General features: G+C 41.9%; 63 protein-coding genes (1 of these 63 running past the window's edge). 11 read left to right on the top strand and 52 right to left on the bottom strand.

Going from position 1 to position 57671, the window contains the following annotated elements; genetic code table 11:
* Window positions 1–95, top strand: partial view of a glycerol kinase GlpK gene (glpK, locus tag G576_RS0102650; RefSeq protein ID WP_027973262.1) — the 3' end only. 1402 nt of this gene lie to the left of the window's left edge; only the last 95 of its 1497 coding nucleotides appear in the window; its start codon lies beyond the left edge, outside the window; the stop codon is at window positions 93–95.
* A 44-nt stretch (window positions 96–139) separates the two neighbouring features.
* Here glpK and G576_RS0102645 read toward each other — a convergent pair whose 3' ends face one another.
* From G576_RS0102645 to nth, 4 genes are all read right to left on the bottom strand, one after another.
* Window positions 140–1159, bottom strand: coding sequence for a bifunctional glycosyltransferase family 2/GtrA family protein (locus tag G576_RS0102645; protein WP_027973261.1), 1020 nt, complete (start codon window positions 1157–1159; stop codon window positions 140–142).
* On the bottom strand, window positions 1159–1497 hold the full coding sequence (locus tag G576_RS0102640) for a hypothetical protein (RefSeq protein WP_342664547.1): 339 nt from the start codon (window positions 1495–1497) through the stop codon (window positions 1159–1161). The genes G576_RS0102645 and G576_RS0102640 overlap by 1 nt, the downstream gene beginning before the upstream one ends.
* 31 nt (window positions 1498–1528) lie before the next feature.
* Window positions 1529–2461, bottom strand: coding sequence for a phosphodiester glycosidase family protein (locus tag G576_RS0102635; RefSeq protein ID WP_027973259.1), 933 nt, complete (start codon window positions 2459–2461; stop codon window positions 1529–1531).
* A gap of 116 nt (window positions 2462–2577) precedes the next feature.
* Complete coding sequence (gene nth / locus G576_RS0102630; protein WP_027973258.1) at window positions 2578–3204, bottom strand: endonuclease III; 627 nt, start codon at window positions 3202–3204, stop codon at window positions 2578–2580.
* 80 nt (window positions 3205–3284) lie between these two features.
* On the opposite strand from nth, the gene G576_RS0102625 reads away from it, so the two are divergent.
* The gene (locus tag G576_RS0102625; RefSeq protein ID WP_027973257.1) at window positions 3285–3935 is read left to right on the top strand and encodes a DNA alkylation repair protein; all 651 of its coding nucleotides are present in this window, start codon (window positions 3285–3287) and stop codon (window positions 3933–3935) included.
* Window positions 3936–3968: 33 nt separating this feature from the next.
* Here the strand turns inward: G576_RS0102625 and G576_RS12165 are convergent, their stop codons facing one another.
* From G576_RS12165 to G576_RS0102440, 36 genes are all read right to left on the bottom strand, one after another.
* A complete protein-coding gene (locus G576_RS12165) occupies window positions 3969–4208 on the bottom strand; it encodes a hypothetical protein (RefSeq protein WP_211218866.1) in 240 nt (79 codons plus the stop codon).
* A 134-nt stretch (window positions 4209–4342) separates the two neighbouring features.
* Window positions 4343–6076: a phosphoenolpyruvate--protein phosphotransferase gene (gene ptsP, locus G576_RS0102615; RefSeq protein WP_027973256.1), complete on the bottom strand. Its 1734-nt coding sequence runs from the start codon at window positions 6074–6076 to the stop codon at window positions 4343–4345.
* 4 nt (window positions 6077–6080) lie between these two features.
* The gene (locus tag G576_RS0102610) at window positions 6081–6344 is read right to left on the bottom strand and encodes a phosphocarrier protein HPr (RefSeq protein ID WP_027973255.1); all 264 of its coding nucleotides are present in this window, start codon (window positions 6342–6344) and stop codon (window positions 6081–6083) included.
* 104 nt (window positions 6345–6448) lie between these two features.
* A complete protein-coding gene (locus G576_RS0102605) occupies window positions 6449–7063 on the bottom strand; it encodes a YpmS family protein (protein WP_027973254.1) in 615 nt (204 codons plus the stop codon).
* A complete protein-coding gene (locus G576_RS0102600) occupies window positions 7038–7877 on the bottom strand; it encodes an SGNH/GDSL hydrolase family protein (protein ID WP_027973253.1) in 840 nt (279 codons plus the stop codon). The genes G576_RS0102605 and G576_RS0102600 overlap by 26 nt, the downstream gene beginning before the upstream one ends.
* Window positions 7870–8706, bottom strand: coding sequence for a DegV family protein (locus G576_RS0102595; protein WP_027973252.1), 837 nt, complete (start codon window positions 8704–8706; stop codon window positions 7870–7872). The genes G576_RS0102600 and G576_RS0102595 overlap by 8 nt, the downstream gene beginning before the upstream one ends.
* Window positions 8707–8831: 125 nt before the next feature.
* On the bottom strand, window positions 8832–10493 hold the full coding sequence (gene recN / locus G576_RS0102590) for a DNA repair protein RecN (protein ID WP_027973251.1): 1662 nt from the start codon (window positions 10491–10493) through the stop codon (window positions 8832–8834).
* A gap of 17 nt (window positions 10494–10510) precedes the next feature.
* Window positions 10511–10957, bottom strand: a complete 447-nt coding sequence (locus G576_RS0102585) for an arginine repressor (RefSeq protein WP_027973250.1) — start codon at window positions 10955–10957, stop codon at window positions 10511–10513.
* Between the two features lie 58 nt (window positions 10958–11015).
* Complete coding sequence (locus G576_RS0102580; RefSeq protein WP_027973249.1) at window positions 11016–11837, bottom strand: TlyA family RNA methyltransferase; 822 nt, start codon at window positions 11835–11837, stop codon at window positions 11016–11018.
* Window positions 11830–12699, bottom strand: a complete 870-nt coding sequence (locus G576_RS0102575) for a polyprenyl synthetase family protein (protein WP_037618315.1) — start codon at window positions 12697–12699, stop codon at window positions 11830–11832. The genes G576_RS0102580 and G576_RS0102575 overlap by 8 nt, the downstream gene beginning before the upstream one ends.
* Window positions 12699–12917: an exodeoxyribonuclease VII small subunit gene (locus tag G576_RS0102570; protein ID WP_027973247.1), complete on the bottom strand. Its 219-nt coding sequence runs from the start codon at window positions 12915–12917 to the stop codon at window positions 12699–12701. Before G576_RS0102570 ends, G576_RS0102575 begins: the two co-directional genes overlap by 1 nt.
* 24 nt (window positions 12918–12941) lie before the next feature.
* Window positions 12942–14273 carry an exodeoxyribonuclease VII large subunit gene (gene xseA / locus G576_RS0102565; protein ID WP_027973246.1) on the bottom strand — a complete coding sequence of 444 codons (1332 nt, stop codon included), beginning with the start codon at window positions 14271–14273 and terminating at the stop codon, window positions 12942–12944.
* 158 nt (window positions 14274–14431) lie between these two features.
* On the bottom strand, window positions 14432–15235 hold the full coding sequence (locus tag G576_RS0102560; protein ID WP_027973245.1) for an MBL fold metallo-hydrolase: 804 nt from the start codon (window positions 15233–15235) through the stop codon (window positions 14432–14434).
* Window positions 15216–16586 (bottom strand): cell wall metabolism sensor histidine kinase VicK, encoded by a 1371-nt coding sequence (vicK, locus tag G576_RS0102555; RefSeq protein ID WP_027973244.1) that lies wholly within the window; start codon window positions 16584–16586, stop codon window positions 15216–15218. Before vicK ends, G576_RS0102560 begins: the two co-directional genes overlap by 20 nt.
* A complete protein-coding gene (gene yycF / locus G576_RS0102550; RefSeq protein ID WP_027973243.1) occupies window positions 16579–17289 on the bottom strand; it encodes a response regulator YycF in 711 nt (236 codons plus the stop codon). The genes vicK and yycF overlap by 8 nt, the downstream gene beginning before the upstream one ends.
* A 419-nt stretch (window positions 17290–17708) precedes the next feature.
* Complete coding sequence (locus tag G576_RS0102545; protein ID WP_027973242.1) at window positions 17709–19451, bottom strand: ABC transporter ATP-binding protein; 1743 nt, start codon at window positions 19449–19451, stop codon at window positions 17709–17711.
* 1 nt (window position 19452) lies between these two features.
* Entirely contained in the window at window positions 19453–21186 is a 1734-nt protein-coding gene (locus tag G576_RS0102540; protein ID WP_027973241.1) for an ABC transporter ATP-binding protein, read from the bottom strand.
* A 269-nt stretch (window positions 21187–21455) separates the two neighbouring features.
* Entirely contained in the window at window positions 21456–22073 is a 618-nt protein-coding gene (locus G576_RS12160) for a TIGR01906 family membrane protein (protein ID WP_037618312.1), read from the bottom strand.
* The gene (locus tag G576_RS0102530) at window positions 22063–22836 is read right to left on the bottom strand and encodes a TIGR01457 family HAD-type hydrolase (RefSeq protein ID WP_027973240.1); all 774 of its coding nucleotides are present in this window, start codon (window positions 22834–22836) and stop codon (window positions 22063–22065) included. Before G576_RS0102530 ends, G576_RS12160 begins: the two co-directional genes overlap by 11 nt.
* Window positions 22837–22875: 39 nt before the next feature.
* Complete coding sequence (locus G576_RS0102525) at window positions 22876–23496, bottom strand: NUDIX hydrolase N-terminal domain-containing protein (RefSeq protein WP_027973239.1); 621 nt, start codon at window positions 23494–23496, stop codon at window positions 22876–22878.
* Window positions 23497–23525: 29 nt separating this feature from the next.
* Window positions 23526–24266: an acyl-ACP thioesterase domain-containing protein gene (locus tag G576_RS0102520; RefSeq protein ID WP_027973238.1), complete on the bottom strand. Its 741-nt coding sequence runs from the start codon at window positions 24264–24266 to the stop codon at window positions 23526–23528.
* Window positions 24267–24272: 6 nt separating this feature from the next.
* Entirely contained in the window at window positions 24273–25406 is a 1134-nt protein-coding gene (hemW, locus tag G576_RS0102515) for a radical SAM family heme chaperone HemW (RefSeq protein ID WP_027973237.1), read from the bottom strand.
* Between the two features lie 540 nt (window positions 25407–25946).
* A complete protein-coding gene (locus G576_RS0102505) occupies window positions 25947–26603 on the bottom strand; it encodes a GNAT family N-acetyltransferase (protein ID WP_027973235.1) in 657 nt (218 codons plus the stop codon).
* Between the two features lies 1 nt (window position 26604).
* The gene (locus G576_RS12155; RefSeq protein ID WP_037618309.1) at window positions 26605–26784 is read right to left on the bottom strand and encodes a hypothetical protein; all 180 of its coding nucleotides are present in this window, start codon (window positions 26782–26784) and stop codon (window positions 26605–26607) included.
* 189 nt (window positions 26785–26973) lie between these two features.
* Window positions 26974–29172, bottom strand: a complete 2199-nt coding sequence (recJ, locus tag G576_RS0102495) for a single-stranded-DNA-specific exonuclease RecJ (protein WP_027973234.1) — start codon at window positions 29170–29172, stop codon at window positions 26974–26976.
* A 317-nt stretch (window positions 29173–29489) separates the two neighbouring features.
* Window positions 29490–29879, bottom strand: coding sequence for a PaaI family thioesterase (locus tag G576_RS0102490; protein ID WP_027973233.1), 390 nt, complete (start codon window positions 29877–29879; stop codon window positions 29490–29492).
* Between the two features lies 1 nt (window position 29880).
* Entirely contained in the window at window positions 29881–30708 is an 828-nt protein-coding gene (locus G576_RS0102485) for a glycosyltransferase family 8 protein (protein WP_027973232.1), read from the bottom strand.
* Window positions 30705–30986 (bottom strand): LapA family protein, encoded by a 282-nt coding sequence (locus tag G576_RS12150; RefSeq protein WP_037618306.1) that lies wholly within the window; start codon window positions 30984–30986, stop codon window positions 30705–30707. The genes G576_RS0102485 and G576_RS12150 overlap by 4 nt, the downstream gene beginning before the upstream one ends.
* Before the next feature lies 1 nt (window position 30987).
* Complete coding sequence (locus tag G576_RS0102475; RefSeq protein ID WP_027973231.1) at window positions 30988–31752, bottom strand: SDR family NAD(P)-dependent oxidoreductase; 765 nt, start codon at window positions 31750–31752, stop codon at window positions 30988–30990.
* Window positions 31749–32678, bottom strand: a complete 930-nt coding sequence (rnz, locus tag G576_RS0102470; protein WP_027973230.1) for a ribonuclease Z — start codon at window positions 32676–32678, stop codon at window positions 31749–31751. The genes G576_RS0102475 and rnz overlap by 4 nt, the downstream gene beginning before the upstream one ends.
* A gap of 48 nt (window positions 32679–32726) precedes the next feature.
* Window positions 32727–33368, bottom strand: a complete 642-nt coding sequence (locus G576_RS0102465) for a cystathionine beta-lyase (protein ID WP_027973229.1) — start codon at window positions 33366–33368, stop codon at window positions 32727–32729.
* A complete protein-coding gene (hflX, locus tag G576_RS0102460; protein ID WP_027973228.1) occupies window positions 33361–34599 on the bottom strand; it encodes a GTPase HflX in 1239 nt (412 codons plus the stop codon). Before hflX ends, G576_RS0102465 begins: the two co-directional genes overlap by 8 nt.
* A 108-nt stretch (window positions 34600–34707) precedes the next feature.
* Complete coding sequence (locus G576_RS0102455; protein ID WP_027973227.1) at window positions 34708–35610, bottom strand: alpha/beta hydrolase; 903 nt, start codon at window positions 35608–35610, stop codon at window positions 34708–34710.
* On the bottom strand, window positions 35607–36494 hold the full coding sequence (gene miaA, locus G576_RS0102450) for a tRNA (adenosine(37)-N6)-dimethylallyltransferase MiaA (RefSeq protein ID WP_027973226.1): 888 nt from the start codon (window positions 36492–36494) through the stop codon (window positions 35607–35609). The genes G576_RS0102455 and miaA overlap by 4 nt, the downstream gene beginning before the upstream one ends.
* Window positions 36495–36698: 204 nt before the next feature.
* Window positions 36699–37121, bottom strand: coding sequence for a DUF4839 domain-containing protein (locus G576_RS0102445; protein WP_027973225.1), 423 nt, complete (start codon window positions 37119–37121; stop codon window positions 36699–36701).
* Between the two features lie 7 nt (window positions 37122–37128).
* Complete coding sequence (locus tag G576_RS0102440; protein ID WP_027973224.1) at window positions 37129–37524, bottom strand: Jag N-terminal domain-containing protein; 396 nt, start codon at window positions 37522–37524, stop codon at window positions 37129–37131.
* Between the two features lie 57 nt (window positions 37525–37581).
* Between G576_RS0102440 and G576_RS0102435 the strand changes: the two genes are divergently transcribed.
* From G576_RS0102435 to G576_RS0102425, 3 genes are all read left to right on the top strand, one after another.
* Window positions 37582–37794, top strand: a complete 213-nt coding sequence (locus G576_RS0102435; protein WP_245563009.1) for a helix-turn-helix domain-containing protein — start codon at window positions 37582–37584, stop codon at window positions 37792–37794.
* 80 nt (window positions 37795–37874) lie between these two features.
* Window positions 37875–38060, top strand: coding sequence for a 4-oxalocrotonate tautomerase (locus G576_RS0102430; protein WP_027973222.1), 186 nt, complete (start codon window positions 37875–37877; stop codon window positions 38058–38060).
* A 29-nt stretch (window positions 38061–38089) separates the two neighbouring features.
* Window positions 38090–38998 carry an FAD:protein FMN transferase gene (locus G576_RS0102425; RefSeq protein ID WP_027973221.1) on the top strand — a complete coding sequence of 303 codons (909 nt, stop codon included), beginning with the start codon at window positions 38090–38092 and terminating at the stop codon, window positions 38996–38998.
* Window positions 38999–39575: 577 nt separating this feature from the next.
* Here the strand turns inward: G576_RS0102425 and G576_RS13865 are convergent.
* From G576_RS13865 to G576_RS0102400, 5 genes are all read right to left on the bottom strand, one after another.
* On the bottom strand, window positions 39576–39737 hold the full coding sequence (locus G576_RS13865; protein ID WP_245563008.1) for a hypothetical protein: 162 nt from the start codon (window positions 39735–39737) through the stop codon (window positions 39576–39578).
* Window positions 39738–39742: 5 nt separating this feature from the next.
* Window positions 39743–40396, bottom strand: a complete 654-nt coding sequence (locus G576_RS12145) for a DNA glycosylase AlkZ-like family protein (protein WP_245563007.1) — start codon at window positions 40394–40396, stop codon at window positions 39743–39745.
* A gap of 77 nt (window positions 40397–40473) precedes the next feature.
* Complete coding sequence (gene trmFO / locus G576_RS0102410) at window positions 40474–41808, bottom strand: methylenetetrahydrofolate--tRNA-(uracil(54)-C(5))-methyltransferase (FADH(2)-oxidizing) TrmFO (protein ID WP_027973220.1); 1335 nt, start codon at window positions 41806–41808, stop codon at window positions 40474–40476.
* A gap of 537 nt (window positions 41809–42345) precedes the next feature.
* On the bottom strand, window positions 42346–43098 hold the full coding sequence (locus G576_RS0102405; RefSeq protein ID WP_027973219.1) for an HAD family hydrolase: 753 nt from the start codon (window positions 43096–43098) through the stop codon (window positions 42346–42348).
* 48 nt (window positions 43099–43146) lie between these two features.
* A complete protein-coding gene (locus G576_RS0102400) occupies window positions 43147–43557 on the bottom strand; it encodes a peptide deformylase (protein ID WP_027973218.1) in 411 nt (136 codons plus the stop codon).
* A gap of 104 nt (window positions 43558–43661) precedes the next feature.
* On the opposite strand from G576_RS0102400, the gene pgfS reads away from it, so the two are divergent.
* Both pgfS and pgfM1 read left to right on the top strand, forming a co-directional pair.
* Entirely contained in the window at window positions 43662–44621 is a 960-nt protein-coding gene (pgfS, locus tag G576_RS0102395; protein ID WP_027973217.1) for a glycosyltransferase PgfS, read from the top strand.
* The gene (gene pgfM1 / locus G576_RS0102390; RefSeq protein ID WP_027973216.1) at window positions 44618–47500 is read left to right on the top strand and encodes a glycosyltransferase PgfM1; all 2883 of its coding nucleotides are present in this window, start codon (window positions 44618–44620) and stop codon (window positions 47498–47500) included. The genes pgfS and pgfM1 overlap by 4 nt, the downstream gene beginning before the upstream one ends.
* Window positions 47501–47546: 46 nt before the next feature.
* On the opposite strand, the gene G576_RS0102385 is transcribed toward pgfM1, so the two are convergent.
* The 3 genes from G576_RS0102385 to G576_RS0102375 form a co-directional block, all read right to left on the bottom strand.
* Window positions 47547–48281 carry an amino acid ABC transporter ATP-binding protein gene (locus tag G576_RS0102385; protein ID WP_027973215.1) on the bottom strand — a complete coding sequence of 245 codons (735 nt, stop codon included), beginning with the start codon at window positions 48279–48281 and terminating at the stop codon, window positions 47547–47549.
* A gap of 1 nt (window position 48282) precedes the next feature.
* Entirely contained in the window at window positions 48283–48963 is a 681-nt protein-coding gene (locus tag G576_RS0102380) for an amino acid ABC transporter permease (protein ID WP_027973214.1), read from the bottom strand.
* Window positions 48964–49408: 445 nt separating this feature from the next.
* Window positions 49409–49639, bottom strand: coding sequence for a YkuJ family protein (locus G576_RS0102375; protein WP_027973213.1), 231 nt, complete (start codon window positions 49637–49639; stop codon window positions 49409–49411).
* Window positions 49640–50006: 367 nt separating this feature from the next.
* Here G576_RS0102375 and G576_RS0102370 point away from each other — a divergent pair, with 367 nt between their 5' ends.
* A complete protein-coding gene (locus G576_RS0102370; protein WP_027973212.1) occupies window positions 50007–52259 on the top strand; it encodes an ATP-dependent Clp protease ATP-binding subunit in 2253 nt (750 codons plus the stop codon).
* A gap of 601 nt (window positions 52260–52860) precedes the next feature.
* Here G576_RS0102370 and G576_RS0102365 read toward each other — a convergent pair.
* From G576_RS0102365 to G576_RS0102350, 4 genes are read right to left on the bottom strand one after another with little or no spacing between them, the layout of a single operon-like run.
* Window positions 52861–53457 (bottom strand): response regulator transcription factor, encoded by a 597-nt coding sequence (locus tag G576_RS0102365; RefSeq protein ID WP_027973211.1) that lies wholly within the window; start codon window positions 53455–53457, stop codon window positions 52861–52863.
* On the bottom strand, window positions 53454–54548 hold the full coding sequence (locus tag G576_RS0102360; protein WP_027973210.1) for a sensor histidine kinase: 1095 nt from the start codon (window positions 54546–54548) through the stop codon (window positions 53454–53456). Before G576_RS0102360 ends, G576_RS0102365 begins: the two co-directional genes overlap by 4 nt.
* Window positions 54548–55291 (bottom strand): ABC transporter permease, encoded by a 744-nt coding sequence (locus tag G576_RS0102355; protein ID WP_027973209.1) that lies wholly within the window; start codon window positions 55289–55291, stop codon window positions 54548–54550. Before G576_RS0102355 ends, G576_RS0102360 begins: the two co-directional genes overlap by 1 nt.
* Window positions 55278–56168 (bottom strand): ABC transporter ATP-binding protein, encoded by an 891-nt coding sequence (locus G576_RS0102350; RefSeq protein WP_027973208.1) that lies wholly within the window; start codon window positions 56166–56168, stop codon window positions 55278–55280. Before G576_RS0102350 ends, G576_RS0102355 begins: the two co-directional genes overlap by 14 nt.
* A gap of 317 nt (window positions 56169–56485) precedes the next feature.
* Here G576_RS0102350 and G576_RS0102340 point away from each other — a divergent pair, with 317 nt between their 5' ends.
* The 3 genes from G576_RS0102340 to G576_RS0102330 all read left to right on the top strand — a co-directional run.
* On the top strand, window positions 56486–56944 hold the full coding sequence (locus G576_RS0102340) for an NUDIX hydrolase (RefSeq protein WP_027973207.1): 459 nt from the start codon (window positions 56486–56488) through the stop codon (window positions 56942–56944).
* Between the two features lie 42 nt (window positions 56945–56986).
* Window positions 56987–57289 carry a DUF1827 family protein gene (locus tag G576_RS0102335; RefSeq protein ID WP_027973206.1) on the top strand — a complete coding sequence of 101 codons (303 nt, stop codon included), beginning with the start codon at window positions 56987–56989 and terminating at the stop codon, window positions 57287–57289.
* A 114-nt stretch (window positions 57290–57403) separates the two neighbouring features.
* A partial coding sequence (locus G576_RS0102330) for a transposase (protein ID WP_027973205.1) occupies window positions 57404–57671 on the top strand: 268 nt, incomplete at its 3' end.

The raw sequence follows: 57671 nt of genomic DNA, 5'->3' as shown, positions 1-57671 counted from the left end.
TCTTTAGCGCTAGCATTTCTCCAGAAGAAAGTCAAAAACTTTACAAAGGATGGACACGCGCTGTTAAAGCTACTCGACTTTTTAGCGAGGAATGATAAAAAAGAGGGGTATCATGCTTTTCAAAGCAGATTCCCCTTTTTTAAACAAATATCATATTTTTTTGTACCCTATAACTCACAATAAACAGGAAAGTTTCGGTCAGCAATTTTGCAATGACAAGCCCTATTCCAATCCCCAGTAGACTCTGAATCAGAAAATAATTGCATATTAACAAAATAATCACAAGCAAAGTGTATCGTATTCCTACCCTAAAAGTCTTGCTTGTTCTTGATTTAAAGACAAGACTTGCATTTAAACAGCACTGCGCTGTTGCGCTCAGTACCCTTGCCACTACAACAGAGAACAAAAGGTGACCTGTCAAGTTCATAAGAATAAACAGTAGGCTTGCATCAATCACTGCTGCAATAATGGCAGTACTTGAAAATTTTAAAAATGGGGCATAAATTCGAATAGAATCTTGAATAGGACGAAAATGGGAACTCTCATTTTCTTCAATGTAAATAGTTTCAATCGGTACTTCTTCAATCAGAATCGACGAAGTCTTGGCTTCCAACAACATATTAAACTCATATTCAAAACGATCCCCAGAGAGGCTCAGCAACCACGGCAAAAGTCTTGTTGACATGGCTCGTAAACCCGTTTGCGTATCTGAAATGTTTTGTCCTGTTACCAGCCTAAAAAGTCTTGCAGTCACAATATTCCCAAAGCGACTTCGCAGTGGAACTTCTCCCACGAACGATCGACTTCCCAAAATGAGGTGAGAATGCTTGCCCCTAGCCGCTTCTGCTACCTTTATCATATCTGATACCAGATGCTGCCCATCACTATCAATGGTCACCAAATAATCTTCTTGATCTGCGCAGCCATTCTTCAAAAGATAATCAAAGGCAGTCTTAAGAGCAGCTCCCTTGCCTCGATTATGAGAATGTCTTAAAAGTGTCGCCCCCAGTTGCTCAGCATGATCATAATAAGACTTATAATCATCGCCTGAACCATCATCAATGACAATAACCTCTGAACTTGGTAAGTCACGTACGATGCCTTCAACGACTTCTACTAATCTGTGATTGGGTTCATAAGCAGGAATAATAATTTTCATCATGTGTGATCCTTTCTTCTCAATATACCGACGAGGAAGCTAAGTCCAAAAAATGCAAGCGTTGCATACCAGTAGGGTACTTCCATCACCGTTGATCTTCCTGAAATCTCGATAATCCCTTTAATCAAACAGCCACTGATAGATGTGGCAACACCTGAATTGAAAAGTAAAAGTGATAATCGATTTTTCACCCATAATTCTCGAAAACCAGACACTAGGTAAAAGATAGCAGCTATCAGAGGAATTAGAAATACCAAGCGCATATAAACTGAACTCTCTCCATAACTAAATTGTTCATAAATGTAATTAAAAATAGCTAAGAAAATCGTGAGACTCAAATAGATCAGACTTCCTTTTGCAAAAGTTCTTTTAGTAACCGATGTAAACAATATCACTCACCGCCCTTTCTGAAATATTACCGTTAGTCGTTGGATTATTGACAACCTGACCATTAAAATACATCGTTGAGGAACCACCACCATCAAGATTATAGGCGGTTGTCACTCCGTAAGACTGCATCAGCTCTGCCATTTCATACAGAGTCAAGCCTGATGACTCATTGGTACGACCATCTGACACGATAACAATGTAATGGAGGCTGCCATCATCTTCTTCGATAATCCCAATGGCTGTCCGAGGATTATCAGCCATAGCACGCCCGACTTCATCAGAAGTTGAGACGGCAATCTGACCATCCTTAACCAATGTTGGACCAAAGGCAAATGTTTGAACAACCCCTGAGTCAATTAATTCTTGAGCAGTTGTCTCATTTTCTGAAATTGTCCCAAAGGTTCCATCTGAATAGACAACCAAATCCTCATAGTCGCTACTACGCGCAGTATCACGATAAAGGACACCATTTTTGATGACGTACCCTGTGCTATTAGCACCATAGTAGTCCCCATTAATGGCAAAAATAGCTCCTAGACGTTCAGCTTGACTAGATGTTTTCTCCGTCACATTGGTTCCGTAAGTGTCATTTGCCAGAGCTGTTTTAAGATATGAAGCATCCGTCAATTTAATGTCAGCAACATAATAAGTTGTGTCACTTGTTTGACCCGTAGTGATATTGATGCTGATATTATCATCAGAGTAGCTGGTATCAGTACGAGTCACACTACCGGTGTCATTTGAAGTCGTATCCGCAGTTAGACTTACGCTAGACTGGTTGGTACCTGTTGCATCTGCAACTGAAACCATTGCTTCGGATAAAACAAATGTTTTCAATAGTACATAGCTGTTTGCAGACATTATGGCTATTGAAAATAGCAGAGCATAAAAGTGTTTCTTTAGAAAGTTCATAAACCATCCCCCTATATTTAATAATCAAATTCTACTTAGTTGACCAAAATCTTTTCTTAAAAATAACTAATAGAAACCTTAAACTAAAAAAGACTAGAACGAAATCGTTCCAGTCTTCACTTAGGAAAATGATATAATTGAGCATACTTATAACACTCAGGGTTTTTAGGATGACAAATTGCTCTGCCAAAGTAAATCATTGCCTGATGGGCCGCCAACCATTTTTCTGGCGGTAGGACAGAGCACACATAGTCCTCTACTTCGCGCGGAGTTGCTGATTTTTTAACCAAATCGTGGTGTTTACAAATGCGCTCCACATGGGTGTCAACTGCAAAAGCAGGAATACCAAAACCAACTGACATGACTACATTAGCGGTCTTTCGACCAACACCAGCCAGACTTTCAAGCTCCTTTCTGCTCTGTGGAACCACACCACCGAAATCGGTAACTAGCTGCTGAGAACATTTCTTCATGAACTTTGCCTTGTTGCGATAAAGTCCCAGCCGAGAGATGTACTTAGCCAATTCTTCCTCTTCAGCGCCTGCCATCAGTTCAGGAGTCGGAAAGGCTTCAAAAAGAGCTGGAGTCACCTGATTAACTGCTTTATCCGTCGTTTGCGCCGACAAGAGTACTGCTATTAACAACTCAAAATGATTTCGAAAATCCAAACTCGGTTGTGCATCTGGAAAGAGGGCAATAATTTCTTCGAGAACGTATCTCGCTCTTTTCTTTGATAATACCATAACTACATTATAGCAAAAAGCTCTGCCATTCCCAAAAGCTAAAGCTTGAACGACATAAAAGATTTAATTATAATAGACCTATGATTTTTGAAACATTAGTCAAGCGCTTCGAAGCGCAGCAAAATTCCAAAAATGCGGAGGTCATGTCAGCCTATCTACGATACCAATTCAGCTTTTTTGGGGTTCCTAGCCCCCAACGTCGTCTCCTCTACAAAGACGTGATTGCTGCCGCTAAAAAAAGTAAGAGCATCGACTGGGACTTACTGAATCAGGCTTGGTGCCACCCTCACCGTGAGCTGGACTACTTCGTCTGCGATTATCTCAAAGCCATGCAAAAGCATCTGACCTACGCTGACGTTCCAAAAATCTTGACCTATGCCACTAGCCACCAGTGGTGGGATACCATTGATTATTTTGACCGTATTTTGGGAAATATTGCTGACACTAGGATTTCAGAGCTCATGCTAGAACTGTCCCTATCTGAAGACTTTTGGCTGCGTCGCATTGCCATTGACCATCAGCTAGGAAGAAAAGATGATACAGATACAGAACTTTTGTCTAAAATCATCAAAAATAATTTTGGAAGCTCCGAATTTTTCATCAATAAAGCTATTGGTTGGGCCCTTCGTGACTACTCTAAAACCAATCCTGATTGGGTGCGCAGCTTTGTCCAAGAAAATAAACATCAAATGGCACCACTATCTATCCCAGAAGCTAGTAAGTATTTATAAAAAGAATGATTGCATCTCTATAACAAGAAGAGATTACAAGGCATCTTCTAATTCGTCCTCTGAGTAACCAAACATATAATCTTCATCTTTGCCATTTGAGAACCAAATATCAGCTGCTTCAAATACACTTAGCGATTCTTCATCATATTCGTTATACTCATTTTCATCAGAACAATAGTTACAAATATACGTTTCTTCGTCCCAATAGCCAAAACTATCTTTAACTCTACTTAAACGATGCCCACAGTCTGGACACATCGCATATCTACTCATAGAGAGTTCCTCCTACTTATAGTTTAGGTATTGGTTGATAAAGCAATACCTGATATGCTTAGTATATCAGCAGTCGATTTTCTTAATTTGATAGAAAAAGTAGCCAGTTATCTAGCTACTTTTATTTTTATAGTTTAGTCTACAATGATATACTCTTTTTGAAGTTCAAGAACTTCTTCTGCCGTTGCACATTCTGTCAAGGCACGATGAGCATATTCTTCCATCTTAGCTGTGTCAAGTGTCTTCATGAGGCTACGTGTACGAAGTACAGATGTTGCACTCATAGAGAACTCATCCAAGCCCATACCTACAAGAAGTGGAACAGCTTGTTGATCACCAGCCATCTCACCACACATACCAGCCCATTTACCTTCTGCATGTGCAGCCTTAATAACGTTGTTAATCAAGCGAAGGATTGATGGGTTGTAAGGCTGGTAAAGGTATGACACTTGCTCGTTCATACGGTCAGCAGCCATTGTGTATTGGATAAGGTCGTTTGTACCAATTGAGAAGAAATCAACTTCTTTGGCAAATTGGTCAGCAAGCATTGCTGCTGCAGGAATTTCAATCATGATACCTACTTGGATATCATCAGAAACTGCTACACCTTCAGCCAACAAGTTTGCTTTCTCTTCTTCAAGGATTGCTTTTGCAGCACGGAATTCTGTCAACAAGGCAACCATTGGAAACATGATACGAAGTTTACCATGTACAGATGAACGAAGAAGGGCACGCAACTGCGTACGGAACATTTGGTTCCCAGTCTCAGAAATAGAGATACGAAGGGCACGGAAACCAAGGAATGGGTTCATTTCGTGTGGAAGGTCGAAGTAAGGAAGCTCCTTATCACCACCGATATCCATTGTACGAACCACAACTGGCTTACCGTTCATACCTTCAAGAACAGCCTTGTAAGCTTCGTATTGCTCATCTTCAGTTGGGAAGTCTTGAGAATCCATGTACAAGAACTCTGTACGGTAAAGACCAACTGCTTCAGCACCATTATCATTTACACCTTCAACGTCTTTTGGTGTACCGATGTTTGCTGCCAACTCAAAGTGTTTACCATCTGCTGTAACTGTCTGAGCGTCTTTCAATAGTGCCCATTCAGCTTTTTGTTTAGCATAAGCTTCACCAGCAACTTTAAATTCTGCAATGACATCTTCTGATGGGTTGATGACAACTTCACCTGTGATACCGTTGACCGCGAGCAAATCACCGTCTTTAACAATTTCTGTGATATTGTTTGTACCAAGAACAGCTGCAATCTCAAGTGTACGAGCCATGATAGCTGAGTGGCTTGTACGTCCACCGATGTTTGTCACAAAGGCTTTTACAAATTTTTTGTCCAATTGAGCAGTATCAGATGGAGTCAAATCGTGCGCAATGACGATTGATTCTTCACTGATAGTTGCTGGGTTGGGAAGTTTTACACCAAGAAGGTGTGCAAGAACACGTTTGGCTACATCACGAATATCAGCAGCACGCTCTTGCATGTATGGGTTATCTTCCATGCCTTCAAAGATAGTGATGAACATGTCAGTCACTTCTTTCAAACCAGTTTCTGCGTTGGTTTGTTTAGCACGAATTGTTTCTTTAATTTGGCTAATCATCTCTGGGTCAGCCAATACCATGAGGTGAGCATCAAAAACTGCTGCCGCCTCTTCACCGAGCGTACCTACTGCTTTTTCACGGATAACAGAAAGCTCGTCTTGTGACGCCGCTAGAGCAGCATCTAGACGAGCTTCTTCCGCATTTGTGTCTTCAACTGTGATTGTCTCGAATGACAAGTCTGGTTGAACCAGTAGATATGCTTTAGCAACTGCAACACCATCAGATGCTGCGATTCCTTTAAGCATTTCTGTCATAATCTTAAGCCAATCCTTCTTTAGTCATTGTTTCTTCGATTGCTGCAAGTGCTTCTGCTTCATCAGCACCTTCAGCAGAGATAGTAACGTCAGCACCTTGACCAACACCAAGTGACATAACACCCATGATTGATTTAAGGTTTACTGATTTACCTTTGTAGTCCAAAGTGATGTCAGAAGCAAATTTGCTAGCTGTTTGAACGAGCAAAGTCGCTGGACGAGCGTGGATACCTGTTTCTGCAACAATGTGGAATTCTTTAGAAGCCATAATGGTTCTCCTTCGTATTTTTGAATTTATGAATTATCAATGTGATAACCCTTACAATCGTAAATTATAGCACAAATGTAAGGCCTTTTCAAGTTTTGAACGACTTATTTTCCATTTTTCTTGTAAATTTCGAAACTTATAACGTCATTTTTCAAATCAATTTTTTTAGCCTTAATATAAATATTTTGAGTATTTTCAATTTTTGTCACATCTATAGTTATTAGAGAATTATCTGTATCAACCGTGACAATCTTAGGAAGCTTATAGGCCTTTTTCAGATATTTTAATACTTCACCCTCTGGCAGAGACAAAGTCCCAGCGGAAAAAGAAGTCAATTTTAGTTGTACTGCGCCTTTTTTCGATACATAGGGTTCAAAATAGATGTACAAGGGGACTTCGTATCCCAAGAAAGTGTAAGTTCCCTCAAAGAGCATCGTTGTTGAGCTAGCATAAAATTCGAAGGTCAAATTCTTAGCTTTCATGTCAGAAAGGTAGGCAGCCAGAGTTTTATTTAATTGCTCCTTGGTCGTTGTAATGGTTCCAACGCTGATGCTTTTCTCCTTTGATTTGGTTGAAACAGCCTCTGTTACTGGTTCACGAATTTCTATCAATCGGCTAGCAAGGACAGCAAGGAAGGCAAACTGCGCTGATAAAAGCAATATAAAAGCCCATTTCCAGCCATTGATTCGTCTGTTATTTCCATGTTTTCTTTGTATCACTAATTTCCTCCATCACAGCGTCAGCCATGCGCTGATAGCCCATATTATTGGGATGAAAAAGATCCTCTGCAAAAAGTGCATCATTAATCACCGTTATCTGACCACCTGAAGTTTGCACAATCCCTTCTTCCCCATCTATTCCTTTGTAGAGCAAGTCATTGATAGGAACGAAATAGACATTTTTATACTCCTTGGTAACTTTCTGGGTTGCCTTATTCCAATTTTCCACAACAGTTTGCATTTCAGTTACTTCTGGAAAATTCAGATAAAAAGGATTGTAAATCCCCAGGATGTAGATAGGGAGGTTTTTGTTGTTATTTCTAGCCAATTCAATAATGCTTCGCAGGCGCTCTTGATAATCTTTTGATGGCTTTTGAAAGGTATTGACATCTAAGTCAGCCAAATTTTTCCGAATAACTGCCATGACATCATTACCACCAACTGTCAGGGTCATCAGATCAGCCTTAGCTAAATTTTTACTAATGTCTTCATTTTCCTGCATGCGGGTCAAAATTTGCTTACTGGTATTGCCGGTAACTCCGTAATTGTGGCTAATCACTTCATAACCATAAGTGGCATTGAGGTTATTAACAAGGAGCGGAATAAAGCCACCTTGACCTGTAGTATCGCCTACCCCCTCAGTCAAGGAATCACCGATAGCGACATAAGAAAAAGTTTCCACTTTCTTAGACAAAAAATCCTTTTTTGTCAATTTAGTGTCTGACTTGGGAATTAGTAGGCTGAAAAGGGCAAAGAAAATGGCGTAGCCAAGAAAAAATACCAATAATCCCGCTAGGAATCGTCGCTTAATCATAACGCACCATGACCGCGAAGGCCCCCTCACCAGTGTGGGTTTGGATGATAGAGCCTGTTTCCAAGATAGAAATGATAGACTCGTCAACAACCTCCAAAAGGCTTTCTTTCAAAGAATTTACCAATTCAATAGTTCCTGAGTATGAAATGCCAATTTCAGCAATACCACGGTCGCCAATTTGGGATTTCCAACTTTCTAACCACTTAGTAAATGTTTTTGTCCCACGCCCCTTAGCTATCGGAATAAGTTCGTGATTCTTTTGTTCCATGACAACCTTGATATTCAATAGAGAACTGAGCATGCCGGTAACACGGCCGATACGACCTCCCTTGACAAGATTTTCAAGAGTTGAGACACCGATGAAAAGTTCAGATTTGCTACGAACCTCCTCAATACGAGCTAAAATGGTGTCCAAATCGGCGCCAGCTTTTGCCAATTTGGCAGCTTCAACCACTTGAAATTTCATAGCTTGGTCAGTAAAGGTTGAGTCAATAACAGTCACTGGCGCTTCTGCAATAACCGCTCCCTGACGGGAAGCCTCAACTGTTCCAGAAAGAGAGTGCGTCAAATGAATGGCGACAATGTGGTCTGCTCCGCCCTTAACCAAATTCTCATATACCTCAGCAAAGAGACCTACCGGTGGCTGACTGGTCTTTGGAAGTTCCTTGCTAGCCCGCATGAGACTGCGGAATTTGCCGACTTCCTTGAGATCAGCATCTGAATAGAGTGTACCATCTACCATGACAGATAGAGGAACAACTGTAATATCAAGTTCCTTGACCACTTCTGGTTCAATGGTCACGGAAGAATCCGTCAAAATTTTAATCATTATACCTTCCCATGAACGTGTTTTTGAGTGATTTTCACACGTTACCCTTTTCTTTTCAATCCTAATGCTTCCATTATAGCAAATTTTCAAGAAAAAATAACAAAAGAGATTGATGCCTCTTTTGTTTATGATTTTTTCAGTAATTCTCTTGCTTGGATGCGAGCGGCTTCTGTCACATCAGCTCCAGCAAGCATTTTGGCGATTTCTTCCACACGTTCATTATCAGTTAGAAGTCGTACAGTTGAGACTGTCTTGGTGTCATCGCTCTGCTTTTCGATAAAGAACTGATAGTCTGCGATGGCAATCACCTGAGGTAGGTGTGAAATCGCTAGTACCTGGCCATTACGACCAATTTTATGAATTTTTTGGGCAATAGCTTGCGCAACACGACCTGAAACGCCTGTATCCACCTCGTCAAAAACAATGCTGGTTTTGTCTTCTCGCCTTGAAAAGGCTGATTTGATAGCCAGCATAAGACGGGATAATTCACCTCCAGAGGCTACCTTAACCAGAGGTTTAAAACCTTCACCTGGATTGGTTGAAATGTAAAATTCTATCGTTTCATTGCCCTCACGATTGAATTTACTTTTGACAAACTGAACTTGGAATTCTGCCCTTTCCATGTAAAGGTCTTGGAGCTCTGCCTTGATTTCATCTTGTAGCTTTAAGGCAATGGCGTGCCTAGCTTGGCTAAGTTCAGCAGCTTTTGCGACCAATTCTCTTTCCAAAACTTTAAGGCCACGCTCCATATCGTCTGAAGACTGTCCCTGACCTGTTAAAAGACTGTATTCTGCCCTGATGTTAGCAAAATAATCCAGTACATCATCAACAGAACTGCCGTATTTTCTCGTGATGCTGAAGATAGTGTCCAGACGGTGCTCAATAGCTTGCAGGCGGTTACCATCAAAATCTAGGTCGTCAATGATATCTCCCAACCGCTTAGTCACATCTTCCATCATGTAATAGGCTTCTGTAAGGCTATTAGACAAGTCCTTGTACTCTGGGTCAAAGTCTTCTAGACCCATCAAATCATTCATGGCAGAACGAACATTTGATAAGCTTGAAAATTCCTCATTGTCCAGCATAACAAAGGCATTTGTCAAGGTGTCCACAATGTTTTTGTGATTGAGTAGTTTATCCCGTTCTTGATTGAGAGCAAAATCTTCACCAGTGGTCAGATTAGCTGCTTCGAGCTCCGCTAATTGAAATTCCAGCATCTCAATCCGAGCCTTATGTTCTTGTTCATTTTTTTGCTTGGTCAACACCTCTTTGCGCAATGCTCTGTACTTGTCAAAAGTGTCCTGATAAGCTTTTTTGAGGTCAACAAAATCATCGTCTCCAAAAGCATCTAGCAAGTGACCATGTAAAGCTGGTCGCATCAATTCTTCCTGATCGTGCTGACCATGAATGTCAACCAAATGCTGACCGACAGCTTTAAGTGTAGACAGGTTGACCATCGAACCGTTGATACGGCTGACGCTCCGCCCATTTTGCAAAATTTCACGACGAATGATTAGTTCATCTGTAAATTCAATGCCATTTTCCTCGAGAACTTGGCTCAGCACAGCGTTTTTTTCCACCGAAAAGAGCCCTTCAATCTCTGCCTTGTGTGCGCCGTGACGAATGACTTCTGTGCTGGCACGCGCTCCCAACATAAGGTTCATGGCGTCTATGATGATGGACTTTCCAGCACCGGTCTCACCAGTTAGAACCGTCATCCCTGTTTCAAAGTTAAGGGAAATTTCTTCAATGATGGCAAAGTTTTTGATGGCAATTTCTAATAGCATAGCCACTCCTTAATTGATTATGTCCAGCGACTGATACGTTTTTGAAGTGCTTCTGCTGTTGCTTCAGTTGGAGCAACCAAAAGAAGACTATCATCATCGGCAATCAGGCTGAAAATTTGGTCTGAAAATTCATCCAAAATATGACGTTTCAAGAGGCGACTATTGCCCGGAACCACGTCGATATGAAGCATGTTTTTCAGGCGTGAGATTTCTAAAATGATTTCAGAAAGGTTGAGGGGCTGCGGTACGATAACAGCCGCTTTATTTTTTGACAGACCGTAAACGTAACGGCCTGATTTTGACGGAATTTTAACAATGCCAATCTCGTTCATATCACGTGAAATAGTTGCTTGAGTTGGTGTCAATCCTTCTTTTTCAAGGAATTCCAATAACTCGTGCTGGGTTTCAACCTCATTAGTCAGGATAATTTTTTTAATTAATTCTAGTCGTTCATTTTTTTTCATATTTGACTCACTTCGCGTTTAGTAATAACAGTCACCTAAACGCTCCTTTCTATTTCTGTTAATTGCTGTTGGCAAATTCTTGATGTGCTTTTTGAACAATCTGGGAAATCAAGCTACTGACAAGATTTTGGGCGTCAGCTGATTTTTCCAAATGGGCCAAAAACTCAATATTACCATGGCCCCCCTGAATAGGTGAAAAATCAAGATTTTTAACGGTAAATCCGTAGCCTGTAGCAAAACTGGTAACCGTCTCTAAAACCTTTTCGTGGACAGTCGCATCCTTTATGATACCATTTTTACCAATTTGCTCTCGCCCCGCTTCAAATTGAGGTTTGATAAGGGCGACGACCTGACCGCCATCAGCTAAGAGGTCGTGTAAAGCTGGCAAAATGAGATTGAGAGAGATAAAACTGACATCAATCGAGGCAAAAACCGGCTGTCCTTCCGTAAAGTCTTGAGCCTGTGCATAGCGAAAATTGTACTGCTCCATAGAGCGGACACGCTCATCATTGCGTAGTTTCCAGACCAGCTGGTTGGTACCGACATCCACCGCGTAAACTAGCTTAGCACCACTTTGTAGCATAACGTCCGTAAAACCGCCTGTTGAAGCACCAATGTCAATAGTGGTTGCTCCCTGAACTGAAATCCCAAAAACATCTAATGCCTTTTCCAGTTTGAGACCGCCACGGCTAACATATTTTAGCTTTTCTCCCTTAAGTTTAAGCTCAGTGTCCTCATCAATTTTCTCGCCAGGTTTGTCGTAACGCTGGCCATTGATGACATTGACGACAAGACCTGCCATAACCCCGCGTTTGGCTTGCTCTCGAGTCTCAAAAAGCCCCTGTTTGTAGGCCAATACATCCACACGTTCCTTAGCCATTTAATCGTAACCTTTCTGTTATTTCCGTGATTCTTTGGGGATTAAAATGTTGACTTTCTTGGAGTTTTTGGAAAATAGCTAGCGCTTTGTCCAAAGAGTCATTTAAAATGTCTTGTGATTTTTCAAGCCCTAAAAGCGCTGGATAGGTTGATTTGTCCGCTAGCAAATCTTTTTGAGGTGTTTTTCCGATTTCTTCAAAGGTCGCTGTTAAATCCAAGATATCATCGCGGACTTGAAAAGCTAGTCCAATCAACTCACCAATCGTCCGCAAATCAGCGATGACTTCTTCTGACTGCTCTGCGATTATTCCTGAAGCCACAAAGGGAAAGGTCAGTAGTTTTCCGGTTTTATTGGCATGAATGATTTGCAACTGCTCCAGTGAAAGCTGGGCTTCTTCACCCTTCATATCCAGCATCTGGCCACCTACCATCCCAAAAGTTCCTGAAGCAAAAGATAGCTCCGAAATCAGCTTAATCTTAATGCAATCTGACAAATTAGTTCCTGCAATTAAGCCAAAGGGGTCAAGAAATAGGGAATCTCCTGCCAAAATAGCTGTCGCTTCGTTAAATTTCTTGTGGTTGGTCAAGCGACCACGCCGATAATCATCATCATCCATAGCCGGCAGATCATCGTGAATCAGCGATCCTGTGTGAATCATCTCTACACTAGCCGCCACTTCAAAATGACTGTCCGTCAATTCCACACCAAAACCTTCCAGCATTTCTAGCATGATGAGAGGGCGGATTCGCTTGCCACCAGCATCAAATGAATAGTGAATACTCTCAATCAAATCTGGCGAAATCTGCTCTCGGCTTTTATAGTAGTGGCCAATAGCCATATCAATTCCTTGCAATTTGTTCATCAGGCATCCAGTTCCGTTTCTGTACCATCAGCTTGCACAACTTTAACCAAGGTTTTTTCAGCCTCTGCCAATGTTTTTTGCAGCTCTTTGGATAAAACCATTCCTTTTTGAAATTCTGCGATAGCTTCTTCCAAAGCTACATCCCCGTTTTCAAGTTTTGTTACGATAGCTTCCAAATCCTGCAAATTTTCTTCAAATGTCTTTTTCTTACTTGCCATTCTTTCCCCTTTCTCATGTGCCCGTCACTTGACTGACTCAATAACCTCAACGTCTAAGCGGCCATCACGCATCATAATATTGATTTTATCACCCTTTGAGATATCCTTACTACTAGATAGAACCTTGCCGTTTTTTTGAACCATGGCATAACCCCGTGCGATAATACGATTGGTATCTAATGACAATAAGGCATCTTGAGCTTTTTCAAATCTGGCCAACTTACTGTCATACTGGCTTGTCATGTGTGATTTCAGAAGTTTCTCCTGAATTGCCAAGCGTTCCTGATAACGATTGATTTTGCCGCCTAAGTCTAGGGACAATAGTCGTTGAGTGAGCATGGCCTGAGCTTGTTTAACTTGGCTGAACTGATATTCCATCTTATTCGTTAAGCTAGTCGTCAACTTATCTAACTTCTGAACATAGCCATCATAGAGACGTTCTGGTTGTCTGAAAATGACTGAACTCGATAGTTTTACCAATCGCTCCTGATTGTAGTGAATTTGTCGTAGAGTAGCCTGATAGGCTCGATTTTGCCGCTCTGCAATCCATGACAGAATATCAGCCTTGGTCACAGGCGTCGCCAACTCGGCTGCTGCGGTCGGCGTTGCTGCTCTGCGATCGGCGACGAAGTCCGCCAAAGTTGTATCCGTCTCATGTCCCACGCTAGAAATAATAGGCAGGCGACTCTCAAAGATAGCCTGTACTACAATTTCCTCGTTGAAAGCCCAGAGGTCTTCGATAGAGCCGCCACCGCGACCCACAATGAGCAGGTCTAGGTCGTTGCGCTGATTAGCCCTTGCAATGTTAGCAGCCACTTCCTGAGCAGCACCTTCACCTTGAACCTTTGTCGGGAAAAGCAGAATATCAATGCCTGGAAAGCGGCGACTGACAGTTGTGATAATATCACGAATAACCGCACCACTAGGACTGGTAATAACGCCAATTTTGGTGGCAAACTGCGGGAGAGCTTGTTTGTGACGGTCATCAAAGTAGCCAGCCTCGGATAATTTTTTCTTGAGTTGTTCAAACTGAATGGCCAAAGCTCCGATTCCATCTGGCTCCGCTTTTTCAATAATAATGGAATAAGAACCACTAGGCGGATAGAGCTCAATGCGACCGATGACGTTGATTTTCATACCTTCTTCGAGGTCAAAACCAAGTTTTTTATAAATGCCGCCCCACATGGTTGCCTGGATGACAGCACCCTCGTCCTTGAGGGAAAAATACTGGTGGTTGGGACGACGACGAAAATTGGAAACCTGCCCTGTCAGGTAAACCCGTTCCAAATAGGGATCACGGTCAATTTTCATCTTAAGGTATTTGGTCAAGTGACTGACCGACAAATAATCTGACAAGGCGCTTCCTTTCTTGTGAATTGATGGGTCTTATGACATTTTTCTAGGTCAAATACCTTTACAATTATACCAAAAATGGGATAAAAATGTTTAAAATAAGTTGTTATTAGCTGGTTCTTTCATGTTTTTCCAAGAAAAAAATACCTTGCGGTATTTTCTTAGATTTGAGTCAGTGGGGTTGCTCTGTCTGGCGAGGTGTCCAAAATTTTGATTTTACGTTCCACATCAATATCTGCTTGAGCAAGGTTACTTTTTACCGTCAGATGAGCCAATTCTTTGATGTTATTTTCTTTAGACAGGTGCCCCAAATAAATCTTCTGGGTACGGTCTCCAAGACTATCTATCATAGCTTGCGCTCCCGCTTCATTTGATAAATGCCCAAAATCAGATAGAATACGCTGCTTGGTTGACCAAGGATAGGATCCTGCTCGCAAAATTTCAATATCGTGATTAGCCTCGATCAGGTAGGCGTCAGCATTTTCAATAATCCCTGACATCCGATCTGACACATAGCCCGTGTCAGTCAGCATCACAAAACTCTTGTCATCTTTCATAAAGCGGTAAAATTGCGGTGCTACGGCATCATGGCTGACTGCAAAACTCTCGATGTCAATATCATCGAAAGTCAGCATTTTACCTGTCTCAAAAAGATGTTTTTGACTAACATCAAGATTTCCTATTGCCTTGTCCATGGCCTGCCAAGTCTGGCTATTGGCATACACATCTAGATGATACTTGCGAGCCAAAACACCTACGCCATGGATGTGATCTTTGTGCTCATGAGTTACCAAAATAGCATCTAAATCCTCTGGTTTACGGTCAATTTCATCAAGTAAGCTAACGATTTTCTTGCCAGACAAGCCAGCGTCTACCAAAATACGCTTCTTTGGGGTTTCCAAGTAAAAACAGTTTCCGCTAGATCCTGAAGCCAGAATACTATACTTAAACCCCTTTTCTATCATCATTTTCTTCGTAATCCTCCCAATCATCTATTTCTAAAGCTTCCTTGTCATAAGGCAAGACAATAGTAAAGGTTGACCCCTTACCTTCTTCACTTTTTGCCCAAATAAAGCCGTGATGCTGTTTCACAATTTCTTTAGCAATAGCAAGACCTAAGCCTGTTCCACCCTGTGCACGACTTCTAGCCTTGTCAACACGATAAAAACGATCAAAAATCAAGGGTAAATCTTTTTTGGGAATACCCAGACCCTGATCTGTAATGGAGATAATCAGCTGACTATCTGTCGTCTTCATGCTAACTTTAATTTGACCACCATCTGGAGAATATTTTATGGCGTTATTGAGGATATTCTCAATAACTTGTGTCATCTTATCATTGTCAATCTCCATCCAAATAGAGGTCAACGGATAATCGCGAACAATTTCAAAACTCTTATCAGTGCTGGTGTGCTGACTCTTGACCTTATCAAAACGGTTTAATATAGAGGTCATAAAGGCTGTAAAATTGGTCATTTCCACTTCTAATCGTACAGCTCCATTATCAATTCGAGACAGATTGAGCAGATCGGTAATCATACGCATCATACGGTTAGTTTCGTCTAAGGAAACTTTGATAAATTGCGGAGCAACATCATCTTTCAAAGCACCTTCATCAAGTGCTTCCAGATAGGATTTGACCGATGTCAAGGGGGTGCGCAGCTCATGACTAACGTTAGATACGAAAAGACGACGTTCTCGTTCTTCCTTTTCCTGTTCAGTTACGTCATGCAAAACAACAACCAAGCCAGAGATGAAGCCTGATTCACGGCGGTTGAGTGCAAAGCGAAAACGTAGGGTCATAAATTCCCCAAACTCATCGCGACGATTGATCAGTATGTCAGGTGTTTTAGCCACCAAGTCATGATAAGAATAAGGATTGTCGCTACCAAGAACATCTAAAATGGTCATTTTCAAGGCTTGCTCAGAACTTAAATTGAGCTGTTTTTGCGCAGTTTCATTGATGGTAATAATCTTCCCGCCGCGATCCGTTGCTATAACTCCATCTGTCATATAGGCCAAGAGACTGGATAGCCGGTCTCGTTCCTGAGACAAATTGCCATGTGTCAGACGAACCACTTCAGACAAATCGCTGAGGCTATTGGCAAGATCTTCTAAGTCTGAATCCGCCTCCACTTCCAAAATATCTGAGTAGTCACCATCAATCAAAGCATAGACATTCTCCGTCAACTGACGAATGATTTTGGCCTGCTTGTAATCTCGATAGGCTCCATAAAGCAGGTAAGCGGCAGCTATTGCCAAAAGAAAAAGCAGAGCTCGCTCAAAAGTCCCTAAATTTTCAGTTAAATTAGTCATACGCTTTCATGTAATAACCAACGCCACGACGAGTCAGAATGTACTCTGGGCGACTAGGTGTATCCTCAATTTTTTCACGTAGGCGACGCACTGTGACATCAACCGTACGTACATCTCCAAAATAATCATAGCCCCAAACCGTTTCAAGTAAATGCTCTCGAGTCATGACCTGACCGATGTGGGTAGCCAAATGATAAAGGAGTTCAAACTCACGGTGGGTTAATTCCAACTCTTGACCACGCTTGTGAGCAACAAAGGCATCTGGTAAAATTTCCAAATCACCAATTTTTAAGGTAGCTGGGCCTTCTGAGGCATTTTCATCGGCGATAGCCAACTCAATGTTTTCTGTGCGACGCAAATGTGCCTTAACACGAGCTAAGAGTTCACGATTTGAAAAAGGTTTGGTGACATAATCATCAGCACCAATTTCAAGTCCGATAACCTTATCAAATTCACTATCTTTTGCCGACAGCATGATGATAGGAATGTGACTGGTCTTACGCACCTCTTTGGCAACCTCAAGACCATCCAACTCTGGCAACATCAAATCAAGGATAATCAAATCAGGATCCTCTGCCTCAAATTGAGCCAGAGCCTCCCTGCCATCAAACGCTGTGACAACCTCATAACCTTCTTTTGACAGATTAAACTTGATGATATCTGAAATTGGTCTTTCATCGTCGACAATTAAGATTTTTTTCATGGATTAGATTTACCTTTCTCTTAGGTTTTTTCTCATATCTTGCGACTATTATAGCAAATTTGCTCACAAATAGAAACTTTCTGCTTTATCCAGCGCTTTTACAGGCTTGAAAAAGTAAAACAGACCCGTAGCTGGTCTGTTTGGTCTGAAGAGAATGTATCTGCTGTCATTTGTTGCGTCGCTCTACTAAATGATACAAACGCAAGTAATTCTATCATGGCGAGAAAGGCAGACCTTACCACCACTTCCGCCGCATCGAAGACCTTATAAACTAGCCGTTCATCCGGTTAGATGTTTTGAAACTTGGACTTGGTATTCTGTCAAGAAGTCGCTAGCATCCGACAGCATCTAAGGAAGTGGAAAATAGAGCTTACCTACTTCCTTAACAGACCTATTAACTAGTCTATGACGTAAAAGGATTAAACCTTCTGCTGAATTTTGTGCATTTCTGCGTAACGACCTCCAAGATCTAGGAGCTGTGCGTGGGTGCCTCGCTCAATGATTCGGCCAGCGTCAAGCACTAAAATCTGGTCAGCGTTTTGAATAGTTGATAAGCGGTGGGCAATGATAAAGGTGGTTCGTCCCTCCTTAACCACATCCATAGCTTTCTGGATAATATCTTCTGTCTCTGTATCAATGTGAGAAGTGGCTTCATCTAAAATCAAGATTTTAGGATCTGTAATCAAGGTTCTGGCAAAGGCAATCAACTGACGCTCTCCAGATGAGAAGGCTGAGCCTTTTTCCACAACTGGTTCATGAATGCCTTTATCAAGTCTAGCAAGCATATCACCAGCTCCAACCTTTTTGAGACTTTCTAAAATAGCTTGATCGGACAACTCCTTATTTTCCATAGATACATTACTAGCAATAGTTCCCGTGAAGAGATAAGGATCCTGTAGGACAATTCCCATATGACTTCGTAAACTTTCTCGAGAATAGTGGCAAATATTCTGACCATCAATCATCACTTGTCCCTCCTGAGGATCGTAAAAACGATAGAGTAGATTCATGATGGATGATTTTCCAGAGCCCGTATGCCCGACTAGAGCGACTGTCTGTCCAGCCTCAGCATGGATAGTGATGTCACGGAGAATTGTTTTTCCCTCCTCGTAGGCAAAGGTCACATGATCAAAAATGACCTGACCATTTGGGACTAGGAGCTGAGCTTCTGAGTCCACCTCATCTTCTTCCTCCAAAAGGTCAAGAACGCGACGTCCTGTCTCTAGTGAACGTTGGATGTTTGGCAACTGGCGAACCAACATCCCCATCAGGTCAAAGAGGGTTGTGATGTAGTTGATGTAAACAAAGAGTCGGCCAGGCGTCACCCCCATTTGTCCTCCTAAAAACTGATAGCCAACCACCGTCAGAACGCCTGAAATCACCATGTACTTGGTAAATTCAGTCAAAGTCCAGGAAGCCGTAGCATTGATCAGATGCATACGATTATCAGCCGCCAGCATTTTCCCAGAGGTCTGATCAAACTCAGCCAAGACTCGTTCTTCTTGGTGGTAGAGCTGGATAAGACTGGCACCGTTCATCGTTTCATTGACCTGAGTATTGACGTCACTTCTAGCATCGTAAAAATCTTTCATAGGCTTGTCTGTCGCCTTACGATAAATTCTTTGCAAACCATAAAAAAGTGGCACCAAAACCAACATACAAAGACCGATTGTTAGGTCTAATTGAATCAAAATGACATAAATAGCCACAATCCGAATCACATTGAGGGAAATCATCGTCAGCAAATTGCTGTAAAATTGATTGCGTAGCGTTTCAGTATCATTGACAATCCGCGTGGCGATTTTCCCAGCTGGCTTATCATCGAAATAAGAAATCGGTAGCCGCTGCATTTTATCAAAAGACTGATTGCGCAAATGAGCTGTCACTAAGAAAGCACAGCGATTAAAGATATAACGGTCAAAATAGTAAAGAAACAGCGACAGGATAATCATACTGGAATAAAGAGACACATTTTTCAGAAAAACTGCCTGATTGATTTTCTGCCCCTTGTCAAGAATCGTCAGACTAGAGTCGATGACCTGCTGCAGGACAAGAGGAGAAAGCTGACTGACCGCTGTCACAATTAAAAGAATGATGACACCAATTGCAAAAAGACCTTTGACAACCTTGATTTGTTTCAATAGTTTCCAAATAATCTGCATCTTATACCTCCTCTTCTTTATTTTGGGATTGCTGGCGCTGATACTGCTCATAGTACCAACCTCCGCTTGCTAATAGATCACTCGGGCGTCCCGCCTCAATAATACGACCTTCATCCATTACAAGAACCCAGTCCGCGTGCTGTATAGCAGACAAGCGATGAGTGACGATAATATTCGTCTTACCTGCACGTTTAGCTTGAAGATTAGCAATGATTTTCTTTTCAGTTCTCGCATCAACGGCTGAGAGTGAGTCATCTAAAATCAAGACTTGCGGATCCTTGATAAAGGCACGTGCCAGAGAAATCCGTTGCTTTTGTCCGCCTGAGATGGATACCCCACGTTCACCTATTGTAGTGGCGAGACCATCAGACATACGCTCTAAGTCTTCTGTGAAGGCCGCTGTTTCAATAGCGGAGCGGATTTCTTCTTCGCTGGCATTTGGCTTGCCCATAGCGATATTTTCACCAACAGATCGAGAAAAGAGTATATGTTCCTGAGGCACATAGCCCACCAAACCCTCTACACTTTCCCGAGAAAAATCTGTCACAGCTCTGCCATTAACCTCAAAAGTTCCCAAACCAACAGGATACTGGCGCAAAAACTGACGCACTAAAGTTGTCTTGCCCGATCCAGTCTTGCCGACAATTCCCAAGGTCTGGCCTTTTTTTAGGCAAAAGCTAACGCTTTTTAGGCTTGTCTGGCTGGCCTGAGGATAGCTAAAGCTGTAATCATTAAACCGAGCTTCCTCAAAAACTGATGCGACAAGGTCTCCATCAACCTCCATATCATCACCTGTCTCAATCAAGCCTTGTAATTTTTCAAAGGAAGTCCGCCCCATCTGATAAACCAAAACTAACTCTGATAGCATGGAAATAGGCTCTGTAAGAGAAACCGTGTAGAGTTGCATAGCAAGCACTTGCCCCACTGTCATACTGCCATCTGCAACAAACTTGGTTCCCAAAAGCAGGGTGATAACCGTTGTCGCCCCAAACATGAGGGTATAAATAGGGTTATAGAGGGCAGTTACCTTAGCCAAACGATCTTCACGCTCTACTAAATCCTGAGTTTTCTGCCGAAAACGTGCCGACTGCAACTCTTTACGACTATATGCCCGCATCACACGCACACCTTCAATAGCCTCGACCACTTCATTGCTGAGGTTGGCAACCGCCTCACGATTCTCATCAAAAAGATTATCTGTCTTTCGCGAAATGAAGTAAATAGACGAGGACAGGATTAGAACTGGCAAGAGAGCTGCCAATGTGATTTGCCAAGACATGGCAAACATGACTGGTATAATAAAAATCAACATACCGCCCGCATAGAGAACTGTCATCAACCCATAGCCAAGCAAATCCTGCAACATCTCAACATCATATGAAAATCGGGTCATCATATCCCCCGAACGGAATTTTTCATAAAAAGGTGTCCGCATGGCAACCAATTTTTTAAAGGCACTTTGCTGCAAATCAAACTTGAAACGACTTGCCTGCTGGAAGAGTTGAAAACTCCAGAAAAAGGCTGTCAGGTAACTCACAATCGTCGCTGCAACTAAAATACCGATATGGAGCCAAAGGTTAGAAGTGGTCAACCTACCACTTGTCATTAAATCAATCAAACGCTGAATGACTTGAGTTGGCACAACCAAACTGGCATCATAAATAATTAACACCAGACCAATCAAGAGGTAGAGCCACTTGTGGTCTTTGATGTATTTTCCAACAAATTTAAACATATTTCACCTAAACTTTCTGACAAAACTTTTCAAACACAGACTTCCTATAGTCCCCTTTTCCTAACTTACCTCTCTAAAATGGCACACAAAAAGACCTATGGACACATCCTTTCCATAGGTCTCATTTTTTACACGTCAAAAAAACTACTGAGAGAAGTTAGAAAGGAGAAAGATATGATAACTGTAAGTTACTTTGTTGTTCATGTTAATGTCTCCTTTCTGTTAATTGTTAGTATTTTAACATGCTTTTAAGAAGTCGTCAATATTTTTCAGGATTTTTTGCTACAAAGTACTGCGGTTAGCATGAGCGCCTCATACAGAACCAAAAATAAGATAAAACAATGCAGAAAAAAGGTTTCTGGCAGAACCCAAATAATAGGGTCTGTCGCTGGATTAAAGAGCCACGAGCTGTCGCCAGGAAAAAGAACTTGATGAAAAATGGTGAAAAAATTTTCAAAACCAATCAACATCCCCATGATGCCAATCACTACTGGTATGAGGGCTGCTCCTAGAAAAATCTTTTGGTGGAGCCACAGAGTCTTAGTTCTGCTATTTTTCCAAAAAAAGTGCAAAGCTGGATAGAGCGTTAAAAGTACCACTAGCTGAGCCAGATGAAAGAGGTTTTTCACGTCTACAAAATGCTTAAGACCACTAGCTGAGGAGGGAAAGTCGGGCATATCCAGTACCCAAGAAAAGGGACTAGTTAGATAGACCATCAGAATATGAAAGTTCTGTAATAGCTGGTCCTTGCTGATGGTGACTTGATCTGTCAGCCTCAACCAATCCACCTCAAGCGGGTAGAGAAGCCAAGCTCCATAGATAGTGCCAAGTACAGCCAGCGCCAAGAGCCAGACAACTGTCAGATAAGCATAGATGTTACTTTTCATCAAAGGTCCACTCCGATAAACTTTCTAAAACAAAGGTAGGGGCAATGGGTAATGTCGGAACTTCTTCCTTGGCCGTAAATCCAGTCAAGACTAAGAGGGTATCAATGCCATTTTGAATACCTGCCATAATATCGGTCAGGTAATTGTCTCCCACCATGATAGCGTCAGCCTTTTCCACACCCAAACGAGCCAGCGCCTTATCCATGATGATAGCTTCAGGCTTTCCGATGATGGTTGGTTTCACACGAGTTGACGCTTCAAGCAGGGCGATAAGAGAACCAGCCCCTGGCAAAAGCCCACGTTCCGTCGGAATATTAAGATCAGGATTTGTTCCAATAAAGTGGGCACCCTTTTGTATGGCAAGAGTTGCTGTCACAAACTTCTCGTAGTCCACAGACCAGTCAAGACCAACAACAACATAGGCAGGATTTTCTAAATCTTCTATAAAACCAGCCCCATAAATGGCCGATTTGAGCCCTTCTTCGCCGATAACATAGACCGTCCTGCCCATATTCAAATCCTTCATGTAGTCCACGGTCGCAAGCGTTGCGGTGTAAACTGTCTCTAGTGGTGTCTCAATCTCGAACTTGTCACGCAACATGGTCTGAACCTGTTCTGGCGTCCGTGTTGTATTATTGGTCACTAGCATATAAGGAAGTTCACGCGCCTGCAAATCACGAATAAAGGCTTCTCCTGCAGGAATACGGTCGCTCCCCTTATAAATAGTGCCGTCTAAATCAATCAAATAACCTTTGTATGTCACTTTTTTTCCTCTACAAATTTTTCTTTTTTAATCGTTCCTTTAATCAAACACCGTTTCCCAAACCTCTGCTTGATTGGCTTCAAAGCAGAGGGCAATTTGCTTGGTAGTGGTTTTAGTCTCAGCTAGATTCGGTAGCTCGTCCAGTGCAAAATACTTGGCAGCAATAGTTTCACTATTGGAAACAAAAGTGCCACTGATATACTTGCAAAGGACAAAGTGCTTGATAACGCGCACGGCAGTTCTAGCAGGATTATTTTTAGCCTTGTCTAAGACTGCTACGAGTCGAAATGGCTCTACCACTGCGCCAGCTTCTTCTAAAACCTCTTTGACCGTATTGTCTCTAATGGACTGATCCACATCGCACCAGCCACCTGGCAAGGTCCAGTTGCCATCTGATTCTTGAACTAGCAAGATTTTATGGTCTTGGAAAATGGCTGCGCGGGTATCTATTTTTGGGGTCTGATAGCCTGAGTCTGAAGTAAAAAGCTCTTTGACAATTTCTTTAGGCAAACCAGAAGGCTCTACCAACATTTCAGTAGCAATTCGGCGAATTTCTTCAAAACGCTCGATGTCAAATGTATCCTTGCCATAAGCCAGTCCCGCTTGAGCTAAAGCCTGCAAACGAACTGCCCAGTCGATGTAATTGTGATTTTCAGTCATGACTATCTCCTTCTTCACTATTAGGAAAGTTATTCCTTGACTTCTAAAGGCAGCCATTCTATAACCGCCTGAGCATTGATATGACCTTCTGAGCTGATGTCGTGGTAAGTCGTCAAACCATCTCTGACAAAATGGGAAGAAATATCACCACCCGGAGACACTTCACGATTGTATTTGAGTTGAAGCTTAGCAGGACGGTGGCTACTCAAAAACTCATAGCCCAGCACATCATACATCCAATCCAGATAAATACTGTTATTGACATGACCATTCATATCAATATCAAAATAGCGGACATGATAGAGTCTCTGCTCTGCATTTTCCAAAGGCAGCATCTTAGGAGCCCGTTGGATTTTTTTGACAAAGCTAGAAGCGTAAACGTCGACAATCTCTGGTAATACAGGTGAGACCTTGCGAGTCTTGGCATCCATAAGTGCAAAATAGGTCAAGACATCAAGCAAAAGCTCTCCATTTTGATCATAAATTTTGAAGGTCCGATAACAGAAAAACTTATTATAACTAATGGCTTCTGTCTCGATAGTGATAGTCTCTGTAAAACGGGGTAGGCGGTGGATAGTCACCTCATAGTCTGTAATAATCCAGAGCAAACCAAAGTTTTCTAAAATGTAATCATCACTTCTGCCCAACTCCTGTGACTGCTTGCCAGATACAAAAAGGCAGTAAGATAAGAGCTTAGGCAGCTTGATATTATGATTGACATCAGCCATGTCAAATGGTATTAAAAAATCTTCTCTGTAAATGTGTCCCATCTCTGTTTACCCTTCTAAAATAAATTTCTCAGCCACAGTGTCTCCCAAAAAGAGGCCTTTCTTTGTCATACGCAACCTGCCATCAGTGATTTGGACAAGACCATCAGACGTGAGCTCGTCTACGATTTTACCGTATCGATCTTCAAAATTCTCCTGAAATTTTTCTTCAAATCGTGCGATAGAAACACCAGATTTTTTACGGAGACCCAGAAAGAATTCCTCCTCCATCATCTCATTTTTAGTCAAAACTTCCTCTGACAATCGAGCATGATCCTCTTCTGCGATAGCCCTCAGATAATGTTGGATTGGCCCACGGTTACGGTAGCGCACACCATTGACATAACCAGACGCTCCTGCTCCGAAACCGTAATACTCGTCATTATTCCAATACATCAGATTGTGACGGCTCTCCATGCCTGGTTTTGTAAAGTTGGAAATTTCATAATGTTCAAAACCGTTTTTTTCGAGTTCTGAGATGATATAGTCAAACATCTCTGCTTCCAAATCTTCGGTCGGTAGGTTGAGTTTACCGCGCCGCATTTTATTCATAAAGACCGTGTGGTGTTCCAATATCAGACTATAAAGACTGAGGTGGGGAATGTCCAAACTCAGAGCTTTTTCAACGTTTTCTTTAACGTCTTCCATCGTTTGACCCGGAAGAGCATAAATGAGGTCAATTGAGATATTGTCAAAGCCAGCCACTTTCAGAGCTTCAATGTTGTCGTAGATTTGTGCTTCATTGTGGCTTCTGCCGATGCGCTTAAGGTGTTTGTCGTTAAAGGTTTGTACGCCTAGTGAGACGCGATTGACCGCAGACTTTTTTAGCACTGCTATTTTCTCAGCATCCAAATCGCCTGGATTGGCCTCGATGGTAAATTCCTCAATCTCAGTCAAATCAAGGATTTCTTGCAAATGGCTGAGCAGGTAATTCAGCTGATCTGCTGATAGTGCTGTCGGAGTTCCTCCCCCGATATAAAGCGTCCGCAGTTTTCCCGTATCAGCAAGGGAAATTTCACGAATAAGAGCCTGCAGATAGGCGTCCACAGGCTGATTTTTGATAAAGACCTTTGAAAAATCGCAGTAATAGCAAATCTGCGTACAAAAGGGAATGTGAATGTAGGCTGAGCTTGGTTTTGTCATGGGACTATTATAGCAAAAAACGAGGAAATCCGCTATTTGTCAGCATGTGGTCTGATACTTTCTTTAAAGCCAGAGCTGGTCTTTTTCAAAACCTATCTTTCCATAGAAAGCATGGGCATTATTCTTTCAAAACTTATACCACTTTTAAAAGCTAAAGCTTTACAGCCTATAGCCAGTTATTTTAAGCTTGTTGCTAAATATCCAGCAACGCCCTTACAATACTATTGATGTAAAGTAATTAAGACAAGGATACGTAAATAAGAACCATCAGCTTCAGAAAAGGACATCCTAGCATAACCAAGAAATCCTATAATCCTCTGATTTTGACAGGCTACCAATATGCTAGAGTCTAAGCGCTCTTAATAGACCTTCAATCCGTCGTTTTAAGGGTCGGATCCCTCAAAGAGCATCACATAAAGGAACTAACTGGTTGATGTCTATCTTTTGCTGATGCCTGATAGGACATGTACCAGTCACTTTCTACCTCACTTATGATTCCATTAACTCTCTAAGCTTTTTCAGATAAGGTTTTCTCATGCTTCATTCGTCATTTAGCACTTTCTCCATTCTGAGAAAATCATAGACAGAGCCGTTTGTTTCTTGTCTATAAGTCTCAATGGTTTGAAATCCCATCTTTTGATAGACATTTATAGCACGTTGGTTAAAGTTGGCAACACAAAGTGAGATTTGGGTAATCGAAAAATTTTCTTCGATATACTTTTCTATTGCTTGGTAAAAGGCTGTGCCCATACCTTGACCAAGGTAAGCAGGATTCATGCCAAGACCTAATTCAAGGGCGTCAGCCTTTTTCTCCAAAACACAAAAGCCAAAAAAGACCCCATTTCTGATGACTTGAAAATAACGACCAGCACGCGCCGTCTCATCAATCAGCTCAGCATAATCCTCCGGATCAGCCGTCATATCGTAAAAGTCATAAGGTGCTTGGTACTTCCACTTATCCGCAATCTCCTCAGCATCAGCTTGGCTCAAGGGTTGAATGTAAAAATAAGGTTCTGCCAAATAGCGTCGAAAAATCTTGTCCATCTGCTTAACTCGTCTCGCCTGCACATCTGGTTTGTCTGTCTGATAAACATAATTGACATACCCCTCCTTATATGCTGGGATTTGTTGAGTAAAAAGCTGAGCTGACTGTGGACTGAGCTGACTCCGTATATGATGAAATCTATTCTCGTCCATCTCACTTCCCCTTTTTCCCGTAAACACGATAGATGAGAATACCTAGATTGATAAAGAATAAAAGTCCCCAGATGGCTGCAAGGACAAAATTCCCAATTCTGAAATTCATCCAAACACCACCACCATATAAGGTTAGAAAAAAGAAGGTCATCATATTTTCTGTTTTAAATAGTTTCTTCATTAGCTACTTACCTCTTTTCAAAGTAATCTTATTATATCAAAAAACACGATCTCGTGTCGTGTTTTCTCATACTAAGTGAAAATCAGACTAGGCGACTCAGGTGCCAATAGAACGGTGTTTCGTCAAATCAAAGCAAGAGCATCCAAGGTTGGTTGTCGAAGCATATCGTGTCATTTTCCAAGCTCAGCCCTATTCTTTCAACCAATCATAAATTTCCCGAGGTGTTCCCAAAGCCATGAGTTCTTGATATTTGACTTTTGCCCTCAACTCTTGGTAAATCTGACTATCAGAAATCTCCCTTTTCTCCGCTTTTTTATTGACCGTCATGACGCCATCAGTAATGGTAACAAAGCCTAGCTCATCAAAGATTTGAATCATTTTGACTAGGAGAATTTTATCAATGTTAAGAAAATGGCTGAGCTCCTTGAGTTTGTAACGAACGTCAAACTCTGGAAACTGGTAAATCGTCTTATAGAGCTTTGCGTATTGCTCCCGCGTCCCAAAACCTGTCAAATAGTAAGGCTCTTTAATGGTATTCTTAAAATAAATAGCCTCAAAGTCCTTGTCTGCAAAGAAATCTTTCAGCTCCTCAGCTGTGTCTGGAAGGTCAGCAACGATAACCGCTCTGCTATTGTCCCAAGAAGCTAGCTCTGGCACACCATTTGGTAGCTGAGCCGACTTGGCACGAATGTCAAAAAGCTGAATTCCCTGAACCCGAGCATCGACTAACATAAGCTGCAGGGTTGTGTTCCCATTCCAAACATTGACAGAAAGTGTGACCGCAAGCTCCAAGTGCTGCGCTTGTTGAAATTCCTGAAGCAAGCTCCCCTGATTGAAGGCTACCACATCAAATTCAGCCCCATTTTGACTAATTCTAAGTTTGAGATGAGCATTGTTTTGTCCCATGGTGCGAGCCTGTGTGACCTTGAAGTTCTTGAGCCAAAAAATGGGCTTTTTATTGTCCATGCCAAAAGGCGCTAACTTGTCCAGAGCTTTGAGGGTTTCAAGACTGAGGGCTGAAAGATCCAGCTCCTCATCGAGTGTCAAGCTATTTTTGAGGGAAGTATCAATGTTATGGTCACGGACGAAAGTACAGAGAATGTCTGACAATTTATCCAAATTTGCTGCTGGTAGGGTCATACCAGCTGCTCCGCTATGTCCCCCGAAAGCTGTAAAAATTTCGCGGTGGTTGTCAAGTGCGGAAAAAATATCAATGCTTTCAAGACTTCTGGCCGATCCCTTGGCTGAACCATTTTCGATATTGAGAACTACGACAGTCTGACTGATTTGCTCCATGATACGACCCGCAACTATCCCCAGAACACCTGGGTTCCAACCTTCTTTCGCCAACACCTGAACAGGCTTTTGGGGGTCAATCATGGCAATAGCATCGTCAAAAATACTTTGCACAATGGCTTTGCGCTCCTCGTTTTTATCCTTAATCATGAGAGCAATGGCTTGTGCCTCATCATCATCAAAGCCAGTCAAGAGTTCAATAGCAGGATTTGGATCATCTAATCGCCCCAGAGCATTAAGTTGGGGAGCAATGGTAAAGCCAACCGTGTCCTCATCAACGGTTTCTAAATCTACATCTGACAGTTTCAGGAGCTCTAAAAGCCCTACTCGCTCTGTTTGTTTGAGCACGGCAAGACCGACCTTAACCATGATTCGATTTTCGTCTGTCAAGCTCACCATATCAGCAATTGTACCAATAGCCACCAAGTCTAAGAGCTCAGTCGGAACGGATTCAAGCAAAGCTGTTGCTAATTTAAAAGCAACGCCGCATCCTGCCAAATGCTTAAAAGGGTAGTCACTCGCTGGATGCTCAGGGTGAATAATAGCAAACGCCTCTGGTAGCGCTGCTGGCATACTATGGTGGTCAGTGACGATGACATCTACCCCTTGACCTTGTGCATAAGCGATAGCCTCATGACCTGCTACGCCATTATCTACTGTTATAATCAAGGAAATGTCTTGTTGCTCGATGAAGTACTTGTAAACGCTGAGATTTGGCCCGTAGCCATCCGTGAAGCGATTAGGCAGATATACCTGAACCTCTGCCCCCATCATCTCCAAAGTTTCCTTGACAATGCTCGCGCTAGTCATCCCATCGGCATCATAATCGCCATAAATGAGAATCTGCTCGTAATTTTCAATGGCAGAGCGGATGCGCGCCACAGCCTTCTCCATATCATTGAGTAGATAAGGATCATGCAAATGTGAGAGGTCTGCTCCCAGAAAATCAGCAAGGGCATCTTCTGTCTCAATACCTCGCTCAAAAGCAATAGCAGCTGCTGTTTTTGTCAAACCAGCTTTTTTAGCTACTTTTAAAAAGGCCTGATCTGGCACTTTTTCAGTTATTTTCCAATCAAATGTTGATGTAATCATAATTTAAGATACAAAGCCCAAAATGCGAGAAAAATAGGAAACCGACAATGCGTGCTTACACATCAGAGGGGCTTTTCCCAACATTAATAGGGCGTGCTCAGTTTAAATCGCTGAACTAAATTTTCTTTCTAGTCTTTCTTCTTGCACTTACCTCAAGTAGTGGGTGAGGTAAACGTCTCCTTGAGGAAGCACTTCCCTTGAAAATAATTATTTTCTTATCACAATGGATGCTGAAAATAGCACTCAAAGGCGACTTTGTCCTACTTATTTTTAGTTTTAACAATGTCACTACTTTTTATACGTCGTTGCAGGTCACCTTATGCATCTCCAGATGGTTTACCAGTCACAAACATGGTAAAGCTAGCTTTTGTGATAAGGTCGCCTTTCTCATTGCTGATTACCGTGTCCACAATTTTTGTGGTACGTCCATCGTGTACACAGCGCCCCTCAACGGTCAAAAGATCTCCCAGATGGCCTGCACGAAGGTAGTTAATATTTGATTGTAGGGTTACCGCATTGGCACCTAGAGAACGAGCCACCAAACCAGAAATCTGATCACAAAGGGTAAGTAGATAACCACCATGCGCATTGCCATAGTAGTTAAGAGAACCATCAACAACCTTGGTGTTAATGACAATATGACCTTCTTCTGCCACCTTCACCTCATAATTTTCAAAGGCTCTAATTTCATGTAAAATAATGTCCATTTTAAACTTCTTTCTGTGTTAAATGCCAATAGTGTTTATAGAGGCTACCAAATTTTCCCAGATAAGCTTTTTTCCAAGGCTTATCCCGTCCACAAAAATGGAGAAAAACAGTATGTGCCATCACCCAATCTAAACCGTGTTCTGCTTTGCTTTTGGCTACATAAAGCAAAAAATATCGGGTATCATAATTATATATTTCATCTGGAATAAGCTCAATCTCATGACCGTAAAGAGCTGTCAAGACATCCTGATCAGGCAAGAAAAGGCGATTGCTCTTTTCGGAAATATAAGCCATGATATCTTCCCGCTTGACGACCCAACGGATGGCCGTCAGATTCATAAGCAGCACGCCGGAATTAAAGTAGGATTTGGACTCGTAATTTCCGAGGCGAAGACGATTGATGGCATCAGTAATATCAGAATCTTCGGTGTGACTAGCTGCCGCATACAGTTTGTCACCAAGCTCCATCTCATAAAGAGGCACTAAATCATTAATGCAGAGAATATCGGCATCAATGTAGAGAATCTTGTCCAACTCTTCTGGTAAATACTCGTGTGCTAGCAAGCGATAATAGATAGTTTCTGGATAACGATCCGTTGTCGGCGCCATATCAAAGGCCTTTTCTTCAATGATAACTGGTTTGTAGCTGATTCCCAACTTCTGGCAAAATTGGACAATTTCCTCATGTCTTTTCAACAGTGGCTTTTGTAAAATATAAACATGGAAGTCTTTACGACTAGCATTTTTGACAATCGAATAGAGGGTTGTCTTAAATTGATCCACATACCCATCATCAATCGAATAGAGCAAATTGATCGGTTGTGTCACTTGCTCATCGCCTCCTTCTCTCTTGCTGTCTCTTTATCTTTGAGATGGTGGTCGTTTAACTTTTTAATTTCTTGGCGCAAGCTCATATTTTTGAAAAAGCCCAGCAGAAATTGAATCAGCATACCTAAACCAACTGACATCAAAATTAGCAAAATCAACGGTAATTTAAAGGTGCCAAAGAGGTAATTGACAGTTACAGTTTGAATATTGGCGATTGATAAGACCGCTGTCAAGGCAACAGCTGTAATCAGCAGTCCAACGGTTAGATTTTTTCTCATCTTATTTCCCTTTCAAATTAAAAACAGTTCCAGCTAGGTAATCTGCCAGATTTGGGAACAAGGTATAAGTCTTGTGAGCAAGATTGAGGGCGATGGGCATATTAAGGTGACGCTTTTTCTTACCTATTATTGCAACTATTTTTCGAGCCACTACTTCAGGTTCTAGGGTAAAAACTTTAACACTTTCTTGATAAGCTCCCGTTGGATCTGCCTGATCAAAGAACTTTGTAGCAACTGGACCAGGATTGACCGTCGTTACATGAACACCGTGCGGTGCCAATTCCAAACGTAAGGTGTCCGAATAGCCAATCATGGCAAACTTAGTTGCGGAGTAAATAGAAGATTGCCCAGAAGCCATATAACCAGACATGGAAACGATATTGATGATATGACCGGCCTGCCGTTCTTTCATCTTACCGCCAACAAGGCGACAAAAATTCATGCTAGCAAAGGTATTGACATCAAACATGTCACGAATTTCCGCCATTGAAAAGGTCTCAAAATCTTTGTAGATTGCATAGCCAGCATTATTAATCAAAATGTCAATCTTGCCAAATTCTTGATAAAGGTGATTTAGTAGGTTTTCAACCGCTACATCATCCGTAATATCAAGACCGATACAACGCTTGTTTTGACGTTCTTGGTAAAGTTGTTCCAACTTCGTCTTGCTTCGTCCAATCAAAAGTACCATATCCTCTTCTGGTAAAAGCCTGATAACCTGCTCTGCTATTCCCCCAGAAGCACCTGTAATAGCGATAATTCTCAAATTTTAAACTCCTCAAAATCTCTGACCACATGAACATTTTTGAAAATAGCTGATGCGTCGCGCTCCATCTGTTGGCAATCACGACCTAAAAAGCGGGCAGAAACATGATTCAGCAAAAGGTGTTTTGCAGACGCTTCTTTGGCTACTTCAGCCGCCTGAATATTGGTCGAGTGACCGTGACTGCGAGCGATTTTTTCATCCCCCTTACCATATGTAGACTCATGTACCAAAACATCTGCTCCAAGGCCAAGACGAACACTAGCAGCGGTTTTTCTAGTATCTCCCAAAATGGTAATAATTTTACCTTTTTTAGGCTCAGAAATATAATCTTTAGCGATAATTTTTGTTCCATCCTCCAAGACGATGTCTTGGCCATTTTTAATTTTTCCAAAAAGCGGCCCGAAGGGAACACCAGCCGCTTTTAAGCCATCTGCATCCAAAGTCCCCTCTAGGTCTTTTTGCATGACACGATAGCCTAGGCAGAAAATGCTGTGATCCAGTTGGTCTGCATAAACCACAAACTTATCAGTCTCCAAAATTTTACCTAGATTAGTCCTATCAAACTCGTAAAAGTTAATGCGGTAAGGCAAGCGTGACCCTGTCACTTTCAGACTGGTTAATACAAACTGACGAATCCCCACTGGACCATAGATATCCAAATCGGTTTGTTCTTCATTGGCTTGAAAAGCACGGCTAGCCAAAAAACCAGGCAACCCCAACACATGATCGCCATGTAGGTGGGTGATAAATATTTTTTTGACTTTACGAGGACGAATACTTGTCGATAAAATCTGGCGCTGAGTACCTTCACCACAGTCAAACATCCAGACTTCGTTAATTTCATCCAATAATTTCAAGACTAAACTTGATACATTACGTTGCTTAGCTGGCTGACCTGCACTTGTTCCTAAAAATTGAATTTCCACTTTAATCTCTCATACTTTCTATTCTATACACTTTCGATTGTACCAAAATTACTTGACAAGTTGTACATAAACCACAAATTCCCTTTGCTCAAAACAGTAGTAAGCCTCTCCCTGAAACTGCATAGCCAGCTCCAGACACTCCTCTTGGTTAAAAGAAGAAATCTTGACGACATCCTTTTGAAGCTTTGTGACATGACTGAGCAGATATTTTTCTGGTGTCAAATCTTCCTGACTCAACTCATTAAAGGTAATTTTTGCCATCTTTACCAGACCATTTTCCTCATAAATCTTATAGTGAGGAAAAATTTGCGCCAGCTCGAAAAAGAGAGCTTCTGTTATCTCTTCTTTGTTTTCAGAAAAAACAATAGCCACTTCTTGTTCATTTTCATAGGCAAAGCCGTAAGATTTACCAGATAAATTCAGCCTGATAAAGGGTTTTACTTCGTCAAAGGACGGTTCTGTGGTAAACAAGTTCAGAGCTGAGCTCATGTTAAAAAAGTAGTCAGTCGCCACTTCTGGGCTCTCTTTTTGATAAAGCTCTGCAAAATAGGCATTGATAACGCTGGGTGGCGGCGTAATAAAAGTCAGCCTATCTTCATCTGACAGCTGCGCCAGCACATTTCCCAGATAACGCTTATCCAAAGTCGTAAAGCCCCCGTAGGTGAGGGCAAGTCTCATCAAATCAGTCATAACATTCTTCCAACTTCCAGCTATTGTGGCTCGCGATATGGCCTGTAATTTCCTCGATAGGCTCATCAAAACTGTAACGATCCAAAAGGGCAATTTTGTTGAGTTCATAAAGTTTATAGAGCTTATCCTGACTCACTTTGATACTAAAAGGCTCAAAAATCTCCCGAATCTCATCAATAATTAGCTTGCGTAAGCTCTCCCTAGCCCCTTCCTCACGAGCAGAGATACGAACATTTGGAAAGATCGTCGCCGTTAGATTTTCCACTTGATCCATTTTATTGTAAATGGCTAGGCGCGGAATTTCCAGCATGTCCAAATCTTTGAGTATCTCCAAAACAACCTTTTCCTGTTCTTCATGGTCAGGATCTGAGGCGTCAATGATATGAAGAAGCAAATCCACATGGCGACTTTCTTCCAAGGTTGATTTGAAAGCGGCAACCAACTCTGTTGGCAAATCTTGGATAAAACCAACCGTGTCCGTCAACGTTGCTTGAAATTGATTTTGCAGGTAAATCTGCTTTGTCGTTGCATCAAGAGTCGCAAAAAGCTCATCAGCTTCATACTGGCGATTGTCCGTCAAAACGTTCATGATAGTTGATTTACCAGCATTGGTGTAACCAATCAATCCAATTTTAAAGACGTCAGATTGGCTACGCTTGTCACGTATGGTCTGACGATTTTTCTCAACAATTTTCAACTGACGTTCAATGTCCAGAATCTGATTGCGAATGGATCGGCGATTAAGCTCCAACTGACTTTCGCCAGGTCCACGAGAACCAATTCCCCCAGCTTGACGACTAAGCATGATTCCCTGTCCCACTAAACGAGGCAGCATATACTTAAGCTGTGCTAAGTGAACTTGGAGCTTACCCTCGTGGCTTCTGGCACGCAGAGCAAATATATCCAAAATCAACTGCATGCGATCAATAACCTTGACACCTAACTCCGATTCCAGATTAGCATTTTGTCGTGGTGTTAGACGGTTATTAACAATGACAGTGTCAATCTCATCCATCTCCACAATCTCTTTGATTTCAGCTAATTTCCCCGAGCCCACAAAAGATTTGCTATCGTAGCGGTCTCGCTTTTGTGTATAGCTGGACACTACTTCTGCCCCGGCTGTCTTAGCAAGGTTTGCAAGCTCTGCCATTGACATGTCAAAATGAGGGGTGTCTTGTAGTTCCACTCCCACCAAAATAACCCGTTCTCGCTCTTTTCTTGTCTCAATCATGGCCAACCTTCACTCACCTCCGCTTGCATTTTTGCACTCTTTCCATTCTACCACAAAAAGTAAAAAAAGGCGGTCATACTGACCGACCTTTCTGATGAAATTTTCTTCTCATAAGCTCTCTAAAAAACTTTTAATAAGCTCTGTATAGGCTTGTTCTCCCATCGCTTCACGTGAGGCGGCATGCTCTGCTTTTGGCACAAGTTTCAGGAGGTCTTTTGAGGGGTTTGTCTCGGCCAAGCGGTAACTATTATCTGGCTTGATAAAGGCATCATTTTCACCATGGATAAAGAGAACAGGAACAGTATTATCCTTAACTGCTTCGATAGGGCTTGTTTTTTTCATATCAACTCCATAAATTAAGTTGGTCATAATATTGACACCGTGAATCAGAAATCCCACCTTCATGTCTTTATAAGCGCTGTGAATTAAATCATAGAGATTAGTAAAACCACAATCTGCAACGACAAAAGCTAACTTAGGTTTTTGTCCCAAAACAGACAAGGAGGTCGCACTCCCCATAGATTCACCGTGCAATCCAAGTGTGATATCCGAACCGTAAGTTTGGTAGGTGTATCCAATCAAAGCATAGAGATCTTTCGATTCAAAATTACCCAGACTAATTGCTGTCTTCTCATTCTCACCATGTCCACGAACATCGTAAATAATCACGTTATAATTCAGTTTGTGATAGCTATCCACGTACTTAATGGAACCGTTGCGATTGGAACGAAAGCCGTGAGTTATGATGACATATTTCTTAGATTTTGGATCATCTGCTCTGATAAATTGGCCGTGAAGCTTGTAATCCTGATAGCCTAAAAAGGTAAAATCTTCCTTTTCATAGCTGTCAAAATCTCCTACCAAATTGTGTTCTTCAATCCACTGACGCTCCTTTTCTAGAGTCAAAACGTCTGGTTTGACAATGGATTTAGCCAGATTATAGGAAAAGCCCAGATAGGCTAAGCTAGCCAAACAAACTAAAGCAATGACTATATTTCTTAAAAGATTCATTCTTTTTCCTTCAAAAAATTGACAACTTGTTGCTTGATGTCCTCCTCAAAACTACTGGTGCCCACTTGGTAAAACGTCATATCCATACGGTTTCTAAACCAGGTCAGCTGACGTTTGGCAAAGCGACGGGTATTTTGTTTGAGCTTTTCGATAGCTGCCTCCAACTCCTGCTCACCGGCAAAATAAGGGAAAAGTTCCTTGTAGCCGATTCCGCGCGCCGCTTGAGTTTCCGGGTAATGTTCATAAAGCCACTTAGCCTCCTCTAGCAACCCGGCACTCACCATCTTGTCCACCCGCTCATTGATACGGTCGTAAAGTTTTTCACGATTATCTGTTAGGCAAATAAGCAGGGCATCGTAGTCCGTTTCCTGATTTTCCAGATGGTTTCCAAATCGTTCCAGTTCCAATGTTCGAATGGCCCGCCTACGGTTTAACTGAGGAATGCTTATATTCAGCTCTGCTATTTTCCCAAATAAAAAATCATCGGAAAATTTTTCCAACTCCGCTCGATAAGCGAGAACTGCGGCCTGATCGACCTGACCGCCAAGATGATAGCCCTCAAGTAGACTCTGCAAATAAAGTCCCGTGCCTCCAACGATGATGGGGAGCTTGCCACGAGATCTAATGTCCGCGATGGCCTCCTTGGCTTCCATCACAAAATCATAGGCTGAATAAGTCTCCGCTACCTCTCGAACATCGATGAGATGGTGCTTGGCAGCCACCTGCTCCTCTGCTGTAGCCTTAGCAGTTCCAATATTGAGATCACGGTAAACCTGCTGACTGTCTCCCGAAATAATCTCACCATTAAATAGTTGTGCTAGTTTTATCCCCAGAGCAGTCTTCCCAACCGCTGTCGGACCAGCAATTACAATCAGTTTCGTCATAGGAATATTATAGCACAGCTTTGAAATTTAGCCGATGTTATTATCTGATATCTCTAATAATAATGTTTTATAAGGAATCTCTCACTTTTCTTAAAACTCGACGAATACTGTGTTTCTGCTTAATATTAGATATCCGTCAGATATCCGTCAGGAATAGTCATAAAGTCGTTTACTATATGCGCATTGTATAAAATAACGCTTAATTTATCTTGATGAAACAGTGACAGGATAAAGTCGTAGAACATCTCCTTTTGTAAACTCACCAACGTGAGCTTTAATATGTAAATTGTCGCCTACCGAAATACCATCAATACTTTCAAACGCTTCATCATAGGTATTTGTGTCAAAAAACTGCATACTAACACCAGTATAGCTTGTTTCACCTTGACTTATCCAATCACCGCCAAAAATAAGGATATCATAATGACTTCCGTTTTTTGCAATATGTGCGACATGTCCATCAAATTCAACAACTCTCCCCCTGTATTTTTCAGAAAAAGCCCTAGCTTGACTAGCATCCTCAGATGACAAAATGGTCATAAATTCAGAGTTATCTGGAGTAATAATTTCTTGAGCTTGAGTTGTTTCAATCTGTGTTGTTGTAGCGGTGGTAGATTGTGTTGTCACACTTGCTTCAGAAGCGGATGTAGAAGTTTCTTGCTGTGTAACTGATGTAGCGACTATCGTTTCTTCTTTTTTTTTCTTCTGGATTTACAAGATATATGATAAGTAATGCTACAACTAATACCACACCCCCAATGGCATAGAGCAGGCGAATTTGTCGTGTTTTCTTGGCTCTATTCTCTAAATCTTCGTCGGTTAAGGCGATAATTTCTATCTCCGCCTCTTTTGCAAGAACACCAAATATTCCTTTCGTAGGCTCTTGAAGAACCGTAATATCAGCATGTTTTCTGTCTATTCCTAATTCTCTAAGACCTTTTTCAATCGCTTCGTTTTCAGTTTTTCCCTTAAATATTTGTACAATAATTCTCCTTTTTCTTCTATTATAACACGTTGTGAATATACCCACAATATGAAAATGGCGACTTTCTTTCTATAATTATTAAAAAGATGTTGACGAAAGGAGTTGATTTCAATTATAGATTACAGTCCCCTTTGGGAAACACTGAAAAATAAACAAATTTCGCAATATCAACTCCTGAAATCTGGACTTGATAATAAAACCTTAGATAGTTTAAAAAAGAACAAAAACATTACCCTGCTAACTCTCGAAAGATTGTGTCTAATCATTGGTTGTACACCAAACGACATTGTAAGATTTAATTCTGATGACAACTAGTCCCTTGCTTTAGTAAATCGAAGCAAGGGATTTCATTTTATGATATACTATTCCTATCATATCATAAAGGAGAAAAAAATATGCCATTTGTTAAAATTGACCTTTTTGAAGGTCGTACAGAAGAACAAAAAATCGAGCTTGCCCGCGAAGTGACTGAGGTCGTGTCACGCATTGCCAAGGCACCAAAGGAAGCTATCCACGTCTTCATCAACGATATGCCTGAGGGAACTTACTACCCAGCCGGCGAAATAAAGAAAAAAAACTAAGCCCTTGTGCTTAGTTTTTCAGGTGATTTATGGTACAAGAGACACGTCAAATCAAACTGATGGGGACGACCATTGACCTTATGGTCGATGCTCCAAATAGCACTGAGCTTCTTGCAAAAGCCGAAAAACTCCTCCACACTTACAATCAGCGCTTTTCCGCCAATGACGATTCATCCGAGTTGTCTCTGGTCAATAGCAAAGCGGGAATCGAACCTGTTCCTGTTCATCCGGAGCTATTTGAACTCATTGCTATAGGTAAAGAACATAGCTGCGCTGAACACAGTAATCTCAACATTGCAATCGGCCCACTCGTTCAAAGTTGGCGCATTGGTTTTTCTGATGCTAAATTACCAAGCAAAGATGAGATTTCTGAGAAATTATCCTTAACCAAGCCAGAACAGATTAGTCTTGATTCAGAAAATTTAACCGTTTTTTTGAATCAAAAAGGCATGAAAATTGACCTCGGTGCCCTTGCCAAGGGCTACATTGCAGATAAAATCATGGCTTTCCTTATCACATCAGGTGTCAGCTCTGCCTTGATTAATCTCGGGGGCAACCTTTTAGTTCACGGCCCGAATCCCAATCGTGACAACGGTCTTTGGTATGTCGGAGTTCAGAATCCTGATAAACCTCGAGGCAATCATCTGACTGTTCTACCTATTCAGAATGCTTCGGTGGTAACATCTGGCGTCTATGAACGCTTTTTAACCATTGGCGACAAGACCTACCACCATATTTTTGATCCTAAAACAGGCTACCCTATTGAGACCGATATGGCAAGTATTAGCATTATCGCAAAATCATCACTGGACTGTGAAATATGGACCAGCCGACTCTTCGGACTGCCAACAGCTTCCGCTCTACAAATCATCAATCAGACCCCGGAAATCGAGGGACTGATTATCACAAAAGACCTTAAGATGTTGAGGAGCTATTAGATATAGCTCGCTAAATGTTCCCTAACGATTTTAATAACCCTTGAAAAGACTTTCTCTATGAAGGTCTTTTTTGAAATAATAAAAGAGACAAACCTCATCAGAAGCTTGCCACAACACATTTCTTCGCAAAAAATATGAACTAAAATTTAATGACGACTAAAAGTACTTCTTCAAAATCTGGGGCGGTTCCCCCCAGAACATTTGCTTTCCATAAAAAGTTCCAAGTTGTCAATTCCATGTTAGGTTAGGAATTTCCTTTTATATCTTGATGACTTTATTCATCACATGAGGTAGGAAATCCTCTAAATCTTGATGACTTGCTCTAACATTGCTGGATCACTTCCCATCTCAAATTTCATCAGCAATAAATCAAAATGATACCCTTTAAATTACGACATCCGAATATTCCGAACAAGTTAAGGCAGCTTGGTCTGATAGGCTTGCTTGTGGGCTTCTAATTCCTTTAACTCAGAACTGGTTAAATTTTCAAAAATGTCCAAAATAATGTCTTTTTTATCTCGTTTCCAAGTAGCTACCAGTCGGCCCTTGTAGAAAACAACGGGTTTGACAATGCCAGTCAGCGTATAAATCTGGCGGATATGCTTGGTTCATAACCTAGCAAAAGTTGGTCAAATCCTGCAACGAAGAGGCAGTCAGGGAGTTCTGCTTCTTCTAATTCTCCCAGATAAAAGCGTTCTTCTCCTGCTACCTCAACGGTTTTTAAATCTAATTGCTCCATCCATTTTAGGACGTAGATTTATTTTCCTTGAAATAATAACGAGCATCCGCTAAACTGACTGGCCCAAAACCTGCAAAATACCGTCGAGCAATTTCCAGCTCTGCTTTTTCCCGAGAAAGTGGCTGAAAGTCTGTCAGACGATGAAAACGCTTGGCACCGTATTCTTGATAAACTTCCCCACGCTCGACCATGTAACGAAAGAGACCGCCCCAGGCATTAAAGACCTGCTTCTCTTCTTCCAGTGTCATTTTCTCGGATCGGCAAAGGGACTTGAGTTCCTCGCGGGTCATGGGACCTTGTTCAAGGGCTTCTAAAATCAGCTGGTGATATTTCTGCTTGGTCTGAGGACTAAAACCGTCCCGTCCTTCTGTCTTGAGGTAATCGGTGCTGGCCAGCCGCCCCTCGTGGATATAGAGGGGAATTTCCGACTTGAGATAGGCATGAACCGTTCGCCGAATGGACCACTGACGAGTCAGATCCTCCTGCCAGCTACTCTCATAAAAATCCTCCGCTGTCATACGGTTACGAAATCCGACATGAACATAGGGCTGAAACTGAGCCTGCAAACCATTGAGATTTTGGCAGATTTGTTGAACAGACTGGGGTTTCAACAGACCTTGTTTCTGCAGAATAATTCCCTTCCAAGTATCGTGGTGCATCGTATTTCTCCTCCGCTTTTCTAATCCCAGTATAACACAAAAGACACCCGAAGGTGTCTGATGATAGTCTAAATATCTTAGTAAGCCAAAAATCCTTCCAAGTCCTTGAGGGAACGCTCTGCTATTGCCTCATAACGTTCCTTCTTATCGCGGATGCGTGGCCCATCCAGCTCCTTGATGATGCCAAAGTTGACATTCATAGGCTGGAAGTGCTTGCTTTCGGTGTGGGTGATGTAGAATGGCAGAGCTCCGATAGCTGTTGTTTGCGGGAAGATGACCGGCTCTTCGCCACGGAAACGGCGAACAGCGTTGATACCGGCCACTAAGCCAGAGGCGGCAGACTCGACATAGCCTTCTACTCCTGTCATTTGACCTGCAAAGAAAAGATTTGGATTTTTCTTGGTCGCAAAGGTCTGTTCCAATAAGTTTGGCGAATCCATGTAGGAATTGCGGTGCATGACACCATAACGGACAAATTCAGCATTTTCAAGCCCTGGAATCATCTGGAAGACCCGCTTCTGCTCGCCCCACTTGAGATGGGTTTGGAAGCCTACGATGTTGTAGAGGCTACCTGCTGCGTTATCCTGACGGAGCTGGACAACTGCGTAAGGTGTCTTGTATTCGCCGTCACGAGGCCCCTTGTAGTCTTCTGGATATTCCAGACCAACTGGCTTCATAGGACCATACAACATGGTTTTGATACCACGTTTGGCCATGACCTCAATGGGCATACAGCCTTCAAAGTATTTTTCTTTTTCAAAGGAATTAAGCGGTGCCTCCTCGGCTGAAATCAAAGCTTCATAGAAAGCGGTGAACTGCTCCTTGTTCATCGGAGCATTGAGATAGGCAGCCTCTCCCTTGTCGTAACGGGACTTAAGATAAACCAAGTCCATGTTAATGGTCGAACTATCCACAATCGGTGCTGCCGCATCGTAGAAGTAAAAACCGTCACCGCCATTAAGCGCGTGAATCTTCTCCGCCAAGGCGTCAGATGTCAATGGTCCCGTCGCGATAACTGTGATAGCATCGTCAGGAATCTCTGTAATCTCGCCACGAATGACCTCAATCAGTGGGTGATTGTGAATCTCATCTGTGACCGCTTGGGAGAAATTCTCGCGGTCCATGGCCATGGCACCGCCAGCTGGCACCCGGTGAGCCTCACCAGCACGCATGATAATGGAATCCAAGCGACGCATTTCTTCCTTGAGAAGACCGACAGCGTTTGTCAAACTATCTCCACGGAATGAATTGGAACAAACCAACTCAGCAAACTTGTCGGTCTTGTGCTGGGGTGTTGGTTTGACACCACGCATCTCGTAGAGTTTGACAGGAATGCCCCGCTTGGCAATCTGATAAGCAGCTTCTGAGCCAGCCAAGCCAGCTCCGATAACGTTAATGTGGGTTTGAGACATGAAACTAATACCTCTAGCCAGAATATCTGACTACTGTTTGGGAATGACCCAAAACAGAACCTTTCTAAGTTTTAATACTTATCTATTATATCAGAAAAGGACTAGAAAAGGAAAACTTGCCTCCCTTTCCTTATCCATGACAAATGCGCGAAGAAAATCTTTTATTAGAAAAAGGCTAAAAGCAACAAAAATCTATTGTCTATTGATATTTCCATCTAAATGATGAACTCAAAGATATTAAACATGTCTTCCTAAAAAACAATACTATCTAAAAAAGAGGCTGGGAGAAAAATCTTAGCCTTTTAACATGATTACAGATAGGCCTTTGGGTGAAGTGGATGATTGGAAGATCTCATCCCTTGCTACACAATAGATAGCAACCTTCCTAATCAACTCTGCGGAGGTGGGCGACAAAATCAAAATCAGCAAAAATGCCGTTTTACCGATTTTTGCTCTGCTCTCATGTCATAACATCATTTTCCCGCAAGCATGGTTCAGCTCGTCTCCTTAACTCAAGTCATATCAAAGCACATCCACTTAATTTAAAAGCTCTGCAATATCCTCAATGACAATAAAATCCCACCCCTTATCTTTACAGGCCTGAATATCAGTTTGGCTATGTGGAAAAGTATTGAGCAAGATACTATCAATCCCGACAGCGTGAGCCACAGCAATATCCGATGTTAAATCATTGCCTACCATAACCGTGTCCTCATCACATAGACCATTTTCTTCCAAAACCATCCTTAGAAAGGCAGGTTCAGGCTTCTTCATCTGATAGTCAGAGGAAATGTAGATTTTATCCATAAAAGTGGCACATCCTGTCCCTTCAATTTCCGCTTGGGTAAAGACTCTCTGAGCATTTGACAAAATAAAGAGCCTAGCTCCTGACTCTTTCAGAGCCTGTAAGCTTGATAGGCTATTCTCATATGCCACGAGCCTTTCTCGAGAAAGCACTCGAAAGGTATTAGCCATAACTTGTCCAAAGGTGGCTAAATCAATTACTCGCCCCTCAGTTGGATTCTTTTTAAGAGATTCTTGCAGCAATCGAATGAAAATGCTTGTCAAATCAATTTCAACGTGTTCATAGGTCACCTGCTCGGCTAACTCATGTTCACTCTCTTTTACAAGTTTGCTGTAGGCTGTCTTCAGCTCTTGCGCATCATATGAAGCTCCAAAGGCTTGATAAAGTTCTGCTAATTGTTGCCAAAGCCCTATCCTTCCTTCATCTGTTTTGATATCAACAAGCGTTCCATAAAAATCAAAAATATAATTCTGGTACTTCTTCATAACTAAACCTCTTCTCACTAAATCACTCAGTTAATCATTGATAGTTCTTTAAATCACAATTCCTTCCAGATGATCCAATTCATGTTGGACAATTTGAGCTGGAAAATCCTTTAAGGTCAGCTTTTTCTCCAGCCATTTTTCATCGCGGTAACTGATTTTTATCTCTTTGTAGCGCGTAATGGGGCGACTTCCTTTCAAGGACAGACAAGATTCTTCTGCCCCGTAAGCGCCAGCTTTTTCCAAAAGAACAGGATTAAACATCACCAAATCCACAAACCCCATGCTGATGATTATGACTCGCTTTTTGACACCAATCATATTGGCCGCCATGCCGACACAGGATTCACGGTGAAAAGCGAGAGCATCTCGCAAATCCTGAGCCAAAGGCAAATCTTCTTTGGTCGCTTCTTGAGAAGGCTGAGCTAGAAAAAAAGTATCGGTAACAATGGTTTTAATCATAATAAACTCCTCCTCACTATTATATCACACTGAAAACAGTCATTTGAGGAGTGTCTGTCAAATTTATGATACAATAGTGGCGATATCAAAAAGGAGACCGTGCTTTGAAATTAACCCTACTCATCACCTTCTTGAATGAAGAAAAAATGATTGAAAAAACACATCGCGAGGTCAAGACTGTCCTTGAGAACATGTTGCCACACGAACTTTCGGATTATGAACTCCTCTATATCGACGATGGCTCGACAGATGCCACCCTTCCCCTAATAGAAAAAATAGCAGAGCAGGATCACCATGTGCGCTATGTCAGCTTTAGTCGTAATTTTGGTCGCGAAGGAGGAATCCTTGCCGGCTTTCACTATGCCACAGGAGATGCGGTCCTAGTCATGGACGGTGATCTCCAACACCCACCAAGTCTTATTCCAAACTTTGTCACCGCTTATAAGGAAGGCTATGACATCGTCAGCGGTCAACGCGATCGAACTGGTGAAGCTTTCGCCTCTACCTTTTTTGCGCGAGCTTTTTACAGCCTATCCAATCATCTGATGGAGGTTAAATTAAAGGATGGAAAATCCGAGTTTCGCCTACTCAGTCGCAAAGCCGTGGATACCTTTATCTCTCTCCCTGAGTATAACCGTTTCAACAAAGGACTTTACGAATGGATTGGCTTTAAAGAGAAGATCATTCCTTATCACAACCATGTCCGTGAAGCTGGTAAAAGCAAGTTTACCTTTGCTAAATCCCTCAATTACGCCATGCAGGGCATTATCTCTTTCAATGACAAACCACTGCGATTTTGCGTACAACTAGGAGCTTTTTCCACCACTTTAGCTCTCCTCTATCTGATTTGGGAACTGATTAAACGTATTCTGCACCCCGCTTCAACCGTTTCTGGTTACTTCACCACTATCGCCGCCATTATCCTCTTTGGCGGTGTTCAGCTCATTTCTATTGGTATTTTAGGGGAATACATCGGAAAAATTTACTACGAAGTCAAACATCGTCCACACTACATTGTCAATAAGTCAAACATCGATAAAGCTAACAAGGAGAGACTAGGATGATAGAGCATTTTATCAAAAAAAACAAAAAAGGGCTGACTTATCTTGCTAGCTTTGGGCTACCCATCCTAGTTATGACAATCGTATGGGCTATTAACGGAGCCTTTCCTTTTGGCAACAAAAGTCTCATGGCTGTTGACTTTGGCCAGCAATACATTGGATTCTACGCCTACCTCAAAGAAACCGTCCTAACTGGTGATTGGTCTGCCTTTCTTTACTCCTTTGAAAAATCTATTGGGGGAGAGATGATTGGTGTACTGGGCTACTATCTCATGAGCCCTTTTAACATTTTTTACATCTTGTTGCCACTTAGTCAATTCAAGTGGGCTGTTGTCATTACTATTGCTTTACGTTATGGCTTTATGGGGCTAACCTTCAGCCATCTTCTCATCAAGCGCTATCAGGCTCTGCAAGGCAAAACTTGGTTAGTGCCACTCATGGCAGTCTCCTACTCCCTATCTGGTATGTTAGTCTCTTATCAAATGAACCCTATCTTCTATGATGCCATGATAATGCTACCGCTTGTCATTCTTTATCTAGAAGAAACTTTAGATGGTGGCAAACCATTCAAATATGCGGTAACTTTAGCTATCACCATGCTCCTGCAATTTTACATGGGTTATATGATTTGCCTTTTTGTGGCACTTTACGCTGTGGCTTATATGTTACCAAAATGGGCAGAGCAAGGCACTTTGAAAGAAAAAGCCAAGCACTTTTTCTCACCACTCGTTAAAGTTGTGGGCTACTCTGTTCTGGCAGCTACATCAACCTTTATCACACTTTACCCAATCATTCTGAACCTACTTCGCAGTAAGGGAGCTTATAATGCCCCCATGCGTTTTGAATGGAAACTCCAAATCAATCCCTTAGATATACTGGCTAAATTAGCCATCGGCGCCTTTGATAACGAATCCTGGCCTGCTGGCCCAAACCTCCCAAACATCTACGTAGGAGCACTTGCTCTATTTGGATTTGTCTTCTTTTTCCGCTATGCTAAGGTTCATTGGACTAGAAAACTTGGCTTTGGAACCATTGTCATCATCTTTTTCCTCTCCTTTGTCCATGAATTTACTAGTAAAATCTGGCACATGGGGCAAAATCCTGCTGGCTTTTTCTACCGCTTTTCTTGGATTTTCTCATTTTTCATGGTGCTTCTTGCCTACCAAACACTGAGAAACAGTCACAAGGTTAAGTGGTACGACACGATTGTCGCTACGCTTCTATCGGGAGCTAGTCTTTACTATGTCGCTACCAATAATTTCTCCTTCTTGGAAGACAAGCAACTGCCTGCTCTGACCGAATGGGTTGGACGAAATCTCACTGCTACGGCCCTTCTATTTGGCTTGCTCTTTGTCCTGATTGCTTACGCGTATTGGCTCAATAGCAAAGCTAAAATCTGGCAGAAAGTACTTCACATCCTCCTTGGTGCTGGATTTACTGTTCTCAGTTTTTACCTCATAAAAGAGGGCTATCTGCTGACACAAATCACCTTGACCGGACTAACTTGGCTTTCTGCTCTGCTATTTTACAACTACAACCCAAAAGGCGTGGGGCGCCTCATCTTAGCAAGTATCACTATATTTGAACTAGGTTTAAACGCTTATATCTCACAGGCTCGCATCGGCTATACTGATGCCTATAAATTTAGCGATCTTGCGGTTAAACTCAACAACATGGGTAGGACGGTTCGAGACTACTCTGACCAGCCTTTCTACCGCATCGGTACAGACTTTTTCTACTCTAAGAATGACCCTGTTCTCGGTTCTTACAATGGTCTCAGTAACTTCTCATCCAGTCTAGAGCGTTCGACCATCAATCTCATGGCATCTATGGGAGACATGGGGGGAAACGCCTCAACTTTTTATACCAATGGAACCGTTCTGACTGATACTATTTTTGGTGTTCGTTATCATGTGGCACGGAAACCGTACAGCAATGAAGAAGTGCAGAATAATCCTAAAAAACACTACTTCAGCAAGACCTCAGCTCGTAAGGACATCACTAGCTACTACCAACTTATCAAGGAAGACGACACCTTCCTTTACTATGAAAATCCTAATGTCATCAGTTTAGCTTACGGGACAAACTATGTAACCCATAATATCAAATTTGGAACAAACAACCCTGTTTCTAACCAAAATCTCATCCTCAAATCCATGTCAGGTCAAGAATATGATTTCTTTACCCATGCCGCCTTCAATGACATCAAATTGGAAAATTTGGAATTAGATGAATCCACTGGGCAAAAAATCTATCGTCGTCTCGATAAAAGCAAACCAGGCAAAATTTCCTTTACCTTTGTCCCTCAAACCAACTGGACCTACTATTTCCAAGCGCCATATGCCCTCCGAAAATCCATGGGTAAGATGAATATCATGCTTAACGGCCAATGGTACAACTACACGCAAATGTTTGACCAAGTTCAGCTCTGGCAAATTGCCCATAGGGAAGCCGGTAAGCAAATTACCTTAGAGATTTCAACCTCTTCTGAAGATGAAATCAATTTGACCAACTATTCACTGGTGCGCGCAGATGATCAGGCCATCCAAAAGGTTATGGCTGACCGTCTGGCTCAAAGTATGACGGTTGACAAGATGTCTAACACACAGATTGAGGGATCAGTGGACATCACGGACGACAGCAATCTTATGATGACTAGCATTCCTTATAATCCCGGCTGGATTGTTACAGTTGATGGAAAAGCAGTGCAAACTACTGAAGCATGGGGCAGTCTTCTCTCTTTCCCTATCACAGCTGGCAAACACCAGATAAAGCTAACCTTTAAAGCTCAAGGATTGACGACAGGTCTAGTGATCTCAATCCTCTCACTCTTTAGTCTTTTGTTACTCTATATCCTTGACAGACGACACAAATCCAAATAAAAAATCTCGCATTCTAATTCTAGAGTGCGAGACTTTTTGTCTAAATTTATAAAACCTTGCTCAGGAAGTCTTGAGTTCTGGCCTCTTTTGGATTTCCAAAGACAGCTTCTGGTGCCCCTTCCTCAACGATAACACCGCCATCCATAAAGATAACACGGTCTGCCACTTCACGGGCGAAGCCCATTTCATGTGTCACGATAACCATAGTCATCCCAGATTTTGCCAAATCTTGCATAACCGCTAGGACTTCTCCAACCATTTCTGGGTCAAGAGCTGATGTCGGCTCGTCAAATAGGAGAACATCTGGGTCCATAGCCAGACCACGCGCAATAGCGATACGTTGTTGCTGACCTCCTGAAAGGCTAGCTGGAATAGCACCGGCTTTATCACGAAGACCGACCTTATCTAACAATTCATAAGCCTTTTGCTCAGCTTCTACCTTAGGCAACTTTTTGGTCTTAATGGGTGATAAGGTGATATTTTCAAGAACTGTCATATTTGGGAAAAGGTTAAACTGCTGGAAGACCATGCCCATCTTTTCACGCATTTTGAAAACATCGTTTTTCTTGTCCGTAATGTCCACACCTTCAAAAGTCACCGTTCCTTTTGTTGGGACTTCAAGCAAGTTCATGGTACGCAAGAAAGTTGATTTTCCTGAGCCTGATGGTCCAATAATAACCACAACTTCTCCTTGCTTAATATCAAGGTCAATTCCTTTCAAAACTTCATTTTTACCAAAATACTTATGTAAATCTCTAATGGAAATAATGCTTTCTGACACTTTAGTTTCCTCCATTCAAACGGTTTTCGTACTTCTTGAGAATTGCTGACATAACTGTCGTCAAAATCAGATAGTAAAAAGCTGCGAATAATTTTGGTTCCAATGGCTGATAGGTAGCTGTCTCAACAGATTGGGCACCGTTCCAAAGTTCCATAACACCGATGGTCTGCAAGAGTGAGGAGTCCTTGATAATGGTGATAAATTCATTTCCCAGAGCTGGTAAGATATTTTTCAAAGCCTGTGGCATGACAACATAGCGGTAAGCATTTAGAGGTTTAATACCTAGTGAGTAAGCTGCTTCAAGCTGACCTTTAGGGACAGACTCAATACCAGCCCTGATAGACTCAGAAATATAAGCTCCGCTATTAAGCGAAATGACGATAATACCAGGAACTAGACGGGATAAATCCATGTCCAAAACACCAAAGGGAATGATTGGCATATTGCTAAAATGCATCCAGGCAAAAGCCAAGGAAATCTGAACCACCATTGGCGTGCCACGGAAAATCCAGACATAAAAAGAGACCAGCCAGTCTAAAACTTTGATGTTACTCCGCTTAGCAAGGGCAATCAAGACCCCAATGATGGAGCCAAAGAAAACCACACAGGCGGAAATGATGATGGTAACAAGTGCTCCATAATTAAAATAAGCCCAATACTTCTCTAAAAATGAAAAATTCATGAATAAGATACCTAATCCAACTAAAATAGAGACTTTTCCCTTAAGAAAAAATACTCGAAATACTGCTTGTCTGTTGCAAGCAGCCTCGGGTCGGATAACTTCCTTTCTTTTGACAATATCAGCAAGAGGACAAACCTCAATTTAATATTCCTTATTAGTTTAACAAAATATGTATAATAATGCAATGTTTTGCTTTTTTAGTTGATAATTTCTTTTAACAGCCTATTCAGTCGAATAAGTCCATTCTATCAAAAGCGGACATTTGACTTTCCATTATCATTTTTTTAGTAAGAAAGAATACTCTATGATTGATGACTCTTTACAAAAATAGAGTTTCATCTAGTCACCCTTGCCGTCACTCAAGTCAATCTAAAAATTGACAGCTTTGATAAAACTCTTTAAAAAAGACAAAACTCTCCCAAAAAAGGAGAGTTTCTTTTGTCAATTAGTAAAGCAAATCGTAGATTTCCATTGCAATCAAATCAATACTGTCAAAGGTATATGACTCACGCGCAGCGACATCACGCAATGTGAATACGGGACCATTTTCTGGATCGTTAGCAAATGACACTTCTGCCACGACAACACCCTCACGTTCGAAATTACGTTTTAAGGTGCCGCCATCTGATGCCATCATTTCAAGACGGTTAATAATTCTTACCAAATGAGATTCCATGGTTAAACTCCTATTTCTATTTATCGTCTTTATTATTCTATCATAAAGAACCCCAAATAAACAAGGAAAGATAGTGAAATTCTGAGAAAATATGAAAGTAGAGAGTCGTCCTTTTTCATCTCATTCACCAAAACCTATGACTACAGATGATTTTAGTATTAGCACTCTCTGTTTTAGACTGCTAATTTTTCGTGCTTTTTACTTGCATTGTCTGCCAGGAGTGCTATAATGAAATCATAATCATTTGACCAAATTTGACCTTTAATCAAACTAAATCAAATAGTTCAAACGAAAGGAATTGAACTCCTAGTAAATCTTTACTAGGCCCGCCTTTACAGGCGAGAATGGTTCAACTCGGTATTTATCCATGCTATGTCAAAATTGTAACCTAAACGAATCTAGCATTCATCTCTATACCAATGTCAACGGTCAGCAGAAAAAGGTTGACCTTTGCCAGCATTGCTATCAAATCATGAAATCTGGCTCTGGTGAGCCTGATATGTTTCTTCATGGCGGATCACTCAATCCCTTCCTTGAAGATTTCTTCGGCGATCTCAATAACTTCCGTGCCTTCAATCCCGACCTGCCCAATGCTCCTAAGACCCAGTCTGGCCGCTCTGGTGGAAATGGCGGAGCTGGAAACGGCATTCCAAATCGTCCTCAGCAACCACGCCAACAGGCACCTCAAAAAACACAAGGACTCCTTGAAGAATTTGGTGTCAACATCACTGATATTGCTCGCCGTGGCGACATTGATCCAGTTATAGGACGTGATGCAGAGATTGTTCGAGTCATCGAAATTCTCAACCGTCGTACCAAGAATAATCCCGTACTTATTGGGGAACCTGGTGTTGGTAAAACAGCCGTTGTAGAAGGTTTGGCACAAAAAATCGTTGATGGCAACGTTCCACAAAAATTGCAAGGCAAACAAGTTATCCGACTTGATGTGGTCAGTCTAGTTCAAGGAACTGGCATCCGTGGTCAATTTGAAGAGCGTATGCAAAAACTCATGGAAGAAATTCGTAACCGTAAAGACGTCATTCTCTTCATTGATGAAATTCATGAGATTGTCGGTGCTGGTTCTGCTGGTGATGGCAACATGGATGCTGGAAATATTCTCAAGCCAGCGCTAGCTCGCGGTGAGCTGCAGCTGGTCGGAGCTACAACGCTTAACGAATATCGTATTATTGAGAAAGACGCCGCTCTAGAACGCCGCATGCAACCTGTTAAGGTCGATGAGCCTAGCGTAGAAGAAACCATCACAATCCTGCGCGGCATTCAACCAAAATATCAAGATTATCACCATGTCAAATACACGGACGAAGCTATCACAGCTGCTGCTGAGCTGTCAAACCGTTACATCCAGGACCGCTTCCTGCCTGACAAGGCCATTGACCTTCTGGACGAGGCGGGATCTAAGATGAACCTAACCCTTAATTTTGTCGATCCAAAAGATATTGATAACCGTCTGGTAGAAGCTGAAAATCTCAAAGCTCAGGCCACACGCGACGAAGACTTTGAAAAGGCTGCTTACTTCCGTGATCAGATTGCCAAACTCAAGGAAATGCAAAGCCAAACGCTGGCTGACCAAGATACCCCTGTCATCACTGAAAAACACATTGAGGCTATCATCGAGCAGAAGACAAATATCCCAGTTGGTGACCTCAAGGAAAAAGAGCAGAGCCAGCTCATCAATCTAGCAAGTGATCTCAAATCGCACGTTATTGGTCAAGATGATGCCGTCGATAAGATTGCCAAAGCCATTCGTCGCAATCGTGTCGGACTTGGTTCTCCAAATCGCCCAATCGGTTCTTTCCTATTTGTCGGTCCAACTGGTGTCGGAAAAACAGAGCTTTCCAAACAATTAGCCATTGAACTCTTCGGTTCGGCTGATAGTATGATACGTTTTGATATGTCGGAGTACATGGAAAAGCATGCTGTGGCTAAATTGGTCGGTGCCCCTCCAGGCTATGTGGGGTATGAAGAAGCTGGGCAGTTGACCGAAAAAGTTCGCCGCAACCCTTATTCTCTCATCTTGCTTGACGAAGTTGAGAAAGCCCATCCTGATGTTATGCACATGTTCTTGCAAGTGCTTGATGACGGACGCTTAACAGATGGTCAAGGGCGCACAGTTTCCTTCAAGGATACCATTATCATTATGACCTCAAATGCTGGAACAGGCAAGGTTGAGGCTTCTGTCGGTTTTGGTGCCTCCCGCGAAGGACGTACCAATTCTGTTCTTGGTCAGCTAGGAGATTTCTTCAGCCCAGAATTTATGAACCGTTTTGATGGCATTATCGAGTTTAAGGCCCTCAGCAAAGAAAATCTCTTGTCTATCGTCGATCTCATGCTTGATGGTGTCAACGAACGCCTCAGCTACAACGGACTAAGCTTAACCGTTACAGATAAAGTTAAGGAAAAACTGGTTGACCTTGGCTATGATCCAAAAATGGGGGCACGTCCGCTACGCCGTACCATTCAAGATTACATCGAAGATGCCATCACAGACTTCTACCTTGAAAATCCAAACGGAAAGGATTTCAAAGCAGTCATGTCTTCAAAGGGAAACATCATCATCAAATCCGCTAAAAAAGTTGAAACCGTAAACGTTTCCGAATAAAACTTTAGAGACTAAAGACAAACTACCTGTACCTCACTTGTCGAGTAGTTCAGCCAAATGAGATAATCCAAAGTAACTCAATTAGGACTCTTATCACCACTATGTTTATAACCGCATCAACCAGCCTTGATGCGGTTTGTAAGTTTCGAGACTTTTGCTCAAATTTAGCCATGACATTCTGACAAGAAGGCGCTGGTGTCTGATAACACTTGGGGATGTGACAAAAATGGAAAATAGCTTAGAATGACGTCATCAGACACGTCGATTCTAAGCTATTTTAAATTATTCAAATTGTAATCAGAGTAAGTATTTTTGTTTTTCCCAGCCTCCTTAACATTATTGCAGATAGGCGCTTTGGCGCAGTAGTTAAATGACACATCTCATCCTTTGCTACATCCTTCCTAATCAGCTCTACGGAGATGGCGTTCAAAAGGTCTGGCAGATTTTTTGAAACAGGAGATTTAAGCTGATGGTAGTCAGCTCACATCATTCAAGGTCTGAGTATCGACCGTTTTGGATCAAACTCCTGAAAATGAAAAAGTGGAGAAAAATCGGTAAACCGGCATTCTTGCCGATTTATCGATTTTGTCCCACTCGTTTTCTATAGCCAATTCTTTTCTCTGGCAATTCTCACCGCTTCTGTACGGTTGTTAGCGCCTAACTTTGTCATAAGGCTAGTCACATAATTTCTAACCGTACCATCTGACAAATAGAGTTTACTTGAAATGTCCTTATTGCTTAGACCCTTGGCAATGAGTTCTAAGAGTTCCTGTTCTCTCCGACTAAGCGGATTCACATGAGTCATGATCGTCTCCATCAGTTCGGGAGAGTATTCTTTGCGCCCAGCTAAAACCGTATGCACCGTCGCCATCAAGTCAGAAATCGAACGGTCTTTTAGCACATAGGCATCTACACCCGCTCTAACGGCACGCTCAAAATAGCCCGTCCGTTTGAAGGTGGTCACAATCACTACCTTGATATCCAGATGCTTTTTAGCCCACTCCAGTACATCTAAACCAGACAACTGAGGCATTTCCACATCCAAAATCGCCACATCTACTGTTTCCTTTTGCAGAATGGCTAGCGCTTCTGAACCATTACCAACTTGGAAGACCTGTTCCACATCATCTTCCATCAAAAGTAACTGGCAGAGCGCATCACGCAACATAGCCTGATCCTCAGCAACTAATAACTTCATGAACGACCTCCTTCTTCTAACGTCACACGAATTAAGGTTGGATTTTGACTGGATAAGATACTTACCTCACCTTTGACTAACTGCAAACGTTCTTTTATCGTATGCAGTTCTTCACCAGTCAACTTCTGAAAACCAGCGCCATCGTCACCAACTTCAATAATCAGATTCTCTTTCCGATAAAACTTAATGAAACACGCTTTAGCCTTAGCATGTTTGATAATATTAGTGGTTAGCTCTCGCAGAATCATGGTCACACTAGATTGGATAACAGGTGATAAAGTTGTTAAATCCAAATCATTATCAACCGTCAGTTCAATGTCTGATAAGGTCAATACTTGCTTAATGTTTTCTATCTCTTCTGCCACTGTACGGTATTTGAGGTTGTTGATTAGCTCACGGACATTTTTCATGGACTCCTTGCTGATGCTACTGAGTTCCAACAATTCCTTACGCACAGCTTCTAGGTTGTCCCTGTCCAACTGCTTGAGGGCAAGCTCTGTTTTCAAGCTCATCATGGCAAAGGTGTGTCCCAAAGTATCGTGCAAGTCGCGCCCGATACGATTCCGTTCGTTCTCAGCGATAAGCTGGCTATTTTCTTCAGTCTTTTGGTATAATTGCTGGCGCAGCACATCCTCTTCACGGAGTTTCATCTGATAGGTAACCATGCCTATGATAAAAACGACCACCAGAGCTATAACTACACGCTGACTAATCGCACTGGTGTAAATCACTCCAAAACTGGCTACCAAAAGTAGAAATGCTAAGAAAGAAATCCCTCGATAAGAGCGCCAGCTTTTCCCAAAACGCCAAACTAAAAGATTAGCAGGAAAGAAGAAAAACCACATCATATTACCATTGACAAAGCAGGTCAAAAGGGCAATGTAGAGCAACGCATATAGCCAGAGAAATTCTATGGTCTTTCTGTAACAAATCTGCAAGTGAACTAAGAGCAAATATGCTATTAGAAAGCCAAGGGTTGCAGGGAAAGTCCAAAGTGGATAGTCAAAATAAAAGGGACCCAGAAAAGGAAAAATCATAAAGACTAACCCAGCATAGTATGGCAAGTCATTTTTATCAAATTTATTCAGCATCAGTTTACTTCCTGTCTTTTACGAATAAAGGCGATAAGTCCTAAAACTATTATGGCATAAAGTCCTAAAATTACAAGCGACTGCCAAGAAAACTTATCCTCAAAATAGGAAGTTAAAAGCTTCAAAGCGTGGTAAGTCGGCAAGACTTTTCCTATGGATTGGAGCCAGTCAGGGAAAGTCTCTAACGGATACCAGAGCCCACCTAGCACAGCAGATCCCATAAAGGCGATATTACTAACAATTGACAAGAGTTCATTTGATTTGATTAGACTGAGTAAGATGCCAAATGGCATGAGAAGTCCTGCTCCAAGTAGTAGTAACAATACTGACATGACCCAATCACCTGCCGACATCGAAATATGCTTAACAAGATAACCAACCGTAAACACCACAAGTACAGACACTGCAAAATTGGTCAAAAGGCGTAGCATTTTTGCCAAATAATACTGCCAGATAGGCACCGGTGAATGTTTAATCGCCAATAAACGCTTTGTTTGGCGATCCTCCTGCAAGGTAGACGGGAGGTTGTAAAGAACAAGGCTCAAAATTGATGATATCGTCATCATCATCAGCACTTCACGGAAAATCACATTTTGAATAGCCATCTCATAAGAACTGACATCATAAGTGGCTGAGAAAATCAGGAAAAATCCTACCGGAATCCCTAAAGCCAACACCATTGACATCCATTCCCGAAAGGCAAGCAGCCACTCCTGCGACCAAATAGCTTTAAAGGTTTTCATTTGTCATACCTCCTTCATCAAATAGACTATCAAGCAAACTACGGTTAGTCATCTCAAGGTCAGCCACAGCAATTCCCAGCTCTTGTAAGCCCTCAAAAACCACTTCCGCCTCACGGGTCGCAAAACTGATTTTGTCCGGCTTCTCCTCTAGGTCGTATATAGGAAGGTGAGAAATGGCAGAGCAATATTTCAAAGGCAGGGTGAAGACTTTTTCCCTATCTTCACGCCGTATCGCATAAGGTGTCGTATCTTTCAATAGCCGCCCCTTATGCAAAACCAATATCCGATCCGCTGTATGTTCAACTTCTTCAATATAGTGGGAACTGTAAATGATGGTCTTTCCCATAGCCTTTAACTGGTCGATAATCTCCCAAAAACGTTTGCGAGTGCTAGTGTCCATACCAGCTGTCGGCTCATCTAAGAATAAAATCTCAGGTTGCCCTATCAAGGTTAATACAAAACTAAATAAACGGCGCTGCCCACCAGATAATTTCTCCGCCAGCTGCTCCTTTTGCTCCTGAGAAAACTGCAAGAGCTCGTCAATTTGAACCAATGATAGAGGATTTTTGTAAATATTCCGCTGAAAGTCAATTAACTCACGTACTTTCAACTTATTCACCGTTACATTTTCCTGAAAAAGAACAGAAATTTTCTCTTTCAGCTCAGCCCTATCAGGTGCTTGCCCCAACACCGACACCTGACCTCTTTCCGTCCGTAAATCTCCCAAAAGACAATTCATCAACGTCGTCTTACCAGCACCATTGGGACCAATCAGAGCCAAGCAGTCCCCAGCAGCAACTTCAAAAGACATGTCAGATAAGATGGTCTTAGCCTTAAACTGTTTGCTAAGATTTTTGACCGAAATAACTGTGTTCATTCCTATTCCCTCCCTCTTTGAAAATAAAGAACCAAACCGATGATTAGACTAGACGGTAGTGACCAAAACAAGTATTGAAAAACAGTTGTTACAAGATTCTGACTAGCAGGACCAAAAAGAAGACAAGTCGCATAAATCAACACAAAACTGATTAGTCCATAAATAGGTGCTTTCTTCATCATATTTCCTCATTTCTTATTTCTGACTTTAGTTTACAGGAAAATGGCAAAGCATTTTAGCACTTTTTGTCACTACAAGATGTGACATTTGTCATCATTTTTAGTATAATCATTCTAAGAAAAGATGAGGTATCATTGATGACAAATCCAACTTTTGGTGACAAGCAAGCGGGTGTCACTTATCAAAATCGCTACGGCGTCTATGCCGTTATCCCGGATGAAAAAAAGGAAAAAATTATTCTTGTTCAGGCCCCTAACGGCGCTTGGTTTTTGCCTGGCGGTGAGATTGAAGAGGGAGAAAATCATCTGACTGCTTTGGAACGTGAACTCATCGAGGAACTGGGCTTTACTGCTGACATTGGAGATTATCTAGGTCAGGCTGATGAGTATTTTTATTCACGCCACAGAGATACTCACTACTACAACCCAGCTTACATTTATGAGGTCAAGAGTTTTCAGGAGATAGGAAAACCCTTGGAAGATTTCAATAATCTAGCTTGGTTTGAAGTTAGCTCTGCTATTGCCACGCTTAAGCGTGGAAGCCACCAATGGGGCGTCAAAGAGTGGGAAAAAAGACAACAAAAAAACGTCATTTGAGAAAAATAGTGCTATAATAGAGCCATCAAAAGGAGGTTGCTTATGCGATTGATTAACACGACAAATAGCCATGCGGAGCTGGTTGTCAACCAACTTCGTAACACCGATGCGACCTTAGTAGAGGTCTATTCGGCGGGAAATACCGATGTGATTTTTACTCAGGCACCTCGTCACTACGAACTTCTTATTACCAACAAGCATCGTGCTATTCAGGATAAGGAAATTGAGCAAATTCGGGACTTTTTCATGCGTCGAAAGATTGACCAGAGCATCATTCGTGCTGATCAAATCAATACCATTCACACGCCACGCTTGATTGAGATTTCAATTCCAACAAAAAAATGAGGCTGGGTATCCCCAGCCTCAGACTGAAGACAAAGTCCTTAGAATTGATTTTCTAAGGGCTTTTCTTCGTATTTAGGAGTATAATATAAGAAAAAGGACTTATGAGGTTCTCCTATGCTACACAAAGAAAAACCTGACTATAACCGCAATCAGTACGGTTTCTATACCCTTGACCAGCTTGTGCCTGCAGATCATTTCCTGCGCCAAGTGGAAGCTGTGATTGACTTCGACTTCATTTATGACCTAGTAGAAGATACCTATTCGTCTGATAATGGTCGTCCTAGTCTTGACCCTGTCATGTTAGTTAAAATTCCTCTGATTCAGTGCTTTTATGGTATTCGTTCCATGCGTCAGACCATCAAGGATATTGAAGTGAATACTG

The organism is Streptococcus porci DSM 23759 (genome assembly GCF_000423765.1).
Classification (GTDB): Bacteria; Bacillota; Bacilli; order Lactobacillales; family Streptococcaceae; genus Streptococcus; species Streptococcus porci.
This window is presented reverse-complemented; position numbering and strand designations above follow the sequence as displayed.

Coding starts and splice junctions, on each gene's coding strand:
- G576_RS0102335 (WP_027973206.1), top strand. CDS start 56,987: ATGCGATTGATTAACACGACAAATAGCCATGCGGAGCTGGTTGTCAAC.
- G576_RS0102600 (WP_027973253.1), bottom strand. CDS start 7,877: ATGATTAAGCGACGATTCCTAGCGGGATTATTGGTATTTTTTCTTGGC.
- G576_RS0102560 (WP_027973245.1), bottom strand. CDS start 15,235: ATGATAGAAAAGGGGTTTAAGTATAGTATTCTGGCTTCAGGATCTAGC.
- hflX (WP_027973228.1), bottom strand. CDS start 34,599: ATGATTGAGACAAGAAAAGAGCGAGAACGGGTTATTTTGGTGGGAGTG.
- trmFO (WP_027973220.1), bottom strand. CDS start 41,808: ATGTCTCAAACCCACATTAACGTTATCGGAGCTGGCTTGGCTGGCTCA.
- yycF (WP_027973243.1), bottom strand. CDS start 17,289: ATGAAAAAAATCTTAATTGTCGACGATGAAAGACCAATTTCAGATATC.
- G576_RS0102355 (WP_027973209.1), bottom strand. CDS start 55,291: ATGAAAACCTTTAAAGCTATTTGGTCGCAGGAGTGGCTGCTTGCCTTT.
- G576_RS12145 (WP_245563007.1), bottom strand. CDS start 40,396: ATGCACCACGATACTTGGAAGGGAATTATTCTGCAGAAACAAGGTCTG.
- G576_RS0102520 (WP_027973238.1), bottom strand. CDS start 24,266: ATGGGACACATTTACAGAGAAGATTTTTTAATACCATTTGACATGGCT.
- G576_RS0102375 (WP_027973213.1), bottom strand. CDS start 49,639: ATGGAATCTCATTTGGTAAGAATTATTAACCGTCTTGAAATGATGGCA.
- G576_RS0102540 (WP_027973241.1), bottom strand. CDS start 21,186: ATGTTTAAATTTGTTGGAAAATACATCAAAGACCACAAGTGGCTCTAC.
- recN (WP_027973251.1), bottom strand. CDS start 10,493: ATGCTATTAGAAATTGCCATCAAAAACTTTGCCATCATTGAAGAAATT.
- G576_RS0102525 (WP_027973239.1), bottom strand. CDS start 23,496: ATGACTGAAAATCACAATTACATCGACTGGGCAGTTCGTTTGCAGGCT.
- G576_RS0102505 (WP_027973235.1), bottom strand. CDS start 26,603: ATGGACGAGAATAGATTTCATCATATACGGAGTCAGCTCAGTCCACAG.
- G576_RS12155 (WP_037618309.1), bottom strand. CDS start 26,784: ATGAAGAAACTATTTAAAACAGAAAATATGATGACCTTCTTTTTTCTA.
- miaA (WP_027973226.1), bottom strand. CDS start 36,494: ATGACGAAACTGATTGTAATTGCTGGTCCGACAGCGGTTGGGAAGACT.
- G576_RS0102360 (WP_027973210.1), bottom strand. CDS start 54,548: ATGCTGAATAAATTTGATAAAAATGACTTGCCATACTATGCTGGGTTA.
- G576_RS0102370 (WP_027973212.1), top strand. CDS start 50,007: ATGCTATGTCAAAATTGTAACCTAAACGAATCTAGCATTCATCTCTAT.
- ptsP (WP_027973256.1), bottom strand. CDS start 6,076: ATGACAGAAATGCTTAAAGGAATCGCAGCATCTGATGGTGTTGCAGTT.
- G576_RS0102425 (WP_027973221.1), top strand. CDS start 38,090: ATGGTACAAGAGACACGTCAAATCAAACTGATGGGGACGACCATTGAC.
- G576_RS0102585 (WP_027973250.1), bottom strand. CDS start 10,957: ATGAAAAAAAATGAACGACTAGAATTAATTAAAAAAATTATCCTGACT.
- G576_RS0102380 (WP_027973214.1), bottom strand. CDS start 48,963: ATGAATTTTTCATTTTTAGAGAAGTATTGGGCTTATTTTAATTATGGA.
- G576_RS0102365 (WP_027973211.1), bottom strand. CDS start 53,457: ATGAAGTTATTAGTTGCTGAGGATCAGGCTATGTTGCGTGATGCGCTC.
- G576_RS0102455 (WP_027973227.1), bottom strand. CDS start 35,610: ATGAATCTTTTAAGAAATATAGTCATTGCTTTAGTTTGTTTGGCTAGC.
- G576_RS0102405 (WP_027973219.1), bottom strand. CDS start 43,098: ATGAAGAAGTACCAGAATTATATTTTTGATTTTTATGGAACGCTTGTT.
- G576_RS0102400 (WP_027973218.1), bottom strand. CDS start 43,557: ATGATTAAAACCATTGTTACCGATACTTTTTTTCTAGCTCAGCCTTCT.
- recJ (WP_027973234.1), bottom strand. CDS start 29,172: ATGATTACATCAACATTTGATTGGAAAATAACTGAAAAAGTGCCAGAT.
- G576_RS13865 (WP_245563008.1), bottom strand. CDS start 39,737: ATGGAGCAATTAGATTTAAAAACCGTTGAGGTAGCAGGAGAAGAACGC.
- pgfM1 (WP_027973216.1), top strand. CDS start 44,618: ATGATAGAGCATTTTATCAAAAAAAACAAAAAAGGGCTGACTTATCTT.
- G576_RS0102340 (WP_027973207.1), top strand. CDS start 56,486: ATGACAAATCCAACTTTTGGTGACAAGCAAGCGGGTGTCACTTATCAA.
- G576_RS0102645 (WP_027973261.1), bottom strand. CDS start 1,159: ATGAAAATTATTATTCCTGCTTATGAACCCAATCACAGATTAGTAGAA.
- G576_RS0102635 (WP_027973259.1), bottom strand. CDS start 2,461: ATGAACTTTCTAAAGAAACACTTTTATGCTCTGCTATTTTCAATAGCC.
- nth (WP_027973258.1), bottom strand. CDS start 3,204: ATGGTATTATCAAAGAAAAGAGCGAGATACGTTCTCGAAGAAATTATT.
- G576_RS0102490 (WP_027973233.1), bottom strand. CDS start 29,879: ATGGACATTATTTTACATGAAATTAGAGCCTTTGAAAATTATGAGGTG.
- G576_RS0102625 (WP_027973257.1), top strand. CDS start 3,285: ATGATTTTTGAAACATTAGTCAAGCGCTTCGAAGCGCAGCAAAATTCC.
- G576_RS12150 (WP_037618306.1), bottom strand. CDS start 30,986: ATGAGAAAAAATCTAACCGTTGGACTGCTGATTACAGCTGTTGCCTTG.
- G576_RS0102545 (WP_027973242.1), bottom strand. CDS start 19,451: ATGCAGATTATTTGGAAACTATTGAAACAAATCAAGGTTGTCAAAGGT.
- G576_RS0102575 (WP_037618315.1), bottom strand. CDS start 12,699: ATGAACAAATTGCAAGGAATTGATATGGCTATTGGCCACTACTATAAA.
- vicK (WP_027973244.1), bottom strand. CDS start 16,586: ATGACTAATTTAACTGAAAATTTAGGGACTTTTGAGCGAGCTCTGCTT.
- G576_RS0102430 (WP_027973222.1), top strand. CDS start 37,875: ATGCCATTTGTTAAAATTGACCTTTTTGAAGGTCGTACAGAAGAACAA.
- G576_RS0102570 (WP_027973247.1), bottom strand. CDS start 12,917: ATGGCAAGTAAGAAAAAGACATTTGAAGAAAATTTGCAGGATTTGGAA.
- G576_RS12165 (WP_211218866.1), bottom strand. CDS start 4,208: ATGAGTAGATATGCGATGTGTCCAGACTGTGGGCATCGTTTAAGTAGA.
- G576_RS0102350 (WP_027973208.1), bottom strand. CDS start 56,168: ATGAACACAGTTATTTCGGTCAAAAATCTTAGCAAACAGTTTAAGGCT.
- G576_RS0102595 (WP_027973252.1), bottom strand. CDS start 8,706: ATGATTAAAATTTTGACGGATTCTTCCGTGACCATTGAACCAGAAGTG.
- hemW (WP_027973237.1), bottom strand. CDS start 25,406: ATGACAAAACCAAGCTCAGCCTACATTCACATTCCCTTTTGTACGCAG.
- G576_RS12160 (WP_037618312.1), bottom strand. CDS start 22,073: ATGAAAAGTAACATCTATGCTTATCTGACAGTTGTCTGGCTCTTGGCG.
- G576_RS0102465 (WP_027973229.1), bottom strand. CDS start 33,368: ATGACTGATTTGATGAGACTTGCCCTCACCTACGGGGGCTTTACGACT.
- G576_RS0102580 (WP_027973249.1), bottom strand. CDS start 11,837: ATGGCTAAGGAACGTGTGGATGTATTGGCCTACAAACAGGGGCTTTTT.
- G576_RS0102610 (WP_027973255.1), bottom strand. CDS start 6,344: ATGGCTTCTAAAGAATTCCACATTGTTGCAGAAACAGGTATCCACGCT.